Origin of the sequence: Rhizobium sp. PDO1-076 (assembly GCF_000247475.1) — a bacterium.
Classification (GTDB): domain Bacteria; phylum Pseudomonadota; class Alphaproteobacteria; order Rhizobiales; family Rhizobiaceae; genus Allorhizobium.
The window spans coordinates 57241-109026 of record NZ_AHZC01000333.1 but is presented as its reverse complement, the minus strand read 5'-3'; the positions used below and the strand labels follow the sequence as shown (position 1 = coordinate 109026).

General features: G+C 61.1%; 39 protein-coding genes. 15 read left to right on the top strand and 24 right to left on the bottom strand.

Going from position 1 to position 51786, the window contains the following annotated elements; genetic code table 11:
• Positions 1-446: 446 nt before the first annotated feature.
• The 3 genes from fdxA to PDO_RS16750 all read right to left on the bottom strand — a co-directional run bounded on the left by fdxA (position 447) and on the right by PDO_RS16750 (position 4500).
• Positions 447-785: a ferredoxin FdxA gene (fdxA, locus tag PDO_RS16760; protein WP_007604402.1), complete on the bottom strand. Its 339-nt coding sequence runs from the start codon at positions 783-785 to the stop codon at positions 447-449.
• Positions 786-980: 195 nt separating this feature from the next.
• Positions 981-1394: an RNA-binding S4 domain-containing protein gene (locus PDO_RS16755; RefSeq protein ID WP_007604401.1), complete on the bottom strand. Its 414-nt coding sequence runs from the start codon at positions 1392-1394 to the stop codon at positions 981-983.
• A gap of 1 nt (position 1395) precedes the next feature.
• Complete coding sequence (locus tag PDO_RS16750) at positions 1396-4500, bottom strand: helicase-related protein (protein ID WP_037074487.1); 3105 nt, start codon at positions 4498-4500, stop codon at positions 1396-1398.
• Positions 4501-4891: 391 nt separating this feature from the next.
• Here PDO_RS16750 and PDO_RS16745 point away from each other — a divergent pair, with 391 nt between their 5' ends.
• Genes PDO_RS16745 through PDO_RS16740 form a run of 3 tightly spaced genes read left to right on the top strand, consistent with a single transcriptional unit; the run spans position 4892 to position 6332 of the window.
• Positions 4892-5965 carry an alpha/beta fold hydrolase gene (locus PDO_RS16745; protein ID WP_007604397.1) on the top strand — a complete coding sequence of 358 codons (1074 nt, stop codon included), beginning with the start codon at positions 4892-4894 and terminating at the stop codon, positions 5963-5965.
• Complete coding sequence (locus tag PDO_RS27310) at positions 5898-6050, top strand: DUF3309 family protein (protein WP_081593197.1); 153 nt, start codon at positions 5898-5900, stop codon at positions 6048-6050. Before PDO_RS16745 ends, PDO_RS27310 begins: the two co-directional genes overlap by 68 nt.
• Before the next feature lie 27 nt (positions 6051-6077).
• The gene (locus tag PDO_RS16740) at positions 6078-6332 is read left to right on the top strand and encodes a glycine zipper domain-containing protein (protein WP_007604395.1); all 255 of its coding nucleotides are present in this window, start codon (positions 6078-6080) and stop codon (positions 6330-6332) included.
• Positions 6333-6573: 241 nt separating this feature from the next.
• Here the strand turns inward: PDO_RS16740 and phbB are convergent, their stop codons facing one another.
• Together phbB and PDO_RS16730 are read right to left on the bottom strand one after the other, a co-directional pair.
• Positions 6574-7299 carry a beta-ketoacyl-ACP reductase gene (gene phbB, locus PDO_RS16735; RefSeq protein WP_007604394.1) on the bottom strand — a complete coding sequence of 242 codons (726 nt, stop codon included), beginning with the start codon at positions 7297-7299 and terminating at the stop codon, positions 6574-6576.
• 165 nt (positions 7300-7464) lie between these two features.
• Positions 7465-8646, bottom strand: a complete 1182-nt coding sequence (locus PDO_RS16730; protein WP_007604393.1) for an acetyl-CoA C-acetyltransferase — start codon at positions 8644-8646, stop codon at positions 7465-7467.
• A 227-nt stretch (positions 8647-8873) separates the two neighbouring features.
• Between PDO_RS16730 and phaR the strand changes: the two genes are divergently transcribed.
• On the top strand, positions 8874-9452 hold the full coding sequence (gene phaR, locus PDO_RS16725) for a polyhydroxyalkanoate synthesis repressor PhaR (protein WP_007604392.1): 579 nt from the start codon (positions 8874-8876) through the stop codon (positions 9450-9452).
• Between the two features lie 60 nt (positions 9453-9512).
• Here the strand turns inward: phaR and PDO_RS16720 are convergent, their stop codons facing one another.
• The 4 genes from PDO_RS16720 to mtgA all read right to left on the bottom strand — a co-directional run bounded on the left by PDO_RS16720 (position 9513) and on the right by mtgA (position 11793).
• A complete protein-coding gene (locus PDO_RS16720; RefSeq protein WP_007604391.1) occupies positions 9513-9917 on the bottom strand; it encodes a hypothetical protein in 405 nt (134 codons plus the stop codon).
• A gap of 138 nt (positions 9918-10055) precedes the next feature.
• Positions 10056-10241 (bottom strand): 50S ribosomal protein L32, encoded by a 186-nt coding sequence (rpmF, locus tag PDO_RS16715; RefSeq protein WP_007604390.1) that lies wholly within the window; start codon positions 10239-10241, stop codon positions 10056-10058.
• 156 nt (positions 10242-10397) lie between these two features.
• Positions 10398-11045 carry a glutathione S-transferase family protein gene (locus PDO_RS16710; protein ID WP_037074493.1) on the bottom strand — a complete coding sequence of 216 codons (648 nt, stop codon included), beginning with the start codon at positions 11043-11045 and terminating at the stop codon, positions 10398-10400.
• A gap of 73 nt (positions 11046-11118) precedes the next feature.
• Complete coding sequence (gene mtgA / locus PDO_RS16705) at positions 11119-11793, bottom strand: monofunctional biosynthetic peptidoglycan transglycosylase (protein ID WP_458574658.1); 675 nt, start codon at positions 11791-11793, stop codon at positions 11119-11121.
• A gap of 206 nt (positions 11794-11999) precedes the next feature.
• On the opposite strand from mtgA, the gene PDO_RS16700 reads away from it, so the two are divergent.
• From PDO_RS16700 to PDO_RS16690, 3 genes are all read left to right on the top strand, one after another.
• Entirely contained in the window at positions 12000-12914 is a 915-nt protein-coding gene (locus PDO_RS16700; RefSeq protein ID WP_007604384.1) for a polyprenyl synthetase family protein, read from the top strand.
• Position 12915: 1 nt separating this feature from the next.
• A complete protein-coding gene (gene hisC / locus PDO_RS16695) occupies positions 12916-13971 on the top strand; it encodes a histidinol-phosphate transaminase (RefSeq protein ID WP_007604383.1) in 1056 nt (351 codons plus the stop codon).
• 63 nt (positions 13972-14034) lie between these two features.
• A complete protein-coding gene (locus tag PDO_RS16690) occupies positions 14035-14670 on the top strand; it encodes a LysE family translocator (RefSeq protein WP_007604382.1) in 636 nt (211 codons plus the stop codon).
• A 57-nt stretch (positions 14671-14727) separates the two neighbouring features.
• On the opposite strand, the gene PDO_RS16685 is transcribed toward PDO_RS16690, so the two are convergent.
• From PDO_RS16685 to PDO_RS16675, 3 genes are all read right to left on the bottom strand, one after another.
• Positions 14728-15390, bottom strand: coding sequence for an OmpA family protein (locus tag PDO_RS16685; protein WP_007604381.1), 663 nt, complete (start codon positions 15388-15390; stop codon positions 14728-14730).
• A gap of 77 nt (positions 15391-15467) precedes the next feature.
• Positions 15468-16718, bottom strand: a complete 1251-nt coding sequence (ispG, locus tag PDO_RS16680) for a flavodoxin-dependent (E)-4-hydroxy-3-methylbut-2-enyl-diphosphate synthase (RefSeq protein WP_007604380.1) — start codon at positions 16716-16718, stop codon at positions 15468-15470.
• Positions 16719-16817: 99 nt separating this feature from the next.
• Entirely contained in the window at positions 16818-17402 is a 585-nt protein-coding gene (locus PDO_RS16675; RefSeq protein ID WP_244426470.1) for a TetR/AcrR family transcriptional regulator, read from the bottom strand.
• Positions 17403-17480: 78 nt separating this feature from the next.
• On the opposite strand from PDO_RS16675, the gene PDO_RS16670 reads away from it, so the two are divergent.
• The gene (locus PDO_RS16670; RefSeq protein WP_007604376.1) at positions 17481-17939 is read left to right on the top strand and encodes a (2Fe-2S)-binding protein; all 459 of its coding nucleotides are present in this window, start codon (positions 17481-17483) and stop codon (positions 17937-17939) included.
• Positions 17940-17941: 2 nt separating this feature from the next.
• Positions 17942-20218: a xanthine dehydrogenase family protein molybdopterin-binding subunit gene (locus PDO_RS16665; RefSeq protein ID WP_007604375.1), complete on the top strand. Its 2277-nt coding sequence runs from the start codon at positions 17942-17944 to the stop codon at positions 20216-20218.
• Here PDO_RS16665 and PDO_RS16660 read toward each other — a convergent pair.
• On the bottom strand, positions 20215-21405 hold the full coding sequence (locus PDO_RS16660) for an MFS transporter (protein ID WP_007604373.1): 1191 nt from the start codon (positions 21403-21405) through the stop codon (positions 20215-20217). The genes PDO_RS16665 and PDO_RS16660 overlap by 4 nt on opposite strands.
• 212 nt (positions 21406-21617) lie before the next feature.
• Between PDO_RS16660 and PDO_RS16655 the strand changes: the two genes are divergently transcribed.
• From PDO_RS16655 to PDO_RS16640, 4 genes are all read left to right on the top strand, one after another.
• On the top strand, positions 21618-22481 hold the full coding sequence (locus tag PDO_RS16655; RefSeq protein WP_007604371.1) for a DMT family transporter: 864 nt from the start codon (positions 21618-21620) through the stop codon (positions 22479-22481).
• Positions 22482-22622: 141 nt separating this feature from the next.
• Positions 22623-23267, top strand: coding sequence for a TetR family transcriptional regulator C-terminal domain-containing protein (locus PDO_RS16650; protein ID WP_007604369.1), 645 nt, complete (start codon positions 22623-22625; stop codon positions 23265-23267).
• 17 nt (positions 23268-23284) lie between these two features.
• Positions 23285-24466, top strand: a complete 1182-nt coding sequence (locus PDO_RS16645; protein ID WP_007604367.1) for a pyridoxal phosphate-dependent aminotransferase — start codon at positions 23285-23287, stop codon at positions 24464-24466.
• 316 nt (positions 24467-24782) lie between these two features.
• Positions 24783-33269 (top strand): GH36-type glycosyl hydrolase domain-containing protein, encoded by an 8487-nt coding sequence (locus tag PDO_RS16640; RefSeq protein ID WP_007604365.1) that lies wholly within the window; start codon positions 24783-24785, stop codon positions 33267-33269.
• Positions 33270-33357: 88 nt separating this feature from the next.
• Here PDO_RS16640 and pyc read toward each other — a convergent pair whose 3' ends face one another.
• Both pyc and PDO_RS16630 read right to left on the bottom strand, forming a co-directional pair.
• A complete protein-coding gene (gene pyc, locus PDO_RS16635) occupies positions 33358-36816 on the bottom strand; it encodes a pyruvate carboxylase (protein ID WP_007604364.1) in 3459 nt (1152 codons plus the stop codon).
• Between the two features lie 117 nt (positions 36817-36933).
• Complete coding sequence (locus PDO_RS16630; RefSeq protein WP_007604362.1) at positions 36934-37671, bottom strand: LuxR family transcriptional regulator; 738 nt, start codon at positions 37669-37671, stop codon at positions 36934-36936.
• Positions 37672-38012: 341 nt separating this feature from the next.
• On the opposite strand from PDO_RS16630, the gene PDO_RS16625 reads away from it, so the two are divergent.
• Complete coding sequence (locus PDO_RS16625; RefSeq protein WP_007604360.1) at positions 38013-39758, top strand: glucan ABC transporter ATP-binding protein/ permease; 1746 nt, start codon at positions 38013-38015, stop codon at positions 39756-39758.
• A 49-nt stretch (positions 39759-39807) separates the two neighbouring features.
• On the opposite strand, the gene PDO_RS16620 is transcribed toward PDO_RS16625, so the two are convergent.
• The 8 genes from PDO_RS16620 to PDO_RS16585 form a co-directional block, all read right to left on the bottom strand.
• The gene (locus PDO_RS16620) at positions 39808-40524 is read right to left on the bottom strand and encodes an SDR family NAD(P)-dependent oxidoreductase (protein ID WP_007604358.1); all 717 of its coding nucleotides are present in this window, start codon (positions 40522-40524) and stop codon (positions 39808-39810) included.
• 74 nt (positions 40525-40598) lie between these two features.
• Entirely contained in the window at positions 40599-41408 is an 810-nt protein-coding gene (locus PDO_RS16615) for an alkaline phosphatase family protein (protein WP_007604357.1), read from the bottom strand.
• 124 nt (positions 41409-41532) lie between these two features.
• A complete protein-coding gene (locus PDO_RS16610; protein WP_007604356.1) occupies positions 41533-43461 on the bottom strand; it encodes a beta-galactosidase in 1929 nt (642 codons plus the stop codon).
• On the bottom strand, positions 43461-44552 hold the full coding sequence (locus PDO_RS16605; protein ID WP_007604355.1) for an ABC transporter ATP-binding protein: 1092 nt from the start codon (positions 44550-44552) through the stop codon (positions 43461-43463). The genes PDO_RS16610 and PDO_RS16605 overlap by 1 nt, the downstream gene beginning before the upstream one ends.
• Positions 44545-46668: an alpha-galactosidase gene (locus tag PDO_RS16600; protein ID WP_007604353.1), complete on the bottom strand. Its 2124-nt coding sequence runs from the start codon at positions 46666-46668 to the stop codon at positions 44545-44547. The genes PDO_RS16605 and PDO_RS16600 overlap by 8 nt, the downstream gene beginning before the upstream one ends.
• Positions 46665-47516, bottom strand: a complete 852-nt coding sequence (locus tag PDO_RS16595) for a carbohydrate ABC transporter permease (RefSeq protein ID WP_007604350.1) — start codon at positions 47514-47516, stop codon at positions 46665-46667. The genes PDO_RS16600 and PDO_RS16595 overlap by 4 nt, the downstream gene beginning before the upstream one ends.
• Entirely contained in the window at positions 47516-48424 is a 909-nt protein-coding gene (locus PDO_RS16590; protein WP_007604348.1) for a carbohydrate ABC transporter permease, read from the bottom strand. The genes PDO_RS16595 and PDO_RS16590 overlap by 1 nt, the downstream gene beginning before the upstream one ends.
• 89 nt (positions 48425-48513) lie before the next feature.
• Positions 48514-49746: an ABC transporter substrate-binding protein gene (locus tag PDO_RS16585; protein ID WP_007604347.1), complete on the bottom strand. Its 1233-nt coding sequence runs from the start codon at positions 49744-49746 to the stop codon at positions 48514-48516.
• 151 nt (positions 49747-49897) lie between these two features.
• Here PDO_RS16585 and PDO_RS16580 point away from each other — a divergent pair, with 151 nt between their 5' ends.
• Complete coding sequence (locus tag PDO_RS16580) at positions 49898-50821, top strand: helix-turn-helix domain-containing protein (protein ID WP_007604345.1); 924 nt, start codon at positions 49898-49900, stop codon at positions 50819-50821.
• 41 nt (positions 50822-50862) lie between these two features.
• Here PDO_RS16580 and PDO_RS16575 read toward each other — a convergent pair whose 3' ends face one another.
• On the bottom strand, positions 50863-51756 hold the full coding sequence (locus PDO_RS16575) for an aldo/keto reductase (RefSeq protein ID WP_007604343.1): 894 nt from the start codon (positions 51754-51756) through the stop codon (positions 50863-50865).
• Between the last annotated feature and the right edge of the window lie 30 nt (positions 51757-51786).

Below are 51786 nucleotides of genomic sequence, written 5' to 3'. Positions count from 1 at the left end.
TCGCCGGTTTTAAAGCCGTGGCGTGCCGAGGATTTTTTCTGCTGAGTCGTCATTCGATTCAAAAACTCCCTGTTTTGCTCCCGGCATAATGCCGGCGCCGGGTCGGTCAGGCCCGGATGAGATGGAAGAAACCGCCAGGTTATTCCATCCTGATCCAATCCGTCACAAACAAACATCCCCCTCGTCGCGACAGAGACACGACAAGCAAATGCCGTTTATGTCACGGAGACCGCGGTCGATGGTGAAGTTGCTTTCGTGATGGTTCTGGGCACAACTATGCCGCAAAGTGGAACAGTTTTGAGAGGCTATCACAAAAAGACGAGGAAATCAATATTTTACTGCCGAGCGCCATAATCGTGGCTAGCTTGGTGCCCGAAGTGGCGCCAAGGAGCAAGAAACTGTGCCTCGGCCCTCCTGAGCAAACTAGCGGGACTTGCCGTGAAAGCTCAGTCGCCAGAACCTGGGTTCTCCGAGAAGTATTTCTCGAACTTGCCCGTGACGCCGTCCATCTCTTTGGCTTCCGGCATCTGCTCTTTCTTCACCGTGATATTCGGCCAGATCTTCGCGTAATCGGTATTGATCTTCAGCCACTTATCAAGGCCTGGTTCGGTATCTGGCTTGATCGCTTCAGCCGGACATTCCGGTTCGCAAACGCCGCAATCGATGCATTCATCGGGATGGATGACGAGGAAGTTCTCGCCCTCGTAAAAGCAGTCGACAGGGCAGACCTCGACACAATCGGTGTATTTGCAGCGAATGCAATTGTCTGTGACGATATAGGTCATGCGGCACTCCAGGATGGCGTTATGCACGGGTGGAGAACGTCTGGCATCTCAATGCATTCCGGGCTGCTCGCCCAGGACCGGAGGCCTTGCGTCCCCATCGGGGATTTCTGTCGGACAGCGTTGTGAGCTACTGTGTTCTCAAGCCCAAGGCAAGGATTATCAATCCTCCATTTGGCCACAGGCGCCACAAATTTTCTAATCGTCGCCCCAATCAGGTCCGGAACGCAGCTCATCGATGATGCGACGGTCCCGTTTGGTCGGGCGACCGGCTCCGGGAGCCCGCACCGCCTGTTCCATCGGCGTGAAGGCATCCTTCTTGATCGGCGGCGGACTGAGATCCTCATAGAGGTGCCGGGCCTCTTCATAGGGGCCACGCCTCTCACCGGGCAAGCGGACAACGAGGATCAGATCGCGCTCCGGCATGGCGATCTCAAGCCGGTCTCCCGGCTTGATCTGATAGCTCGGCTGCCGCACCGACTGACCGTTGACACGTACACGCCCACCGGTCACGCGCTCCTGCGCCAGGCTGCGTGATTTTGTCACACGGGCAAAGAACAGCCACTTGTCGATGCGCTGACGCGAACCGCTTGGTGGCTGCTTTTCGTCCATCCTACTTCTTCATCTGTTCCTTAAGGGCAGCGAGCTTGGCAAAAGGCGAATCCGGATCCACCGGTTTTTCCTTGCGCGGCGGCTTCGCCTCGAAACGGGCAGGCTGCGACTTGTTGTTGTCACGCTCGGGGCGCGGACCACGATCCTTGCGGTCCTGACGATCGCCGCGCTCCTGGCGATCACCCTTGCCAGCATTGCCACGATTGTTGTTGTCGCGCGGCTTACCGCCCTGTCCCTGTTCGTTGCGACCACCATCCCGTCGGCGATCATCGCGACGGCTTTCGGTCTTACCGTCGCCGGCCGACGCACGCTGGCCCTGCGAACGACGGTCACCCGCCGGGCGGGCGCCGCGCTGGTTGTCGCTGCGACCACCCGGACGCCAGAGCAGGACCGGCTTCGGCTCGGCAGGCGTCGCATCGGCGTCAGCAGTCGCAGCCGCACCATCTGCAGCCTCGATCGTCGCCACCGGCGCGTCGGCACCGGATGCCTCGCCAACAGATGTTTCGTTGACGGCTTCCTGGGCTGCAGGTGCCTCGACAGCCGGTGCTTCAGCAGAAGCGTCCGCAGCGGCGTGATCGGCATCGTCGACGCTGTCGTCATCATTCTTTTCGGTAGCAGCTTCGGCAGCCGCAGGAGCTCCCGACGTCTGGGCCGCAAGGAAACCGGCTGCGTCTTCGGCAGACACGCTGTCGGCGCGATAGCCGAGACCCTTCAAGATCTCTTCCATGTCGTCCGGCGTCGCCCCAAGGATCGACAGCATGGCCGTCGTCGTGGTGAAGCGACGGCCGTCGTAGGCACCGTCCGGGCGCGCCGGCGAACCGGGCTTCCACTGCAGCAGCGGACGGATCAGATCAGCCAGACGCTCGAGAATATCGATACGCACCGCACGCTTGCCGAGGAATCGGAAACCGGCAAGCTTGTAGAACATCCGCTCGTAGGTCGGGTCGGTGACGACGGATGTGCGACCTGCGGCCAGAACAGGAATGAGGTCGCCGTAGCCCGGCTTGTCGAGGCCATCGTGCTTCAGCGCCCAGAGCAGCGAAATCAGTTCGGCCGGGGCAGGCTTCAGCAGTGCCGGCATGAAAATATGGTAGGCGCCGAAGCGCACACCATAGCGGCGCATCGAGGCACGACCGTCCTGATCCAGCGACTTGACGTCGTCGGAGACATCGCGGCGGAACAGCACGCCCAAGTGTTCAACCAGCTGGAAGGCAAGGCCCTTGGCCAGACCCTGCAGATCCTCGGCGCGCGACAGATCGTCGAGCGGCTTCAGGATGGTCGAGATATGATGGTTGACGAAGCGCTCGATACGCGCCGCGACATGATCGCGCGCATTGCCGGTCAACTGCTCGTCGGCCAGAAGGATCACCCGCGGATGCAGGATATGATCGGCGCCGGTCAGCTTTGCCACCGGATCACCGACCCAGCGCACCAGTCCATCCGAGCCGATGGCCAGGTCGTTGTTGCCGGAGGCGTGAAGCCGCGCGGCGCGCGCTTCGAATTCCAGCGCCATCGCCCGATGGGCAGCCGCCTGGATTGCCTTGGCATCCGAACCTTCGGCCCCGGAAATCGGCGTGAACCGGAAACCGGAGAGTTGTCCCATGGCGTGCCCTTCAACGAAGACATCACCGTTCACACTGATTTCAGCTTCCAACATTGCATTCTCTCTCAAGCGCTTCATGAGCACAGATGTCCTGCGATCAACAAAGCGTTTCGTCAACCGTTCATGTAGCGCATCGGACAATCGGTCTTCGATTTCCCGCGTCTTTTCTTGCCAGTGTGTCGGATCGGCAAGCCAACCGGGCCGGTTCGACACATAAGTCCAAGTTCTGATCTGCGCGATTCGCGCAGAAAGTGTATCAATTTCCCCATCGATCCGATCGGCCCTGCGAACCTGTTCGGCGAGAAAATCTTCATTGACCGCACCGTGACGAACCAGGTCGAAGAACAGGCTCTGAATCAGGTCGGCATGCTGTGCGGGCGTAATACGCCGATAATCGGGCAGCGCGCACGCCTCCCACAACTTCTCAACCCGTTCGGGGCGATTGGCAAGGTCTATCACCTCGGGATAGCGCGCCAAAAACTCGAGCGCCTGCTGATCGATGGCCGGCAAGGCCCGTGTCAGCCCTCCGACCTTCGGTGCCGTATCCAGGCTGCGCTGCAGCGCAGCCACCGATGAATAGTCAAAATGTGATGTGCGCCATTGCAAGACCTTGACCGGGTCGAACTGGTGCGCTTCCAGCCGCTCGACCAGTTCGTCATCGAACGGGTCGACACGGCCGGTAACGCCGAATGTCCCGTCCTTCAGGTGCCGCCCAGCGCGACCTGCGATCTGTCCCAGTTCGCCGGCATTCAGATTGCGGAACTGGAAACCGTCGAATTTGCGATCCTGGGCGAAAGCCACATGGTCGACATCTAGGTTGAGCCCCATGCCGATGGCATCGGTTGCGACCAGATATTCGACATCGCCTTCCTGATAGAGCCCGACCTGCGCGTTGCGGGTGCGCGGGCTCAGCGCGCCGAGTACCACGGCAGCACCGCCCCGCTGGCGGCGGATCAATTCGGCGATGGCATAGACTTCATCGGCAGAGAAAGCCACGATCGCCGTCCGCTGCGGCAAGCGCGTGATCTTCTTCTGTCCGGCATAAAACAGCTGTGACAGTCTTGGCCGCTCGACGATTGTGATGCCGGGCAGCAACTGGATGAGGATCTGCTTCATCGTTGCCGAGCCAAGCAACAGGGTCTCGTCGCGTCCGCGCAGATGCAACAGCCGGTCGGTAAAGATATGCCCGCGCTCGAGATCGCCGGCGAGCTGGATTTCGTCGATCGCCACGAAAGACGCTTTGGTTTCACGAGGCATGGCTTCGACCGTGCAAACCGAAAAGCGCGCATTCGGCGGCGAGATCTTTTCCTCGCCGGTCACCAGAGCAACATTTTGAACGCCGACGCGCTCGACTACCCGGGTATAGACCTCGCGGGCAAGCAGCCGCAACGGCAGTCCGATGATCCCCGATCCATGCGCAACCATGCGCTCGATGGCGAAATGGGTCTTGCCCGTATTCGTTGGCCCCAGCACGGCTGTCACGCTGCGGCCACTCAGGATCATGGGTTGGGTATTCAACGACCGCTCCGATTCACAGGGCCGCCGTACCAAAGGGGGGTGGCGACCCTGGGGCAACAAATGGCGATGAAGTGCACCAAAGGCAAGCCGCTTGTCGCACGCGCCCGGAAAAACCCGGCAAACCCTTGATCAGAATCATTTTTTTGCGTGCAAATTAACCGGTGGAACAGTGTGCGAACGAATCAGAGACGAATCACAGACTCTGCCGGATTCAGGATTTGTTCACGGCTATATCTCGGACTGTTTGGCTGCCTACCCACCATATCCTGAATCGGAAAAACCGACATCAAGGCATCAATCATGCCGAAGTTAACGTGTTCCGGCGACGGAACCTCAGCTCGGACCTCCGCGTTTAGCCAGCCGAGGTATTGCAGAGATGACACTGACGCTCCCAGCCGCAGAATGGATTAGCCACAAACACGACGGTCAGAACTTCGTGCTTCTGCACGGCATGGTCATGGCGCCTGCGTTCTGGCATGCCTACGCACCGGAGATCACCCTGCATGGCCGGACTGCAGCCTATCCCCTTCCCGGTCACCATCCATGGAGCCTCGAGGCTCCCGGCGAGCCCATTGCGCGGGCAAGCGTCACCGAGGCGCTGGCGGCGGCCATACGCCGCGATTTCGGCGGCCGCCCAGTGACCTTGATCGGTCACTCTACGGGCGGTTTTGTGTCCCTGCTTCTCGCCCTCGACCATCCGGAACTGGTCCGCTCGGTGATCCTGATGGGTGCTTTTGCCTGCGGGCGCTTCGAGGGGCAGGAACGACTGGCGGCGCGGCTGCTCCGCCTCCCGCACATGGGACCTTATCTGTTTCGCCAGTTCTTTCGTCGCTGGATCTCGACCAGCGAGCAATTTCGCTGGGGCTCGGTCGAATGCGTCTACGACAAGTCGTGCCCTTGGGAGGATGATCACGCCCGCGCGGCCATGGAAAAGGTGCGCGAAAATCTTTTGCGCGGTCGTTCCGAAGACATCGCGGCCTGTATCCGGTTCATGTCCGGCACGAGCCTGCTGACGGACCTGCAGCTGCTGCGCATGCCGGTCCTCAATCTTGTCGGCGCCAATGATGCGATCGTCCCGCCGGCGCACCAGTTGCACGTCTCGAAGCTTCTGCCCCAGGCGCAAACCGTCATCCTTCGCGCATGCGGCCATCTGCCGATGGTCGAGCATAAGATGCAGACCGACAGGATCGTGGAAAGCTTTGTGCACGCCCGCCAGACGAGGTTCATCCTGCCCTCACTCCGCAAAGCCGGCGGCACTCACATGCCGACCCATCTCGACAGATTACTCAACGCTCTCGCAAATCCGATGGAACAAATCAAAGCCGGAGGCGTTCAACCAGCACAGAACGCAAAGTTTCCCATAGGCTTAGGAGAGGTCCCCAATGAGCACCATTCTTGTCATCATCCTTATTCTTCTACTGATCGGCGCTCTGCCGAACTGGGGTCATAGTCGCAGCTGGGGTTACGGCCCGTCCGGCGGCTTGGGACTGGTACTTCTCATCCTCATCATCCTGATGCTGATGGGCCGAATCTAACGCGACGTCGTCGAAAGGACTGGAACAATGAAAAAGATCCTTCTTGCACTGGCATTGATTGCTCCGCTTGCATCTTGCACCGCCACGGAGCGTGGCGCCTCGATCGGTGCAGCATCGGGTGCTGTCATCGGCGGCGTGGCCACCGGCAACGTTCGTGGCGCAGCCGTAGGCGCAGCCGTTGGTGGTGTTGCAGGTGCCCTGATCGGGAATTCGCAGGAACGCGCTGGCTACTGCGTCTATCGCGACCGTTATGGCCGGACCTACGAAGCCCGCTGCCGCTAAGCCGGAAGCGACGCAAAAGCCGCCAAACCTCAGGTTTGGCGGCTTTTTTGTGCTCCGAATTAACCTCTTGATCAAAGCCGGAACGAATCGGCGACGAATCGCGGACGCAACGGGTTTCCCGGTTTGTTCACCGCTAGATGGTGTGGAATAACAACTGCTTAACCATAGAAAACGGTGGATGTTAATCGTTTGGACAAAGGCGTCTGCTGCCAATCGTTAACCGACCGGCAACGCGTCGCCATCAGACGAAGAACTGCCCACCATTGGCCGAGAGGGTCGATCCCGTGATGAAACCGGCATCGTCGGATGCCAGAAAGACCACGCAGCGGGCGATTTCCTCCGGTTCGCCCAGCCGACCGACCGGGATCTGCGGGATGATCCGCTCGTTCAGTACCTTTTCCGGGATGGCCCTCACCATCTCGGTCCCGATATAACCGGGGCAGATCGCATTGACGGTGATGCCCTTGGCAGCCCCCTCCTGCGCCAGAGACTTGGTGAAGCCAAGATCGCCGGCCTTGGCCGCCGAGTAATTGGCCTGACCCATCTGGCCCTTCTGGCCATTGATCGACGAAATATTGATGACGCGGCCGAAACTGCGGTCGCGCATGCCGGTCCATACCGGATGCGTCATATTGAAGAGACCGGTGAGATTGGTGTTCATCACCTCGTTCCACTGATCGGGCGTCATCTTGTGAAACATCGCGTCGCGGGTGATGCCGGCATTGTTGACCAGCACCTCGACCGGGCCAAGTGCCGCCTCAACGGAAGCGATCCCATCGACGCAGGACTGGTAGATCGAGACGTCCCACTTGAACACCGGAATGCCCGTTTCGGCCTCAAAGGCCTTGGCCTTCTCGTCATTGCCGGCATAGTTTGCCGCGACCTTGTAGCCAGCGGCCTTGAGTGCGACGGATATGGCCGCGCCAATGCCACGCGTGCCACCCGTTACCAATGCGACTCTGCTCATATCTTCCTCCCCATGTTGTTCTGGATTTTCTGGCAAAATTTGGCAGCGTGGTTCCCGTCACCCTGCGCGCAGATCAGCGGTCCCGGCGTCAACCGGGACAAACTCATTTTCCGATGAGGATGCGGGAGGCCATGCCCTCGCACGTCATGCCGTCGCCGCCAGGCGTCAGAGAGCTTCGAGACACATGGCGACACCCATGCCGCCGCCGATGCACAGGGTTGCAAGGCCCTTCTTGGCGCCGCGGCGCTTCATCTCGAACAGCAGCGTGTTGAGGATGCGTGCGCCCGACGCACCGACCGGATGGCCGATCGCGATCGCACCACCATTGACGTTGACGATCGACGTGTCCCAGCCGAGATCCTTGTTCACCGCGCAGGCCTGAGCGGCAAAGGCCTCGTTTGCTTCGATGAGGTCGAGATCGGAGACTTTCCACCCGGCGCGCTCCAGCGCCTTGCGCGATGCGGGGATGGGGCCTGTTCCCATGATCCGCGGATCGACACCTGCCGTGGCCCAGGAGACGATCCGGGCAAGCGGTGCAATGCCACGACGCGAAGCCTCCGCCTCGGTCATCAAGAGGGTTGCAGCCGCGCCGTCATTGAGGCCGGACGCATTGCCCGCGGTCACGGTGCCTTCCTTGTCGAAGGCCGGTTTCAGCTTGGTCATGCTTTCCATTGTCGCGCCAAGACGAATGTATTCGTCGGCGTCGACGGTTACGTCGCCTTTACGGCTGGGCACGATGACCGGAACGATTTCATCCTTGAACCTGCCGGCTGCCTGGGCCGCCTCGGCCTTGTTCTGCGAGCCGAGCGCGAACGCATCCTGCTCGTCGCGCGAAAGCTGCCACTGGCGGGCAACATTCTCGGCGGTGGTGCCCATATGATAACCGTAGAATGCGTCGGTCAGGCCGTCCTTGATCATGGTGTCGACCATCTTCAGGTCACCCATCTTGGTGCCGCCGCGCAGATGCGCGCAATGCGGCGCCATCGACATCGATTCCTGGCCGCCGGCGATGATGATCTTGGCATCACCGGTTGCAATCTGCTGCATGCCGAGCGCCACGGCACGAAGGCCGGAGCCGCAAAGCTGGTTCAAACCCCAGGCCGTTGCTTCCTGAGGGATACCCGCCTTCATCGCCGCCTGACGAGCCGGGTTCTGCCCCTGTCCAGCGGTCAGGATCTGACCGAGAATGACTTCATCGACTTCCGCCGCCTCGACACCGGCACGCTCCAGCACGGCCTTGATGGCGACCGCGCCCAGATCATGGGCTGAAACGGTGGCAAAAGCACCGTTGAAGGAACCGACCGCAGTTCTGGCCGCGCTGGCGATCACGATGGATTGGCTGCTCATGAGACGTCTCCTCCAGTTTATCGATCTTTCGCAAGAACCTGACAAAGGTTTCATCCGGTGTCAAACGGGATCGCAGTGCCGCATTCGTTCTTTGGTTGCAACTTACTGACATTCGTCAAATGCGCTTCGTGCAATGCACAAAGAGATTGTCACCAGCCTTCTTTTGCGCTTACATTCTCGACGGGAAGAGCAAAAATTAACCAAAAACGACGGGTTAGGAGACAGACATGGCCAAAGCCGATGGCGATATCGTGATCAAGAAATACGCCAATCGACGCCTCTACAATACCGGCACGAGCACCTATGTGACGCTTGAGGACTTGGCCAAGATGGTCAAGAAGGGCGAGGACTTTGTCGTACAGGATGCCAAGTCCGGCGATGACATCACCCATTCCGTCCTGACCCAGATCATTTTCGAGCAGGAATCCAAAACCGGCAATACGCTTCTGCCCATTTCCTTCCTGCGCCAGTTGATCAGCTACTACGGCGATCAGATGCAGATGGTCGTGCCGAGCTTTCTTGAGCATTCGATGACGGCGTTCACCGAGCAGCAGACGCAGATGCGCGAACAGATGACCCGCGCTTTCGGCGACCATCCGATGTCGAAGAACCTGCAAATGCCGATCCAGCTGATGGAAGAGCAGGTCAAGCGCAACACCGAAATGTTCCAGCAGGCAATGCAGATGTTTTCGCCGTTTGTCGCCGGTCAGCAGCCCGCGAAGGAAACACGCAAGGCCGAAGCCAAGGATATTGACGAGCTGAAGGAACAGCTCCGATCCTTGCAGAACAAGCTCGACAGCCTCTGACCGACATGGCCGCGATCATCTCGCGGCCTTTTTTTTCGGCGGCAGACATGGGTGTGAGCGTCAGAGCCCGATAGACACGTCGCGGGCGGCCGCGCGATTGGAGATGGCAAAGCCCGCCACCACATCGATGAAGGCAATGATCATCAGCATGAAGAAAATCGGGGTTGCCGCATTCCGCACCAGCAGGAACTCAACCAGGAAGACGATGAACACCAGCATTGACAGCATGTGATTGAGCAACGAACCTCGACCGCTACGCGTCGCCTTCAACACTTCGATGAACAATACGACCAGAGCGACGAGAACAAGGACATCGCCAAGGCTGAGGGTCCACAGCGCACCCGACAGCATGGCAACGGACATGACGGTATCGGAAAATGCCGCAATTCCCCCGCCCCAGAAGCCAATCATGACCAGATTGTAGAAGGCGAGCGGAACGAGCATCAGAGGCACGGCGGCAAACATATGGCGGATCCTCGTGTTGGCGCAGGATCCTTGCCGGATGTCGAGCGGATCTGCCGCAGGCTATATCGGTGCGTTCGACAAAAAAGCAAAGGCCGGCGAAAGGCCGGCCTTTTCAAAATGCTTACGCAAATCCGAAGATTATGCGCTTTCCTTCGGCGTCAGGACCTGGCGGCCGCGATACATACCGGTCTTCAGATCGATATGGTGCGGACGGCGCAGTTCGCCAGAGTTCTTGTCCTCGACATAGGTCGGGGCCTTCAAACCGTCTGCAGAGCGGCGCATACCGCGCTTGGACGGGCTTGTTTTTCTTTTAGGTACAGCCATTTCACTTACTCCACGTGACGGACAAAACAGGTTTAGCGGCCCAGATGAGGCCGAACAGCACCTGTCTCGATCTCGGAATTTGGCGGGCTTATACATGCCATCCAGGCCTTTGACCAGACCCCGAGACACTTTTTTCGAATCTAGCGATGAACCGGCTCAGGCTTCGTCTTCGGGAACGATCCAGCTTTCGGCCAATGCCGCCTGTTCCCAGGCAAGCCAGGCCGGATGCGAACGCATCGCCGCCATATAGTCGAGCGTATCGCCATCACGGACAAGATCATAGGCAGAAAAGCGATTGACCACCGGCGCAAACATCGCATCGGCCGCGCTGAACGCCCCGAACAGGAAGGGGCCGCCCGACAGGGCGCGCATTTCGCGCCAGATCTGCTCGATCCGCCGCACATCGCCATCCACGCCCTCGGGCAGAGCGATGGCCCGCACCGGCCGGCGGATATTCATCGGGCAGGCGCCCCTCAGCGCCCGGAAGCCGGACAGCATTTCCATCGAGATCGACCGCGCCATCGCCCGATGCCCGGCATCGGAAGGCCAGAGCCCGGCTTGCGGAGAGAGCTCCGCCACATATTCGATGATCGATAGCGATTCCCAGATCCTCAGTTCGCCATGGTGCAGCACCGGCACCCGGCCCGTGGGCGAGATCTCGCGAAACCTCGGATTGGTGGCACCCTCCCCGAACCGGACCAGCTCTTCCCGGAACGGTACTCCGGCAGCGGTCATGGCGATCCACGGCCGGAACGACCAGGACGAATAATTCTTGTTGGCAATATAGAGGATCAGCTCAGACATGGCGCGCACCCGGTTTGTATTGGAACCGAACCTAGGAGCCATCGAGCCTCAGGACCAATGAAACTTATGAAACTCAGTCATAAAGGCAGGTGATATATGCGCCCGAGCGCTTAGCGCGGCGGTCGATCAGGGACGCGAGCCGTTTCATGCCATTGCCGGGTTTGCTCGCCACCCTGTCCATCGGATTGGGCAGCGCCACGGCGAGCAGCGACGACTGACGCGGGCTGAGCTTGGTCGCCGAGGTCTTGAAATGATACTGAGCCGCCGCCTCGATCCCGTAGATCCCGGGGCCCCATTCGGCGATATTCAGATAGATTTCCATCATTCGCTGCTTGGGCCAGATGAAATCCGATACCATCGCCAGCGGGATTTCCAGCACCTTGCGCACAAAGGACCGGCTGTTCCAGAGAAACAGGTTCTTCGATGTCTGCATCGGGATGGTGCTCGCACCACGCGTCGCTTCGCCGGCCAGCGCATCGTCGACGACACCGCGCATCTGCTTCCAGTCCACGCCGCCATGGGCACAGTACTGACCGTCTTCGGACATCATCACGGCCCGGACCAGATTGGGTGAAATATCCTCGAAATCCACCCAGCGGCGATCGTAACCCTGGAAGGTCACCAGATCCGCCAGCATCAGCGTCGATACCGGCCGGATAAAATCAACCCGGTAGATCAGGATCAGGACGTAAGGCGCCAGCAGAAACACGAGCAGTGCAATCAGCACCCTGCGGATCAAACGCGGTATGCGCCGCCCCTCATCCTCGGTTGCTGCAAGGCTCTCGTCCTCCACGGTCTCGGCTTCCAATGTCAACGAAGATCGGTCCAGTTGTTCAGGGTCTCGCCTGTCATACCCATCCTGTTGACGAATGACCAGTCCGGCGACAGACCGGAGCAGCGTTCATCCCGCAGATTCCCGTTGCCAGCCACATGGCTGCATGCCAAATAGCCCCTATGACCCGCCCGGACACTCCCTTCGAAACAAGCCTCCTCGCCTTGGCCGAACAGGTCGAGGCGACGCTGTCGGATCTACTCGATGCCAGACCGCGAGATGGCGAGATCGCCCGTCCAGGCCGTTTGATCGAGGCCATGCACTATGGCGCGCTGAACGGCGGCAAGCGGCTGCGACCCTATCTGGTGATCGAATGCACCCGTCTGTTTGGCGGCGACGAGAAAGCGGCGTTGCGCGTCGGCTGCGCGCTGGAATGTCTGCACAGCTATTCCCTCGTGCATGACGATCTTCCGGCCATGGACGACGATGATCTTCGCCGTGGCAAGCCGACCGTGCATATCGCCTATGATTACGCCACCGCGATCCTCGCTGGCGACAGCCTGCTGACCTATGCCTTCGATATCATTGCGGCACCGGAGACGGACCTGCCCGACAGCGCCAAGATCGCTCTGGTGCTCGAGCTTTCCCGTGCGGCCGGCATTGGCGGCATGGCGGGCGGCCAGGCGTTGGATCTTGCCGCCGAAAAGACCCCGCCGGACGAAGCCGGCATCATTCTGCTTCAGTCGATGAAGACCGGCGCCCTGCTGCGCTTTGCCTGCGAGGCAGGCGCCATCATCGCCGGCAGGCCCAGAGAGGACCGCGCTCGCATTCGCCGCTTCGGCGAAGTCATCGGCCGCGCCTTCCAGCTGGCCGACGACCTCTTGGACCTGACCTCCGACACAGCCACCCTCGGCAAGGCGGCCGGCAAGGACGCAGCCAAGGGCAAGGGCACGTTGGTCGCACTCAAGGGGCAGGAATGGGCCGAGGCGGAGTTGACGCGGCTTGTCTGCGAAGCACACGAGATCCTGAGCCCCTACGGCAGCGCCGCCGCACCCCTGGCTGAGGCGGCCCGCTTCATTGCACAGAGAAAGAACTGAGATGAGCCGATTCTGGTCAAGCAGCGTTCACGACCTCGAGCCCTATGTGGCCGGCGAACAGCCGAAAATCCCAGGTCTGATCAAGCTCAACACCAATGAGAACCCGTTCGGTCCTTCGCCCCGCGTAATCGAAGCGATCAAGTCCGCAGCCGGTGACAATCTGCGGCTCTATCCCGATCCCAATTCGCTGAAGCTGCGGCAGTCGATCGCCGCCTGCAATGGCGTAGAGACCGATCAGGTCTTCGTCGGCAACGGTTCCGACGAAGTGCTGGCCTTCACCTTCGCCGCTCTGCTGAAGCATGATCTGCCGCTGCTCTATCCCGATATCACCTACAGCTTCTACAAGACCTATGCCCGCCTGTTCGACATCACCGTCGAGGAAGTGCCGCTCGTCGACGGCCTCGCAGTCCGTATCGAGGACTTCGACCGCCCCTGCGGCGCGATCATTCTCGCCAATCCCAACGCCCCGACCGGTATTGCCTTGCCGCTGGCAGACATTGTGCGGCTCGTGGAGAGCCATCGCGACCAGGTCGTGGTGATCGACGAGGCTTATGTCGATTTCGGCGCCGAGAGCGCTGCCACGCTCGTCAAGCGGTACGACAATCTTCTGGTCGTGCAGACCTTCTCCAAGTCGCGCTCGCTTGCCGGCCTGCGTGTCGGCTTTGCCATCGGCCAGCGCCCGCTGATCGAGGCGCTGGAGCGCATGAAGGACAGCTTCAATTCCTATCCCCTTGATGCAATCGCCCAGGCGGCAGCGACGGCTGCCATCGAGGATACGACCTGGTTTGAGCAAACCCGCAACAAGATTGTCGCCAACCGCGAACAGCTTGCCGCAGAACTCGAAAAGCGCGGTTTCGAGGTACTGCCGTCGAAGACCAATTTCCTTTTCGCCCGCCATCCGGCTCATCAGGGCATCGATCTGGCCAAGGCACTGCGCGAACGCGCGATCCTTGTGCGCCACTTCAACAAGGCTCGAATCGCAGACTATCTGCGCATCACCATCGGCACCGAGCAGGAATGCCATCAGTTTCTGACCGCGATCGATCAAATCATCTGACGTGTGGCGTGCTGCAGTTCCGGCTATCGTAAAGTTTCCCGCCACGATACCGGAACGCTTCGGATGAATGATATCCTGCAACACCTGCCGCAGATCTTCTCGACCTATCTCGTCTACCTGGTCGCCGTCATCAGCCCCGGTCCCGCGACGATGGCGATCGCATCGGTCTCCATCGGCCAGGGCCGCAGCCGCGGCATCGCCACGGCGGCCGGCATCTTTGCCGGTTCGGCAACCTGGGCGACGGCGGCGTCGCTCGGCCTTGCCGCACTGCTCACGCATTACGCCCAGTCGCTGGTCATCCTGCGCATCCTCGGCGGGCTCTACATGCTCTATCTGGCATGGCGGGCTTTCCGCTCGGCAACAACCGCTGCGGATCCCGCCCAATGGACCGCAGGCAGCCGCCAGAGCCTGAAGCGCAATTTTCTCCTCGGCTATGCCGTCCACCTGACCAACCCCAAGGCGATCTTTGGCTGGCTGGCGATCATCTCGCTCGGCCTGCCGCCGCATGCGTCAGCGACTGCCGTCGCGCTGATCGTCGGCGGCTGCCTGGTGACGGGTTTCTGCGTCTTCATGGGCTACGCACTGCTCTTTTCGACGCCGCGGGCCCTGAAGATCTACAAGAGCGCCCGCCGCGCCATCGACGGCACGCTCGGCGTGCTTTTTGCCGCAGCCGGCACCAAGCTTCTCCTGACCCGCTGACCAACGAAAAAGGCGCCGCTTGCGGCGGCGCCTTTCGAATGATCCCCGAACCCGGATTTACTGGGTGATCGGAGCGATCTGCACTTCGACGCGGCGGTTGAGTGCGCGGCCGTCCGGCGTCGCATTCGATGCCACCGGCTGCGACGGACCGAAGCCCAAGGTCGACATGCGACGCTGGTCGACGCCACGGCTGCCGAGATAATTGGCGACCGACGCAGCGCGGCGTTCCGACAGGGCCTGGTTGTGCTGCAGGCTGCCCGTCGAGTCGGTATGACCGTTGACGTCGATGAGGGTCCGGCCGAATTTGTTCAGCACGATCGCGACCGAATCGAGCGTCGCGTAGAAGGCCGGGATCACCTGATCCTGGTCGCTTGCGAAGGTGATGTTCGACGGCATGTTGAGGATGATGCGGTCGCCGTTACGCGTAACCGAGACGCCGGTGCCCTGAAGCTGCGCCCGCAGCTCGGATTCCTGTGTGTCCATGTAGTTGCCGATGGCGCCACCGGCCAGAGCGCCGACACCAGCACCGATCAGCGCGGCATTACGGCGACCGACGGGCGAGCCGCCAACGGCAAGGCCACCGAGTGCGCCGACAGCGGCACCGAGCGCGGCACCACCTGCGGTATTGGAAACTTTCTGCTGGCCCGTATAGGGGTCAGTCGTTGTGCAGGCACTCAGGAAAGTCGCAGACAGCGCGACGATGGCAATCTTCTTGATCATGCTGGATGTCCCTCCAAGAACAGGCTGATAATCCCTGAACAGTGAAATTGCGGCAAGATAAAGTTGCAGTCCCGCCGTTACTCCGCCGCCGTCTTTTGACCGTAGCGCTTCTCGATATAGTCTGCCACCAATGCTTCGAAGTCGCTGGCGATATTGGGGCCGCGCAAGGTCATCGCCTTCTGCCCGTCGATAAAGATCGGCGCCGCCGGATTTTCCCCCGTACCGGGAAGCGAGATGCCGATATCGGCGTGTTTGCTTTCCCCCGGTCCGTTGACGATGCAGCCCATCACCGCCACGTTGAGGCCCTCGACGCCCGGATACTTGTCCCGCCACACCGGCATGTTCTTGCGCAGGTCGTCCTGGATCTTCTGGGCAAGCTCCTGGAACACGGTGGAGGTCGTGCGGCCGCAACCGGGACAGGCCGCAACCACGGGCACGAACTGGCGGAACCCCATGACCTGCAGCAGTTCCTGCGCCACCTGCACCTCGCGCGTGCGATCGCCGTTCGGCTCCGGCGTCAGGGAAACACGGATCGTATCACCGATGCCATGCTGCAGCACAAAACCCATGGCTGCCGACGACGCGACGATGCCCTTTGTGCCCATGCCCGCTTCGGTCAGTCCGAGATGCAGCGCATGGTCCGACCGGTCGGCGATCATCGAATAGACTGCGATCAGGTCCTGGACCTGACTGACCTTGGCCGACAGGATGATGCGGTTGCGCGGCAGGCCGATATCCTCGGCAAGTTCGGCGGAAATCAGCGCGGACTGCACGATGGCTTCTCGGGTGACCTGACGGGCGGACAGCGGAAATCCTTCCGCCTGGTTCTTGTCCATCAGGCTCGTCAGCAATTCCTGGTCGAGCGAGCCCCAGTTGACGCCGATGCGCACCGGCTTGTCGTAACGGATCGCCATCTCGACGATATCGCCGAACTGCTTGTCCTTCTTGTCTTTGAAGCCGACATTGCCCGGATTGATGCGGTATTTCGCCAGCGCTTCGGCGCAGGCCGGATGATCGGCGAGCAGCCGATGGCCGATATAGTGGAAGTCGCCGATCAGCGGCACATCCATGCCGAGCCTGAGCAGACGCTCGCGGATCTTCGGCACGGCGGCAGCGCTTTCGTCACGGTCGACGGTGATGCGCACGACTTCCGAACCTGCCTTGTAGAGGGCAGCAACCTGGGCAACGGTCGCGTCGATATCGGCCGTATCGGTATTGGTCATCGACTGCACCACGACCGGTGCACCGCCACCGATAATCACGCCCCCGACATCGACGGCGACAGAAGCGCGGCGCGGTTTCGGATCATATGCGTCTGCTGTGGACATGAGCGTCGTCTCTGAAAGTCTCTAATGTGACATGGAGGTGGCCCAAAGCCCTGAAATTGTCAACCGGATGCGACAGTCTGCCGGCAATCCGGGCCAAGCCTACCTGATCAGCGGACCGATCATAAGGCAGACCAGATGCCGGATTTTCTCTGCCACCAGATCCATGTCGGAATTGCGGCTCTTCATGCCTTCGACCGCGTCCAGCATCAAGGAGGCAACCGTCGCAGGCGAAAGCCCTGACACGAATGTGATACGGCCGGCTTGCGCCTCCGCCTGCAGACCCCTGGCAATCTCTTCTTCCATCGTCTGCATCCAGGCAAGGAAGAGGTCGGCCGCGAACTCATGGCTGGTGTCGAAGATCTCCGCGCCGTGTGTGGTGGCGGAAATCTCGCGATGCGGCCTGAGGATACCCTCGTCCAGAGCCTGCTCGACCTTGCGGACGACATCCGCATCTCCCGCAAAACAGGCAGCGACGCGCGCTCGCATCTCGTCCATCATCGACAGCATGCAGGCGCGGAATATGTCCGCCTTGTTGCGATAGACAAGATAAAGTGCCGGCCGCGATATGCCGGCAGCGCGGGCAATATCGTCCATCGTCGTGCGCTTGAAGCCATAGTGCGTGAAGGCACTAAACGCCTCCCGCAGAACGATCGCCCGGCGCTGGTCTGTCTTTGTGTCATCCATGATTGACGTTTTGACATTTTTTGTCATTATGTCAAATTTCCTCGTTGAAGCACCCTTATAGTCGAACCGGAGACATTCGTGAACATCATCGTCAATGGCACATCCCACGCGATTGAGGTCGAGCCCGACATGCCGCTGCTCTGGGCGCTGAGGGATATCCTCAACATCAAGGGACCAAAATTCGGCTGCGGCGCCGGCCTTTGCGGCGCCTGCACCGTGATCATCGACGGCGAGGCCGTGCGCTCCTGCCAAACGCTTGTCGGCGACGTCATTACCCCGGTACGGACCATCGACGGGCTTGCCGATGACACAAGCCTACATCCTGTCCAGCAGGCGTGGATAGATGAGCAGGTGGCTCAATGCGGTTACTGTCAGGCCGGGCAGATCATGAGTGCCGTGGCCTTGCTCGAAGCCAATCCCAGACCCACCGATGACGACATTGATGCTGCCATGACCGGCAATCTCTGTCGTTGCGGCACCTATCCCCGTATCCGTGCTGCCATTCATCGTGCAGCCGGCCAACTGGCGGGAGCTTGAGCATGTCGACCCTCGGAACAGTCACAAGACGCTCTTTCCTCTTCGGTGCCATCGCGCTGACAGGCGGCGTCGCCTTCGGCTATTACCGCTATGCGACGCCGCCTGAAAATCCGCTGGAAAAAGACCTCGGCGCGGGCGAGGCAACTTTCAATCCCTACCTCAAGATCTCGTCCGACAATCGCATCACGATCATCGCGCCGCGCGCCGAAATGGGTCAGGGCAGCTACACTACATTGGCAGCCCTGTTGGCCGAAGAACTCGACGTCACGCTGGACCAGGTTACCATCGAGCATGGCCCGGCATCGGCTGCCTACTACAACGCTGCCGCAATGCGCGAAGGCGCGCCCCTGCCACAGTTTGACGACGGGCTAGTTGCAGAAAGCCTGCGCGGTGCGCTCGGCGTCGTGGCGAAACTGGTCTCCATCCAGTTTACCGGCGGATCGAGTTCGATGATCGACCACTTCGACAAGCTGCGCCACGCGGGTGCTGCCGCGCGCGAAGCCTTGAAGGCCGCAGCAGCGGCACGCTGGAATGTCGCTACCTATAGCCTGGAAGCAAACGCTGGCGTGGTCACCGATCCTGCCAGCGGTCGTAGCGCCACCTATGGCGAACTGGCGCTCGAGGCCGCGCCGCTCTCTGCCAAAGTCGAAGCCCGGCTCAAGCCCCGGAGCGACTGGACCATCCTCGGCAAGCCGCAGCCACGCAAGGACATGCTCGCCAAGGTCACCGGCGCCCCGATCTTCGGCGTCGATGTCGATTTGCCGGACATGCTCTATGCGACTGTGCGCATGAACCCAAGTCCCGGCGGTCGGGTCAGGAGCTTCGACGGCAACGCCGCCCGCTCCATGCCCGGGGTCGAACAGGTGATCGCCATCGACAGCCCCTATGGACAGGGTGTCGCCGTCATAGCCGACAATACCTGGCGCGCCTTCAAGGCCATCGAGGCGATCACCGTCGAATGGGAAATGGGTCCGATACCGGCCTCCACCACCGAGATGGAGGCGCTTCACACGGCAGCTCTCGACGGCACGGACAGCTTCTCGCTTCGCACCCTGGGCGACCCGGACCTGGTATTCGCCGACGCAGCGCGCGAGAACCTCGTCGAAGCCGAATATGACGTGCCCTTTCTCTCGCATGCGACCATGGAGCCGATGAACGCGACGGCACTGGTCACGGACACGGACGTCGAAGTCTGGGCACCCAATCAGGGGCCGACGATCATTCAATATGCCGCCGCCCGCATTACCGGCTTCGAGCACGACAAGATCAAGGTGCACACCACCTTCCTCGGCGGCGGCTTCGGACGGCGCATCGAACCGGACTACGCCGACTACGCCATCCGCATCGCCCAGCGCATGAAAGGCCGCCCGATCAAACTCGTCTGGACCCGCGAGGAGGACATGACCCATGGCCCTTACCGGCCAATGGCGAAGTCACGATACAAGGCCGTGCTCGACCAGAACGGAAAGCCGAAGGCCGTGATCGGATCCGTCGCCTCGCCTTCGGTGATTGCCAGCGCGCTCGGCCGCTATTTTCCGGGCCTTCCCGTTGGCGGGCCGGACAATTCGCTGCTCGATGGCGCCTACAACCAGCCTTACGCTATCGAGAACTACCGCATCGATGGCCGCAAGGTCGATCTCGCCGTCCCGGTCGGCTTCTGGCGGTCGGTCGGCTACTCCTTCAACACCTTCACGCACGAGAGCTTCATCGACGAGATCGCCCATGCCGGTGGCCACGATCCGCTCGCCCTGCGCCGGGAATTGCTGGCCGCCCATCCGGCAGCTCTCGGCGTCATCGACAAGGTGGCGGACATGTCGGCATGGTCAACGCCGCTCCCCAAAGGTCAGGCACGTGGCATCGCATTTGCGCTGTCCTTCGGCACATGGGTCGCCGAGGTCGTAGAAGTCGCAGACCGCAACGGTGCGATAGAGGTAACGAAAGTCTTCTGCGCCGCCGATCCCGGCATCGTGCTCGATCCCTTGAACTTCAAGGCACAGATGATGTCAGGCATTGTCTACGGCCTTTCTGCCGCCATCGGCCAGGAAATCACCTTTACCGACGGAGTGGTGCAGCAATCGAATTTCCACGACTACGATGCCCTGCGGATCAGCCAGTGTCCGGCCATCTCCGTCGAATTGCTAGAAAATTCCGAACGCATGGGCGGCGCCGGCGAACCGGGAACACCTCCGATCATGCCGGCGCTGGCCAACGCCATCTTCGCAATCACCGGCAAGCGCCATCGGCGCCTGCCCCTGTCGCATGAGGTGCCCTTCGTTTAGTCGCCCTGGACACGATCCGCATGCCGGGCAAGTCCGGACAGGGCGAGGACCACCAGCAGCAGTGCGGAGATCGCCGTGTAGACGTTCGACAGCGACGTATGCTCGGCAATGAAGCCGATCAGCGAAGGGGCAAACAGGATGCCTGAATAACCCATCGTCGTGACCACGGACAGACCGATTCCCGGCGCCAATCCGGGCACATTGCCGCCGGCGGAAAATGCGATCGGCACCAGATTCGAAATGCCGACCCCGGCGATCGCAAAGCCGATCAGCGCCACGGTGACATTGGGCGCCTGCCCGGCAAGGACCAGGCCGACAAAGGCCGCGACCGCGCAAAACCGCATGGTCTTGACCGCCCCGAACCGATCGCGCACGAAATCGCCGGCAAAACGCAGGATCGCCATGGTCAACGAGAAGGCAGCAAATGCGAAGCCGGAAAAGGCCGTGGATGCGCCGAGCTCGTTGCGCAGATAGAGCGCGCTCCAGTCCAGCACGGTTCCTTCCGGCACCATGGAGAACAGGGCCATCAGACCGATCAGCCAAGGCAAAGGCGTCAGCGGCAGCTTGCCGCCTGCTGCCTTTTCGCTTGGATGCGGCGCATCCGGCAGGATCATCGGCAGCGCCACCTGGAACAGGGCAAGGCAGACGGCTGCAAGCAGGAGGACATGGCCGGTCGCGCCGATAGCTGCGATCAGAATGCCACCCGTTGCCGAGCCAACCAGACCGCCGAGGCTCCAGAAGGCATGGCAGGACGACATGATCGAACGGCGCATCTTGCGCTCCACTTCGACCGCATTGGCATTCATTGCCACGTCCATCGCCCCTGTCAGCCCGCCGAACAGGAAAATTGCAACGGCGCCGGCCCAGATACTGCCAGCCAGAGTGACCAGTACGATGGTCGGGATGAACAGCAGCGTCGTCACCTTGACCACGGCGCTCGACCCGAAACGCGCGATCTGCATGCCGGCAATCGGCATGAGCACCAGCGAGCCGACGCCGAAGGCGAAAATCATCATGCCGAGGGCGGACTCGGACAGCGCCAGTGCATTGGCAAACAGCGGAATTTTCGGAACCCAGGCGCCGATCACCATGCCGTTTAGGAAAAACAGCAACGATACCGCCGCTCTTTCGCGTGTCACCAGCGGCGCCGGAGCTTGGGCCTGGGCAGCGATATTGCCAATATTCATTGTGATGCACTCCTCTGCAGTCCGCCGGCAATTTAATTTAATCGATTTAAACGGCAATCTCCAAAGCGGTTTAAAATCTCACATTTTGTTTCCATCGAACATGATTGTTCTGGTCATCCGATTTCGCAATTGACACCCGGGCGGCAAACGATGAGATGGCATCCGCGTCTCGCTTTTCCCGCGTGCGCGTCCATCCCTGAAAGGCCACCATTGTGAAGACCGCCATCGGTGCCGGCATCTTGCTGACCAGCTTCGCCTATTTCCTGTTTTCCGTGCACGACGGCATAATTAAGCTGCTGGTCGAAACGACGACGGTCTGGCAGATCCTGTTCTGCCGAAGCCTTACCATCCTGGTCGGGTGTCTCGCCATGGGTGGCAAAGGCCATTTGCGCGAAACGGTCGCATCGCCGGTGATCAAGCCTCTGCTGATCCGCAGCTTCATCCTTCTGGCCGCCTGGCTGTGCTATTTCAACGCCGCCAAGTTCCTGCCGCTTGCCGATATCACCACGCTCTATTTCGCCGCCCCCGTCGTTGCGATCCTGCTGTCGATCCCGATGTTGGGCGAACATGTGACCCTCCCGCGCTGGCTCGCTGTCGGCATCGGCTTTATCGGCGTGGTCATCGCGACCGACCCCACCGGCATGACGATCGAGTGGCCTGTCTATCTGGCGCTGCTCGCTGCCTGCCTCTGGGCCTTCGGCACCGTGTTGTTGCGCCGCACGGCCATGGGTGCCCGAACCATCATCCAGATGACCGTCACGAACTTCTTCTTCCTTGTGCTGACGGCGCCCATGGCCCTCAGCGCCTGGGTATCACCCGATAGTCCGGCCTTGCTGCTGCTGCTTGCGGTCGGCGTAATGGGCGGGGTGGGCCAACTCACTTTCTTCGAAGGCATGCGCCTTGCGCCGATCTCGGTCATTGCGCCATTCGAATATACCGCGCTGATCTGGGCATTCGTCCTCGGCTATGCCATTTGGGGCGACATTCCCGGCAACAACGTGATTGTCGGCGCCCTGCTGATTGCCAGCGCCGGCATCATCATCATTTTCGGCGAACGACGATTGATGCGCGCCTGATGCGCAGATCAACCAGCAGCAGGTCTGGGTTTCACGCTTGCCCGCTTGTTATTCGGATGTATAATTAGAGCAGGTGCGACAAACGTTCGCACCTCGCAGCCACTGCCGCGACTTATGCGGCCAGGCGTCCGGGAGGGCCGCATGACGAGACGCAGCTTTCATCGGGCCGGTGAAGCCGAACGGCGCAACGATCTGATCGCGGCCACACTGGACAGCATTTCCGAACATGGGCTTGAGGGCGCGACGGTACGCGACATCGCGGCACGCGCCGGGGTCACCGGCGGCCTGATCCGCCACTACTTTGCCGGCAAGGACCAGATGCTGCAGGCGGCCTATCGCGAAGTACTCGCGAACATGACCGAGACGGCCGTGGCAGCACTCGACGACGTGGACGCCGATCCGCATGCCCGTTTGCGACGCTTCATCATCGCCAATGTCAGCCCGCCGATCGCCGACTCCAAGGCCCTATCGCTCTGGGCAGCCTTCATCAGCCGCGTTCGTTCCGACGACGAATTCGCCCGTATCCACCGGGAAAACTACCTCACTTTCCTCGGCATTCTGGAAACCCTGATCTACGCCCTTCTGGAGGCGCAGGGTCGTCGCCCGGAACCGGATGAATGCCGCAAGCTCGCCATCGCCATCAATGGATTGATCGATGGTCTGTGGCTGGAATCCTCCCTGGCCAGCGATCTGTTTGCCGACCAGAGCCTCCAGCAGATTGCAATCGACGCGGTCGAAGCCCTGCTCGGTGGCCCATTCTTGAAAAACACGCCGGCATCGGCCTGACAGCGGACAATTACCCAATGCGTTATGCCTCCATCACCGAACGACTGGCCGGCCTCGGCTCCGGCAAATGGGCCATTCACATCGAAGCGCGCAGAAAAGAGTCAGAAGGCATCCCGGTCATCCAGCTGACCATCGGCGAACCCGATCTGCCGCCAGATCCGGCTTTGCTGGCGGAATGCACGCGCGCGCTCTATGCCGGTCGAACCCGTTATTCCAACGGACGCGGCGAAGCCTCCGTGGTCACCGCACTGGTCGAGAAATATCGCCAGCGCCGGCACGGTGTGACCGAGCGGAATGTCCTGTGCTTCCCCGGCACGCAATCCGCCTTGTTCGTCGTCCTCATGGGCCTGCTTGATGCAGGAGATGAAGTTCTGGTCGGCGATCCCTACTATGCAACCTACGAAGGCCTGATCGCATCGAGCGGGGCCAGGCTTTCCCCGGTAGAACTCAAGGTCGAAAACGGCTTCCATCTGGACGCCAGGGATCTGGAAGCGGCGATCACGCCGCGCAGCCGCGTTCTGCTCCTCAACACGCCGCACAATCCAACCGGGGCCGTCCTGACCTCTGAAGAAATCGCCGCCATCGGCGAGGTCTGCCGCGGCCATGATCTGTGGATCGTCTGTGACGAGGTCTACGAAGAACTGACCTTTGGCAAATCCTTCGCTTCACCCTTTGACAATCCGGATTTTGCCGAACGCACCATCGTGGTGTCCTCGATCTCGAAATCCCATGCCGCTCCTGGCTTTCGCAGCGGCTGGGCCGTTGGTCCGAGCGAATTTTTCGATCGTCTGCTGCCGGTCTCGGAGACCATGCTGTTCGGCGTTCAGCCCTTCATCGCCGACATGACGGCCATGGCGCTGTCGCAGCCGATCGAGACCTCCTCCATCATGCGGACAAACTACGAGCGCCGCGCCCGGCTGATGGCGAACCGCCTGAAGACGATCAGCACCCTGAGACCGGTCATGCCGGAAGGCGGTATGTTCATTGTCGTCGATGTCGGCGCGACCGGACTGACGGGCTATGAATTTGCCGCACGTCTGCTGGAAGAACAGCATGTCGCGGTCATGCCGGGCTCCTCTTTCGGCGAGGCGGCACGCCACCTTATTCGGGTATCCCTGACCGTATCGGACGAAAGGCTCGCAGAAGCGGCCGACCGCATGGTCCAACTCGCGCGCACTCTGGCCGCCGACGCCGCCTGAGCCGACCGGTCGGACGCTTTCCGCGACCGGGACGCACAAAAATCCCTGCTCTGGCACAGATCAATGCCTGTGGCCGGCCCCCTTGGCTACTGCCTTGAAATAAGGCATAAAAAGCCAATTCTCCCAGCCAAGGCTCGAAAGCATATCCGCCCAGACCAGTTTACTTGCCGGCACCACGTCGCATTGCAGCCTTTTTCTGCTTCAATTGTTGAATAGACGCCAGAAATTGTGCAAAGCCAACGCCCCAAGAAGACCCGCGGTTAAGGCACGCCCTGACAGCATTCTTTAACAGACAACCCGAGATCCAATTCATCCCATGACGCTGCATGTCCCGTCGCGCGACCTCGAAACCAAACAGATCGATCACAACGACTCGATCAGAGCTGCCTATTTCACGATCGAGGAGTTGCACGAAAGTGCGGCAGCCCTCGCGCGCGACGGCGCCAACGAATTGCCCAGTCTGACTGATTTCGACTTTTTTGCCCGCCACAAGGAAAACGAGCGGGAAATCCTGCGCGTCTACCGGGCGACAGCGGCCGATGTCGAGGCCGGGGCAACGATCACGCCGGCGGCGGAATGGCTGCTCGACAACCACTACGTCATCGAAGAGGCGATCCAGGAAGTCCGCCGCGACTTCCCGAAGAAATTCTATCGGCAACTGCCGACGATGAAGATCGGCAATCGCGAAATCCCGCGAACCATGGCGATGGCGTGGCTCTACGTCGCCCATACCCATTCGACCGTCTCGCAGGAAAGCATGACCGCACTGGTCGAGGGCTTCCAGCTGCACCAGACGCTCGAGATCGGTGAACTCTGGGCGCTGCCATCGATCGTCCGCTTCGTTCTCGTCGAAAATCTGCGCCGCATTGCCACCCGCGTGGATCGCTCGCGTCGCATGCGCCGCAAGGCCAACGAAGTCGCGGACGAGATCGTCCGCCTGAACGATCCGGTCACCGCCGCGGAATATCTGCGCCAGATCGAGCCGCTGGCCGACGACAATACCTTTGCCACCCAGTTCCTCTACCGCCTGCGCAACGGCTCGCAGAATACCAGCTTTGCCGTGACCTGGCTGGAGGACCGCCTGGAAGCCGCCGGTCGCACCGCCCAGGAGGCGATGGACGCCGAGCACAACCGCCTGTCCTCTGGCAATGTCACGATGGGCAACATCGTTCGTGGCCTGCGCGAGATCGACGACAAGGAATGGTCGGTCTGGGTCGAGGAAGTCTGCCACGTCGACAAGGTTCTCGGCCAGCATACCGACTATCGGGAGCTCGATTTCGGCTCGCGCAATGCCTACCGCAACACGATTGAAAAGCTTGCGCGTCGCTCCGACCGCTCCGAGATCGAAATCGCCCAGACCGCGATCGATCTGGCGACGGAAAATGCGCGCGCGACAGGCGACGTCCTGGATGTCGGAAGTTATTTCGTCGGCGCGCGTCGGCTGGAGCTCGAAGAGACGATCGGCTACAGCCGTCCATTGTCGCGTATCATCGCCGATGGCATCAAGCAGCTGAATTGGCTGTCGATCACCATTCCGGTCATCGGCCTGACGATAGCAGCCCTTTGGGTCATCGGCCACTTCCTGGTGCTCGCCGGCCTGTCGACACCACTGATCCTGCTGCTGCTCGCCATGGTCTCGTTGCCCGTCTCCGAAGGCGCGACCGGCCTGTTCAACACGCTGGTGACTTTCTTCGTCAAGCCGACCCGCTTGACCGGCTACGAGTTCAAGGACGGAATTCCGACGGAAGCACGCACCCTTGTGGTCGTGCCCTGCCTGATCTCCAAGCGCGACGATGTCGATGAACTGATCCGCAATATGGAAGTCCACTATCTGACCAATCCGCACGGCGAGATCTATTTCTCTCTGCTCAGCGACTGGAAGGACAGCCAGGTCGAAGAAACGATCGCCGATCTCGAGGTGCTGGACTACGCCAAGCGCGAAGTGGCGCAGCTCAGCGCCCGCTATGCAACCGACGGCAAGACCCGTTTTTATCTGCTGCATCGCCGCCGCCTCTACAATCCGGCCGAAGGCGCCTGGATGGGCTGGGAGCGCAAGCGCGGCAAGCTGCACGAACTTAACCTGTTGTTGCGCGGCGACCGTGACACCTCGTATCTGCCAGGCGCCAACATGGTGCCGGACAACGTCCAGTATGTGATGACCCTCGATGCCGACACGCGCCTGATGCGCGATGCCGTCACCAAGCTCGTCGGCAAGATGCACCATCCGATCAACCGGCCGGTGCACGACGAAAAATCGGGCCGCGTGATCAGCGGCTACGGCGTGCTGCAGCCGCGTGTCACACCGTCGCTGACCACCGGCAAGGATGCCTCGGTCTTCCAGCGCATCTTTTCGATGAACCGCGGCGTGGATCCTTATGTCTTCACCGTTTCCGACGTCTATCAGGACATTACCGGCGAAGGCTCGTTCACCGGCAAGGGCCTCTATCATGTCGACGCCTTTGAGCGCGCGCTCAAAGGCCGCATCGATGAAAACACCGTGCTCAGCCACGACCTTCTCGAAGGCTCGATGGCGCGTTGCGCCCTCGTCACCGACGTCGAACTGGTCGAGGACTTCCCGACCCGCTACGAAGTCGAGATCTCCCGCCAGCATCGCTGGGCCCGCGGCGATTGGCAGCTCCTCTCCTATATCGGCGACCCGGCCCGCGGCATCACCGCCCTTGCCCGCTGGAAGATGATCGACAACCTGCGTCGTTCGCTGACCCCGATCGCCTGGTTCATGGCATCGGTTCTCGGCTGGGCGACGATGGATCCCGTCGGCGCCACCATCTGGCAGCTTGTCCTGATCTTCAGCCTGTTCGTCGCGCCGACGCTCTCGCTTCTCTCCGGCATCGTGCCGCGCCAGACCGACATCGTTCCGGCCGCCCATTTCCAGACCCTCTGGTCGGAAATCCGTTCGATCAATGCCCAGGTCGCCCTGCGCATCGTCTTCATCGCCGACCAGGCCTGCATGATGGTCGACGCCATCGCCCGTTCGCTCTACCGCATGACGGTCAGCCGCAAGCTGCTCCTGGAATGGCGCACCGCCTCAAGCGTGCAGTCAGCCGCCCAGGGCTCCATCGGCTCCTACTACGACTCGATGCGTCATGCGCCGATCCTCGCCGTCCTGTCGGTCGGCGTCGCGGCGCTGCCCGGTGGCTATGGCTATCTGATCGGCCTGCCCTTCGCATGTCTCTGGGTGCTCTCGCCGCTGCTCGCCTGGTATGTCAGCCAGTCGGCCGAAACCGAAGACAGTCTTGAAGTTCCCGAACATGTCGCTATCGAACTGCGCAAGATTGCCCGCCGCACCTGGCGCTATTTCGAGACTTTCGTCACGGCCGGCGACAACTACCTGCCGCCGGACAATTTCCAGGAAACGCCGGAGCCGGTCGTTGCCCATCGCACCTCGCCGACCAATATCGGTGTCTATCTTCTCTCCGTCGTGTCGGCCCGCCATTTCGGCTGGTTGAGCTTCGAGCAGACGATCGAGCGCCTGGAGCAGACGATCGCCACCATCGAGCGCATGGACAAGTATCGCGGACACCTGTTCAACTGGTACCACACCGATACGCTGCAGACGCTTGGCCCTCGCTACATCTCGGCGGTCGACAGCGGCAATCTCGCCGGCCACCTGATCGCCATCTCATCCGCATGTCGTGAATGGGCCGAAGCACCCTCTGCCCATCTGCAGGGCAATCTCGACGGCATCGGCGATGTCGGCGGCATCCTCTTGGAAGTCCTCGCCCAGTTGCCGGACGACCGCAAGACTGTTCGCCCGCTCCGCCGTCGCCTGGAAGAGCGCATTGTCGGCTTCAACACGGCGCTTGCCGCCGTCAAGCGCGAGCACGAATTCGCCTCGATCCGCACCATCAACCTGGCGGTGCTTGCCCGCGACATCCAGAAGCTGGCAGCAAACCTGCATCACGAGGTCCGCTCCGACCAGAGCATCGAGGTGATCCGCTGGACGGAATCGCTGGTCGCCGTCTGCGAGGCCCACATTTCCGACACGGCCTTTGACCTGTCGAACATCGATCCGATCCGCCAGCGCCTCTCGCAACTCTGCGAAAGCGCCCGCGGCATCGCGTTTTCGATGGATTTCAGCTTCCTGTTCCGCCCCGAACGCCGCCTGCTGTCGATCGGCTACCGTGTCGATGGCCGTGAACTCGACGAAGCCTGCTACGACCTGCTGGCCTCCGAATGCCGCCTGACCAGCCTGTTTGCCATCGCCAAGGGTGACCTTCCGACCGAACACTGGTACCGCCTCGGCCGCCAGGTCGTGCCGATCGGCGCCCGCGCGGCGCTGATCTCCTGGTCCGGCTCGATGTTCGAATATCTGATGCCGCCGCTCGTCATGCAAGAGCGCCAGGGTGGCATCCTCAACCAGACCAACAATCTGGTTGTCATCGAGCAGATGAACCATGGCCGGCGTCTGAACATTCCCTGGGGTATTTCGGAAGCGGCCTTCAACGCCCGCGACCATGAGATGAACTACCAGTATACCAACTTCGGCGTTCCGACGCTGGGCCTCAAGCGCGGTCTCGGCCAGAACGCCGTCATCGCGCCCTATGCCTCGATCCTCGCCAGCCAGTATTATCCCGAAGCATCGCTGGAAAACCTCGAACGCCTGCGCAAGCTTGGCGCATTGGGCGCTTACGGCTATCACGATGCCGTCGATTTCACCCCGACCCGCCTGCCCGACGGCAAGAAATGCGCGGTGGTGTACAACTACTATGCCCACCACCATGGCATGTCGATCGCCGCCGTTGCCAACGTCGCCTTCAACGGCCGCTTGCGTACCCTCTTCCACGCCGATCCGGTGATCGAGGCGGCCGAACTGCTGCTTCAGGAAAAGGCCCCGCGCGAAATCCCGGTAATGAGCGCGAAATACGAGCCGCAGACCCCCGGCAAGGGCCAGGCCGATCTGTTGCGCGCCGAAATCCGCACCATCAACGATCCGGCCTCAAAGGACCGCGAAGTCGCCTTCCTGTCCAACGGACACTACTCGGTCATGCTGACGGCAACAGGGACCGGTTTCTCGCGCTGGAACGGCCAGTCCGTTTCCCGCTGGAAGGCCGATCCGACCGAAGATCGCTGGGGCACCTTCATCTTCCTGCGCGACACAGCATCCAGCCAGTGGTGGTCGGCCACGGCAACGCCCCGTCGCGCCGAAGACGAGAAATCCAAGGTTATCTTCGGCGACGACAAGGCCGAATTCTTCAAGACGGTCGGCGAGATCTCGACCACGGTCGAATGCATCGTCGCAACCGAGCATGACGCCGAAGGCCGTCGCCTGACGATCCTCAACACCGGCACCGAAGACCGCTTCATCGAAGTCACGTCCTATCTCGAGCCCGTCCTGGGTTACGACGATGCCGACAATGCCCATCCGCTGTTTTCGCGCATGTTCGTCAAGACCGAGATCGGCAAGCGTGGCGACGTCATTCGCGCCGAGCGCAACAAGCGCAGCCCGGACGATCCGGATATCTGCGTCGCCCACCTGATCGTCGACAATGCCGGACCGGGCCGCCCGACGGAATTCGAAACCGATCGCCGCGCCTTCCTCGGCCGGGGCCGAAGCCTCGCAGAAGCCGCAGCCTTCGATCCGGGTGCCACGCTGTCGGGTACCGATGGCTACACGCTCGATCCGATCCTCAGCCTGCGCCGCGTCGTTCGTGTCCCCGCCGGCAAGAAGGTCTCGGTAATCTTCTGGACGATCGCGGCCCCGAATCGTGAGGAAATCGACAAGGCGATCGACCGCTACCGCCACCCGGATGCCTTCAGCCATGAACTGATCCATGCCTGGACCCGCGTACAGGTCGAGTTGCGCCATATCGGCATCACCTCGCAGCAGGCCGCAGCCTTCCAGCATCTCGGCCGCTACCTGGTCTATCCCGACACGCATCTGCGGGCCGATCCGGAGACAGTGCGCACCGGCCAACGTTCGCAGTCGGCGCTCTGGCCGATGGCGATTTCGGGCGACTTCCCGATCTTTGCGCTGCGCATCAACGATGACATGGACATCGAGATCGCCCGCGAAGCCCTGAGTGCGCTGGAGTATCTGCGTCGCCGCGGGCTGGTGATCGACTTGGCAATCGTCAACGAACGCGCCACGTCCTATGCGCAGGACATGCAGCATGCGCTGGATCAGCTGGCGGAAAACCTGCGCCATCGTCTGCCGGATGGCGCCGGTCGCCAGCATGTCTTCACTGTGCGCAACGATCTCAACGACGAGACCGCAACCCAGGCCCTTCTCGGCGCTGCACGCGTCGTGCTGCATGCCCGAAACGGCAAGATCGTCGATCAGGTCAATCGCGCCGTGTCACTGTTTGCCACGCCGCGTGTACCCGATGGCGCCGAACCGGAATGGCCCGGCATCATCCCTGCCCTGCCGGCCCCGGTCGACAGCGCAGCCAGGCTCCCCGATGGCGGCGATCTCGACTTCTGGAACGGCTTCGGTGGCTTCTCCAGGGACGGCGGCGAGTATGTCGTGCGCCTGGCGGCCGGTTCGGCCACGCCGCAGCCGTGGATCAACGTCATCACCAACGAGCAGTTCGGCTTCCATGTCGCAGCAGAAGGCCCCGGCTTCACCTGGAGCCAGAACTCACGCGATTACCAACTGACCCCCTGGACCAACGATCCCGTCACCAACCGCCCGGGCGAGGCCTTCTATGTCGCCGACCTGGAAAGTGGCCGTACCTACGCACCCGTCAGTGCCTTGAACCTCGACAACACTGCGACCTACGAGACGCGTCATGGCCAAGGCTACTCCGTCTTTGCCAGCACGCATGACAATCTGGAAATCGAACTGACCCAGACAGTCGATCGGGAACGCCCGGTCAAGCTGTCCCGGCTTGTCCTGCGCAACACCGGCACGGAATCGCGGACTTTCCGCGTCTATGGTTATGCGGAATGGATCCTCGGCAACAACGGCCAGAAGACCGCGCCCTTCGTGCTGTCGACCTATGACGAGGAGACTGGCGCGCTTCTGGCGAGCAACCCCTTCGACATCAACTATCCGGGTCGTTTTGCCTTCCTCGCCGGCCCCTCGGCGCCGGTCGGCCACACGTCCAGCCGCCGCGAATTCATCGGCCGTCATGGCACGATCAAGCTGCCGCAAGCCTTGGCCCGGACCGCCAAATTGTCCGGTTCGATCGAAACCGAAAGCGATCCGTGCGCGGCACTCGCCTTCGATATCGACATCGGCGCCGGCCAGCAGCGTGACCTGACCTTCCTGCTCGGGGAAACCGACACGGCCGAAAAGGCGACAGCATTGGTCACGGCCATGCGCGGCGTCGATTTCGACAGCGTGCTGGAGGCCAATCGCAGCTTCTGGAACGGCTTTACCGGCCAGTTGCAGGTCTCGACTGGCGACAAGGCCTTCGATCATCTCGTCAATCGGTGGCTGCCCTATCAGGCGCTGGCATGCCGTATTTTCGCCCGTGCCGGCTTCTACCAGGCAAGCGGCGCCTTCGGCTTTCGTGACCAGTTGCAGGACACGCTGGCCTTCCTGCTCCAGCAGCCATCGCTGGCCCGCAAGCAGATCCTCAATGCCGCCGCCCGCCAGTTCATCGAAGGCGACGTGCAGCATTGGTGGCTGCCGCAAACCGAGGCCGGCGTGCGCACGCATATCTCCGACGACGTCGTCTGGCTGGGCTATGCCATCGACCAGTATGTCTCCGCCACGGGTGACACGGCCATTCTGGACGAAAAGATCGCGTTCATCGAAGGACCGGAACTGCGCATGTCGCAGCACGATGCCTTCTTCCAGCCGACCCGCTCGGAAGAACAGGCTGACCTCTACGAACATGCCGCCCGTGCGCTGGATCTCGCGATTACCCGCACCGGCGAACATAACCTGCCGCTGATCCTCGGCGGCGACTGGAATGACGGCATGAACCGCGTCGGCGCCAAGGGCCAGGGCGAAAGCATCTGGCTCGGCTGGTTCCTCGCCGCCACGCTCAAGGCCTTCCTGCCTTATGCCGAAGCGCGCAAGGATACCGCCCGCAGCGAACGCTGGGCCGCCCATATCGACACGCTGAAGGCAGCGCTCGAAACGGCGGGCTGGGACGGCGAATACTATCGTCGTGGCTATTTCGACGACGGCACGCCGCTCGGCTCGGACGCATCGCTGGAATGCCGCATCGATTCGATCGCGCAGTCCTGGAGCGTTCTGTCGGGCGTGGGCCAGCCGGACCATGTCGAAAAGGCGCTCGATGCGGCCGTATCCAAGCTGATCGATGACGAAGGTGGCATTGTCCGCCTGTTCACCCCGCCTTTCGACAAGGCACCTGTCGATCCGGGTTATATCAAGGCTTATCCGCCGGGTGTGCGCGAAAACGGTGGCCAGTATACCCATGCGGCCATCTGGCTGGGTCTGGCGCTGGCAAAAGCCGGCCGCACCCGTGATGCCTGGCGCGTGTTCGGCCTGCTCAACCCGATCAACCATGCGCTTGATGCCGAAGCTGCCGAACGCTACCGCGTCGAACCCTATGCCGTCGCCGCCGATATCTACGGTGGCGAGGCCTATGTCGGCCGTGGCGGCTGGACATGGTACACGGGCTCGGCCGGCTGGCTCTATCGCTTCGCCGTCGAAGGCCTGCTCGGGATCAGCCGCAAGGGCAGCCAGCTCTTCGTCAATCCGGCTCTGCCTGACCACTGGAACGGTTTCGAAGCCAATGTGACCCTTGATGGCCGCACCGTGGCGATCGCCGTCACGCGCGCAGACAAGGGCGCCTACGCGATCACCGTCGATGGCAAGAAGGTTGCAAGCCCGGAAAAGGGCGTCAAGCTCGGCAAGGCGAAGTGATCTTCGCCTGAAGTCTTCAGACTGAACGAAAGAAGCCCCGCCGATCGCTCGGCGGGGCTTCTTTTATTCTGCAATCCCAAACGGAATGTCAGGCGCCGTAGACGATCAGCAAATCCTTGGCATCGATCTGGTCGCCGGTGCGCACCAGAACTTCAGCAATTGTGCCATCCTTTTCCGCATGCAGTGCGGTTTCCATCTTCATCGCTTCGATCGACACCAGCACATCGCCCGACTTGACCGTCTGGCCGGCGGTGACTGCAACGGTGGAGATAACACCCGGCATCGGTGCGCCGAGATGCGCCGCATTGCCGGCTTCCGCCTTGCGACGAACGGCACTGGAGGCACCACGATTGCGATCAGGAACCTTGATCGGCCGCGGCTGGCCATTCAACTCGAAGAACACCTTGACCATGCCCTTCTCGTCAACTTCGGCCTGCGCCTGGTTGAGCACGACCAGGGTCTTGCCCTTCTCGATGTCGGCAAACAGCTCTTCGCCCGAAGCCAGACCGTAGAAATAGGCCGGCGTCGGCAGAACACTGACAGGACCATAGGTATCGGCCGCCAGCGCATAGTCGGTGAAAACCTTCGGATACATCAGATAGGAAGCAAACTCGAAGTCATCGACCTTGCGCTCGAGTTTGTCCTCGATCGCCTTGCGCTCTGCCACGAGATCCGCTTCCTCCAGCAGGGAGCCTGGAACCGCCGTATAGGGCTTTTCACCTTTCAGCGCCTTCTTCTGCAGGCCTTCCGGCCAGCCGCCCGGAGGCTGACCAAGATCGCCCTTCAGCATCGACACGACCGATTCCGGAAAGGAAACGTCCTTGGCCGGATTGACCACATCGGCTACTGTCAGGTCCTGGCTGACCATCATCAGCGCCATGTCGCCGACGACCTTCGACGACGGCGTCACCTTGACGATATCACCGAACATCTGGTTGGCATCGGCATAGGTCTGCGCTACCTCGTGCCAGCGGGTCTCCAGACCCAGCGAGCGCGCCTGCTCCTTGAGATTGGTGAACTGGCCGCCGGGCATCTCATGCAGATAGACCTCGGATGCGGGTCCCTTGAGATCGCTTTCGAAAGCCGCATACTGGTGGCGGACCGCTTCCCAGTAGAAGGAAATCCGGCGGATCCATTCCGGATCGAGATCCGGGTCGCGTTCCGTGCCGCGCAGGGCCTCGACGATCGAGCCAAGGCAAGGCTGTGAGGTATTGCCCGACAGGGCGTCCATCGCCGCATCGACGACATCGACACCGGATTCGACGGCCGCAAGCACGGTTGCAGCAGCAATGCCGGATGTATCATGGGTGTGGAAGTGGATCGGCAGGTCTGTCGCCTCGCGCAGCGCCTTGAACAGCACACGCGCCGCAGCCGGCTTCAGCAGGCCGGCCATGTCCTTGACCGCAATGATATGCGCACCCGCCTTATCGAGTTCGGCGGCAAGCGACGTGTAATATTTCAAATCGTATTTCGGACGCGCCGAATTGAGGATGTCGCCGGTGTAGCAGATCGCCGCTTCGCAGATCTTGTTCTCTTCGGCCACCGCATCCATCGAAACGCGCATGTTTTCCACCCAGTTCAGGCAGTCGAACACACGGAACACATCGATACCGCCGGCTGCCGCCTGACGGACGAAATACTTCACCACATTGTCAGGATAGTTCTTGTAGCCGACGCCGTTTGCGCCACGAAGCAGCATCTGCAGCAGGAGATTCGGCGCATCTTCACGAACCTTCGCCAGCCGTTCCCAAGGATCTTCCGTCAGGAAGCGCATGGAAACGTCGAAGGTGGCACCACCCCAGCATTCCAGCGAAAACAGGTTCGGCAGTGCGCGCGCATAGGTCCCTGCGATGCGGGCGATATCATAGGTGCGCATACGGGTCGCCAGCAGTGACTGGTGGCCGTCACGCATTGTCGTGTCGGTCACAAGAATACGGTTCTGCGCCCGTACCCATTCACCGAACTTCTTCGGACCGAGTTCGTCCAGCTTCTGCTTCGTGCCCGGACGAATATCGCCCGGCGTGAACGGCACCACCGGCTCGGCGATTTCCTTAGACGGCTTCGGCCGGCCCTTGGCTTCCGGATGGCCGTTGACGGTCACGTCGGCGAGATAGGTCAACAGCTTGGTCGCACGGTCCTGGCGCTTGACCTGCTGGAACAGTTCCGGCGTCGTGTCGATGAAACGCGTCGTGTACGTGTTGTCCCTGAATTTCTCGTGCGTGATGATCGCCTCGAGGAAGGTCAGGTTTGTGGCAACGCCACGGATGCGGAATTCGCGCAGCGCCCGGTGCATGCGGGCAATCGTCTCTTCCGGGCTCGGCGACCACGCGGTGACCTTCTCCAGAAGCGGATCATAGAACCGGGTAATGACCGCACCGGAATAGGCCGTGCCACCGTCCAGGCGGATGCCGAAACCGGTCGCGCCGCGATAGGCGGTGATGCGGCCATAGTCGGGAATGAAGTTCTGCTCCGGGTCTTCCGTGGTGATGCGGCACTGCAGCGCATGACCGTTGAGCTTGATGTCTTCTTGGCGCGGCACGCCCGATTCCGGTGTGCCGATGGCGTAGCCATCGAGAATGTGGATCTGCGCCTTGACGATATCGATGCCGGTCACGACCTCGGTCACGGTATGCTCGACCTGGATACGCGGATTGACCTCGATGAAGTAGAACTTGCCGGTATCCATATCCATCAGATACTCGACCGTCCCGGCGCCGACATAGTTCGTCGCCTTGGCAATCTTCGTCGAATAGTTCGCCAGTTCCTGCCGCTGCGCTTCGCTCAGATAAGGAGCCGGAGCACGCTCGACGACTTTCTGGTTGCGGCGCTGGACGGAGCAGTCGCGCTCGAACAGATGCACGACATTGCCATGGGTATCTCCGAGAACCTGGCTTTCGACGTGGCGGGCCCGCTCGACCAGCTTTTCCAGGTAGACTTCGTCCTTGCCGAAAGCGGCCATCGCCTCGCGCTTGGCTTCAGTGACTTCCCTCGCCAGATCCTTCGGATCTCGGATGGCGCGCATGCCGCGCCCGCCGCCGCCCCAGGAGGCCTTCAACATCACCGGATAGCCGATCTCCTCGGCCATCCTGGCGACGACCGCCATATCGTCCGGCAGCGGCTCGGTCGCCGGGACCACCGGCACGTCGATCTCGATCGCAAGGTTGCGTGCCGCCACCTTGTTGCCGAGTCGGCGCATGGTATCGGCACGGGGGCCGATAAAAATGATACCTGCATCGTTACAGGCGTCTACAAATTCAGGACTTTCCGACAGCAGCCCATAGCCTGGATGGATGGCATCGGCACCCGACAGCTTGGCGACGCGGATCACTTCCTCGATGGAGAGATAGCTTTCGATCGGTCCAAGATCACGGGCCAGATGTGGGCCGCGACCAACCTGGTAACTCTCGTCCGCTTTGAAGCGATGGAGAGCCAGTTTGTCCTCCTCCGCCCAGATCGCAACCGTTTTTATGCCCAGTTCGTTTGCGGCGCGAAACACGCGGATTGCAATTTCGGAACGGTTGGCGACAAGGATCTTGGATATTGGCAATTCGGTCTCCCCAAAACGATATGCCAGGGCATTGTGCACCTGCGAAGAAAATTCATAGCGCGTTGTTTTAGGAAGTTCAATTTACCTTGAGCGGCTATCTGAAATTTGCCGTCGTCCTCAGGTTACCAGCCCGAGCCGGAAGGCAAGCGCCACGACATGCTGCCTGTTCTTAGCGTTCAGCTTGTCCTGGATACCGTTCATGTACCAATCCACCGTGTGATTGGAGATTTTCAGGATCTTGCTGATCTCGTTCGAGGTCAGGCCATCGGCCAGATAGCTGAGCACTTCCATCTCCCGTCGGGTCATTCGCGCGTCGATCGCCTTCGCAGAATCCACATCCCCTTCCCGGGTCAGTTCAAGCAACCGCCAGAAGGCCTTTTTTGCCACCGCGTCGAACAGGCTGATTTCGATCGGCGACAGATCGATCGGCTTTCCGCCGACGGTCATGTTGCCGAGCAGACCGGTCCGGCCATGCACCGGAAAGATGTAACCGTCGAGCAGGCCGAAACGCATGCCGTCCATCAACATGCGCTCCATGCGCTTGCGATGCGGATCGGCACGGAAAGCATGAGCCGTGTCACGCCAACGAAAGCCCGACTGCGCTTGCGACAGATAACGGATGGTCGGATCGATCAGCACATATTTCTTGGCAATATAAATCTGCGGCCAGCCCTCCGGCCAGCGCCCGCACAGCACAAGCTCCAGCGGATTTTCGTCAGGCTTTGGTTGCCGCACCAGCCCGTAATAGTCGAATCCATAAGCGGCAACGAGTTTTTCCAGCTCTTCCACGACCTCGGTCGCTGACCTGCATTCATCCGCGACGACCAAAAAATGCAATAGCTGGTTAATATTCACCCAGACCCCCTGAATAACTGTGTGCTTATAAAATCACGAAAAAGCCACGAGGCTCGTCATTCTGAATGAACCAACGCAATATGAACAAATATTATCATATTGCGTTAGGAGGGTATTAAAAATCGACCACAAAATTTCGTAGGGCTTGCATGAAACGGATCATCCGGTTTCTGCCGGTACATCGGCTACTGCGAGTATCGCCAGCCTGCTGGGATCGCCTCTGCCCGGATCGCCTCAACCAGTACAGCCATTGCAGGAATCCAGCGCTTTCCTCTTGTCAGACGAAGCGAAAACCGTTTGAAGCAGATCACCACTGAGCATCCATCTGGAGGTAAACGCGATTGTCCCTGATACAGGTATATTTCAAGGCCCTGAAATATCTTGCGACCTATCGGCTGCGTGTGTCCTTTGTTGTGCTCGCAAACGTCGTTCTCGCGGCCATAACCATCATCGAGCCCATTCTGTTCGGCCGCATTATCGATGCGATATCGGAGAAGCGTGACGCGAGCTCGATTTTGATCGCCTGGGGCTGTTTCGGCATTTTCAACACGGTCGCCTATGTGCTCGTTGCCAGACAGGCCGATCGCCTCGCCCATGGCCGCCGCGCCGACCTGCTGACCAAGTCCTTCGGCAAGATCATCTCGATGCCCCTGCGCTGGCATCAGCAACGGGGCACCTCGAACGCCCTGCATACGCTTCTGCGCGCCGGCGAGACGCTGTTCGGCCTCTGGCTCGAATTCATGCGAACCCACCTTGCAACCGCCGTTGCCCTGACGCTGCTGATACCAACCGCATTTTCGATGGATGTTCGCCTGACCTCGGTGCTGATCGTGCTCGCCATTCTGTACGTCATCATCGGCAAGACCGTGATGAACCGCACCAAAGAAGGTCAGGCCTCGGTCGAGAGCCACTATCACACCGTCTTTTCCCACGTCAGCGACTCGATCAGCAACGTTTCGGTGCTGCACAGCTACAACCGCATTGAAGCCGAAACCCGGGCGCTCAAGGAATACACGACGAAACTTCTCGCAGCCCAGTATCCCGTCCTAGACTGGTGGGCGATTGCCGGTGCGTTGAACCGGATCGCCTCGACGCTCTCCATGCTGATCATCCTGGTGATCGGCACGATGTTCGTCCAGAGCGGCCAGCTCAAGGTCGGCGATGTCATCGCCTTTACCGGTTTTGCCGGTCTGCTGATTGCCCGTCTCGACCAGATGATCACCTTCGCCAACCAGATTTTCGAGGCGCGCTCGAAGCTCGAGGACTTCTACCAGCTGGAAGACGCCGTTCAGGACCGCGAGGAATCGATCGGGGCGACGGAACTGAACAATGTGAAAGGCGACGTCGAATTCCGCAATGTGTCCTTCGACTTCGCCTCCACCACCCAGGGCGTGCGCGACGTTTCCTTCCGCGTTCAGGCAGGCCAGACGGTCGCGATCGTCGGCCCGACGGGTGCTGGAAAGACGACGCTGATCAACCTGCTCCAGCGCGTCCACCAGCCGCAATCTGGCCAGATCCTGATCGACGGCCACGACATTGCAAAAATTACCCGCAAGTCGCTGCGTCACGCCATCGCCACGGTCTTCCAGGATGCGGGCCTACTCAACCGCTCGATCAAGGAAAATATCCGCCTTGGCCGCGAGGATGCCAGCGAAGAAGACATCATCAAGGCGGCAGAGGCCGCCGCTGCCACCGATTTCATCGAAAGCCGCATGATCGGCTACGACACAGTTGTCGGCGAGCGTGGCAACCGGTTGTCAGGCGGCGAGCGCCAGCGCATCGCGATTGCGCGCGCCATTTTGAAGAACGCCCCGATCCTGGTGCTCGACGAGGCAACCAGCGCGCTCGACGTCGAAACGGAAGCACGGGTGAAACAGGCGATCGACCGGCTGCGCAAGCACCGCACCACCTTCATCATCGCCCACCGCCTCTCGACCATCCGCGAAGCCGACCTGGTGGTCTTCCTGGATCATGGAAAGATCATCGAGATGGGCAATTACGATCAGTTAAGCGCTCTTGGCGGTCGCTTCACCTCGCTGTTGCGGACCAGCGGCCTGCTGATTGAAGAGACGTCTCCGTCAATCTGATCGTGCCGAGACAGGCAGGAAGTGGGCGTTCAGTCCGCCGTGGTTTGACCTACCAGTCGATCGGCTGGCCATCATAGGCGTAAAAGCAACCGCTCTGTGCGGGCTCCAGCCTGTCGAGCACGGACAGCATCATCATCGCGCTGTCCGTCGGCGGCAGGCGGTCGTGCCCTTTGGCATAGGCAGAAGACAGCCCCGTCTCCACGGACCCCGGATGCAGGCTGACGACAACGGATTTCGGCCTTGTCCGGGCAATCTCGATCGCCGAGGTCCGGACGATCTGGTTCAGCGCCGCCTTGGCCGCGCGATAGGAAATCCAGCCGCCCAGCCTGTTGTCGCCGATCGAGCCGACACGGGCAGAGAGCGCCGCAAACAGGCTTCTGCGATCACTGGCAAGCAGCGGCGAGAAATGTTTCAATACCAGCGCCGGACCGATCGCGTTCACCGCGAACTGCGCCGCCATCGTGTCGGGCCGGATGGCCTTGATCGCCTTTTCCGGCCCCATCTCTTCGATCGTCAAGGCCCCTGTTGCACAGAGGATCAGGTCGAAACGGCCCACGGAACCGGAAAGCCGCACGGCAGCGCCAGCGACACTATCCTCATCCGCAACGTCGAAGCCATCGACACTGCGCGACAGGCGAACCACCTCGCCGCAGCGAGGATCGGCACCCAATACCTCGGCGAAGGCAGACCCAATGCCGCCACTCGCGCCCAGCACAAGTGCCGTATAGCCTGGCTCCAGCGAGGTCATGCCGGTAAAGTCTGCCATGGTCCGCTCCCGATCGACATAGTCTACGGACAACTACGGTGCCGAAAGCGATTCCGGATCACGCGGCACGGGTTTCAGGCCAGAATTTCAAGCGGCCCTCGATAAGACGGCATTTCTCCGGCATCGACGCCCATCAACTGGCAGATCAGGCCGGCAATCTCGGTTTGCGGCAGGACAGTCTCCGCACCCAGCCGAAAGCCGAGCGCATAAAACGGCACATGCGTCTCCTGCGGCGTCGGCCCTGCATGATTGCCGTCGTCGCCCATGCCGTGGTCGGCCGTGACGATGACCTTGTATCCGAGCGCCAGCCAGCCAGGCAGATGCCGCGCCAGCAGATCGCCCTGAACACGCGCGGCGTTGCGATAGCCGACGCTGTCGCCGCCATGGCGGTGACCGGCATCATCGACATTCATCGGATGCAGCAGCAGGAAATCGGGGCTGTGGCTGGAGATCAGCCAATCGGCATCGGCAAACAGATGGCTGTCGGGATAGTGGTCGTCCCAATAGAAGACCCCATGCATGATATCACCGTCGCCATTCACCAGGATACGGTCACGATGGCGGTCGAACGGACACGAAACATAGAGTTCTGACACCCAGTGATAGGCGGCGGCAGCCGTGACCTTGCCTGAAGCCCGACAGCGGGCAAACAGATTGTCGCCCTCGGAACGCCGCACCACGCCATTGCTGACGATGCCGTGCTCCACCGGACGCCGCCCGGTCAACAGCGTCTCATAGAGCGGCCGCGACATCGCCGGCAACTCGCAGGTCAGCTTGCGCACCTCCGCCATGCCCGCCTGCACCAGGCCTTCCATATATCCGAGACAACTGCGGGCCGCGTCATAGCGCAAGCCATCGAGAACGATGAGGATCACTTTTGTCATGGCGCGCAACTTGCCATGACCGGCCGCGAAGGCAAGGGCCAAAATCAACGAGGGGCACCCGTGGCGCCCCTCCCATGATCTTCGATCTGAACCGCTTTTGACGCCGGTAAAAAGACCCAGGCAACTAACGCCAGGCGACAACCGCCTGTGGCTTGAGAACGGCCTCGCCGAGCGCAAGCTTTGCGCTGGCGGGAACCGCCCAGTCCTCGGTGCCATAGTTGAAGGCAAAGGTCAGGTCGCCGCGACGACGGATGCGGATGTGATCCGGCACCGCCAGGGTGGAGAGACCAGCCCTTTCCGCCGCAAGCGTCAGAACGCTCGCCAGCAAGGCCTCATCGGCCCAGCAGGCGAGATAGAGCATCCGGTCCTTCTCGGTCAGCGCCGGATCGCCGCCCGCAAAGCGGGCGAGAACAGTGGCGGACGTCTCCAGATATTCGCGCCAGCGGATACCGGCACCGGAAACAGCGCCCGAAACCGCATCCGAAAGTCCCGGCCGCAGCGTCGAGACCTGGATGACACGATTGCCGGTTCGCGCCCCGAGCGGACCCGGCGGCAGGTTTTCCGGAATGACAAAATTCCTGTCGCGCGAACCCGTACGCGCCCCGATCAGCACATGGCCGGTCGCCTTTTCCAGCGCCGACTGGGTCGCCGTGTCGACCTCGGTCATGCAGGGAACGACAACCAGCGCGTAGCCCTCCAGCGACGCGCCCGGCCGGACGAAATCGATGTCGAGACCGAGACGGCGCAGACCCTCGTACCAGCGGAAGCACAGTTCCTCGTAGCGGAAGTCCTTGCCCTGCGGCTGGATCATCGTCGTCCAGTAGCTCTGGTAGTCGAACACCAGCGCAACTGATGCCCTGCCCGTCTCCGGCAGAGGCCCGAGCGCCTTCAACTCTTCGGCCACCTGAAGCACCTCGATCCCGCCCGGCGACAGCTCGTCGAGACCGGCGAGGTTGAGACCGGCATGCATCTGCTCTTGCGCAAACGGTGCCTGGCGCCAGCGGAAATAGCTGACGACGTCGGCGCCATGCGCCAGCGCTTCAAAGGTCCAGAGCCGCACCATGCCCGGCTTCGGCACCGGGTTCCAGGGCGCCCAGTTGACCGGTCCCGGCTGCTGCTCCATCACCCAGAAACGGCCCTTGCCGACAGCGCGGTAGAGATCGTGGTGGTAGGGCGCGATATCCGGATGCGAGGTTTCCGCCCAGCGATTGCGCTCGTCTTCCGAGAAGGGAAACTTCTCGACGAAACCGATCGGATAACTGTCCCAGGACGCCAGATCGAGATTGTCGCCAACCTTGAAGTGGTCGAAATCCGAAACGAAGCCCATGAAATTATGGGTGATCCAGCGCCCCGGCGAATGTTTGCGGATGATCTCGCACTGCATCTTGTCATAGGCCGCGACCTGGTCCGAATGGAAGCGCCAGAAATCGAGCCTTGTGGCCGGGTTGGGCTCCGTCACCGTCAGGTTCGGCAGCATGACCTCGTCGAAGCTCGCAAGCTCCATCGACCAGAACACGGAGCCCCAGGCTTCGTTAAGCTGGTCCGTCGACTGGTAGCGCAACCTCAGCCAGCGCTTGAAGCTCTTCAGGTCTTCACCCCCCCAGGACACCGTCGTGTCATGGCAGCCATATTCATTGTCCGTCTGCCAGCCGACGAGACCCGGATGATTGCCGTAGCGCGCGGCCACGATCTCGACGATGCGCGCACTCTCGCGCCACCAGGTCTCGGACGAAAACGTGTAGTGCCGGCGCGAGCCGAAGCCGCGAACCTTGCCGTCTTCATCATAGGGCAGAATGTCCGGATGCTCGTCGACCAGCCATTTCGGCGGCGTTGCCGTCGGCGTGCCGAGCACGATCTTCAGACCGGCCTTGGTCAGAATATCCATCGACCGGTCGAGCCAGCCGAAGTCGAATGTATCGCGCGAAGGCTCAAGCCGCGACCAGGCGAACTCGCCGATCCGAACGAAAGAAATGCCAAGCTCGACCATGCGCCGGGCGTCATCAGTCCAGCGTGTTTCGTCCCAGTGTTCCGGATAGTAACATACGCCCAGCATTATCGCGTGAGATCCCCGTTGATGACGGCCATGCCATCCTTGTTGAACAGATGGCAGGCCTTGGTATTGATGCCGATCTTCAGCCTGTCGCCCGGCTTTTCGCGCGCCAGGCCATCGGCCTTCAGCGACAGTTCCGATCCATCGGCCAGCGTGACGAAGAACAGCGTCTCGGAGCCGAGATATTCGGCAAGGTTCACTGTGCTTTCGAGCACGACGTCACCCTTGCCCGTCGCATCGATATGCTCGGGGCGGATACCGAAGGTCATCTCGCCGGCGGGCACCGTCACGCCGTGTGTTGGTATGGAGATCTCGGCACCGGGCAGACCAACCAAAACCGCGCCATCGGTGACCGAGACCTGCACCTTGAGAAAGTTCATCTTCGGCGACCCGATGAAACCGGCAACGAAGAGATTGTTCGGCCGGTGGTAGAGTTCGAGCGGCGAACCGACTTGCTCGATCTTTCCGGCCGAAAGCACGACGATCTTGTCGGCCATCGTCATCGCCTCGACCTGATCATGCGTGACATAGATCATCGTCGACTTCAGGTCCTGATGCAGCTTCGACAACTCGCCGCGCATCTGCACGCGCAAAGCCGCATCGAGATTGGACAAAGGCTCGTCGAACAGGAAGACTTCCGGATTGCGCACGATCGCGCGGCCGATCGCCACGCGCTGGCGCTGGCCACCCGAAAGCTGGCCGGGCTTGCGCTCCAGCAATGGCTCGAGCTGCAGCATCTTGGCGGCAACAGCCGTCCGCTCCGCGATCATCTCCTTGGAGTGACCGGTCATGCGCAAACCAAAGCCGATATTCTCTGCCACCGTCATATGCGGATAAAGCGCATAGGACTGGAACACCATGGCGACGCCGCGCTCGGACGGGCCGACCTTGGTCATGTCCTGGCCGCCGATCGCCAGCGAGCCGGAAGTGATCTCCTCGAGACCGGCGATCATCCGGAGCAGCGTGGACTTGCCGCAGCCGGACGGGCCGACAAAGACGCAGAACTCGCCATCCTCGACGTCGAGATCGACGCCCTTGATGACGCTGAGCGCGCCGAACTGTTTCTTGACGTCGCGCAGGCGCACATCAGACATGGGTCTTGCCTCCCTTGAAAGGTTCGAGTTCGAGGAGCAGCGCGCTTTCCGGCATCAGCATCGGCAGTGGCAGGCCGGCAAGGCTGGTGCTCGACAACTGGAAGCTGATCTCGCCGGCCAACAGTTTCGTCTGCCCCTCGGAGATACGGATGAATTGCGGTGCGGCCGGAAGCACATTGGCGATCCGCCACGTGCCACCGAACTCCGTGATGCTGTCGGGCAGCCTGAGCGGTGCTGGCTGTTCGCCGACCATCTGCGGCCCCTGCGCCACGATCACGACGATCTTCTCAGCGCTGGCCGCACCCCAGACATAACGTCCATCGATCGGCTCCAGCCGGAACGCGGCACCCGGCGCATGCAACAGACCGCGCAAGCGCTTGTAGGCCTCGATATAGACCTTGAGTTCCGACCGTTCGTCTTCGGTCAGTTCCAGCGGATTGAGTTCAACGCCGAGATGATAGGCGATCGCGACAAGCGCGCGGAAAGACAGCGTATGGCGCCGCCCAGTCTGGTGGTTCGGCGAGGCCGAGATATGGCTTCCGAGGATTTCCGGCGGCACGAAAACCGAGGCGCCGCGCTGGATTTCCAGCCGCTCCAGCGCATCGGTGCAATCCGAGGTCCAGACGCGGTGGGTGCGCGCCAGCGCGCCATAATCGATACGGCCGCCACCGGACGCACAGCTTTCGATCTCGACATTCGGATGTGCCGTGCGGACCCGGTCCATCAACGCATAGACGGCACGCGTCTGCGCGGCGATCTTCGCCTTGCCATCACGCCCGCCCGCATGGGTGAGGTCCCGGTTCATGTCCCACTTCACATAGGATACGGCATGATGGGCCAGAACCGCATCGATCTTGCCGAACAGGTAGTCCGACACTTCCGGCCGCGTCAGGTCGAGCACCAGCTGGGTGCGCGATTCAAGCAGCGGACGCCCCTCGATCTGCAGCGCCCAGTCCGGATGCGCCTTGTAGAGTTCGGACACCGGGTTGACCATTTCCGGCTCAAACCAGATGCCGAACTGCATGCCGAGACCCGTCACATGATCGACCAGCGGCTTCAAGCCATCGGGATACTTGCGCGCATCGATGTCCCAGTCGCCGAGACTGGTCGTGTCATTGTCGCGCTTGCCGAACCAGCCGTCGTCGAGCACGAAACGCTCGATGCCAAGCTCGGCCGCGGCCGTCGCCTGGGCCTTCAGCGAACCCATCTGGTGGTCGAAATAATTGCCTTCCCAGGTGTTCAGCGTCACCGGACGCGGACTCATCCTGCCGCCTGGCCATTGGGTCAGCTCGTCACGAACGAAGGCGTGGAAATCCTGGCTGTCGGCACCCGCATAGGCAATCGGGCTCTTGTAGCTCTCGCCCGGTTGCAAAACGATCTCGCCCGGCTCGAACAATTCACCCAGATGCACCAGCCGCTGGCCGTCGTCGGTGCGATCGATGACCATCTGGTGATTGCCGCTCCAGCCGAGCGTCACGCCGAAGACCTGGGTTTCGCTCTCGATAAACAGCATCGGGAAACGGTCATGCGAGGTCCGGCCGCGCCGGCTTTCCTGGATCCAGGTGCCATTGCCGAGCAATTCGCGGCGCGTCTGGAACTCGCGGCCCCAGATGCCGGTAAAGCTCATCAACTGCACATCGCCGGCGGGCGCAAGGAAGGTCGCGGCCATGCAGCGGTCGAGCTGGTAATCGCCATCGCCCAGATTGGTCAGTTCCGTCGCCATCGAGATCAGGCCGGACGCATGGGCGGAGAGCGCAATGGTGATGCCGAGCTTTGCCACCATGTCGGCGCCGTTCAAAACGGTGCGGTTGCCGTCGCGCTCGACCGACCAGCCGCCGAACTGCGCGACGAAATCGCGCCCTGCCCGATGCCCTGAAATTGCTGGCCAGCCGAAGAAGCCCATGCCGCCGGTTGGCAGCAAAACCGATGTCGGCACGGCGATATCCATACCGTTCACGCGGCTGGAACGTTCGATGTCGAACAGCGGATCGACCTCGACCGGGACCGTGCCGAAGGATAGGATTTCCGGCATGCCAAGATCAGGCAGGCGCAGGCTGAGCGCAAGCTGGCCAGAGTCAACTGTGACAATTTCATCGACGGTTACGATTTCACTCATCCCTTGGTGGCTCCAAGCGTCAGGCCGGCAATGAAATGCCGTTGCATCAGGAAGAACATGGCGACCGGTGGCAGCGCCGCGACAATCGAGCCGGCGGAAACCAGATGCCAGGCTGCGACCCACTGTCCGTTCAGCGAATAAAGACCCGCAGTCACCGGCATCGCATGCTGGCCTTGGACCAGCACGGTGGCCCAGAAGTAGTCGTTCCACACGAAAGTGAAGACCAGAACCGAAAGCGCCGCGATTGCCGGCCGCATCAGCGGCAGCACGATATGACGGAAGATCCGCCATTCCGACACGCCCTCGACGCGCGCCGATTCGATCAGCGCGAACGGCAGACCCTTGATGAAATTGCGCATGAACAGCGTGCAGAAACCGGTCTGGAAGGCGACATGAAAGAGCACGAGGCCCATCGTCGTGTCGTAAAGGCCGGCCCTGAGCGTCATATCGCGCACCGGGACCATCAGAATCTGGAACGGAATGAAATTGCCGGCGACGAACAGGAAGAACAGCACGAGGTTGCTCTTGAACCTGTAGACCGCCAGCGCAAAGCCGGTCAGGCACGACAGCGCCACCGCGCCGATCACGGTCGGGATCGTCACCTTGAACGAATTCAGGATGTACCAGCCGATCGGTGAATCGCGGAATACGGCGGTATAGTTCTCGACCCCGGCAAAGGCCGACGGAATGCCGAAATAATTGCCGGCCGCCAGGTCGCCCGCCGGGCGCACCGAGGTGATCGCCACCCCGATCAGCGGCAGCAGCCAGAGAAAGAGCGCCACCGGCAGCAGGATCTTGTAGCCGGTCTGGACGAAGCGCGAGGCTTTTTCGATGGGTGTCGGGAACATCAGGCGTTCCTTTCCTGGCGCAGCATGCGCACGATGAACAGCGAGATGAAGATCATCATGATCAGGAACAGGACGACGGCGATTGCCGCGCCATAGCCCATGCGGAAACCGTATTCCGACAGCGCCTGCTCATACATGAAATAGGACAGCACCTGGCTGGAACCGTAGGGACCGCCGGCAGTCATGACCGAGACGAGGTCGAAGGAACGCAGCGAGCCGATCACGGTCACCACCATGGCGATGAAGGTTGCCGGTCCGAGCTGCGGCAGGATGATGTTCCACAAAAGCTTGACGCCCTTGGCCCCGTCCATGCGGGCGGCTTCCACCTGCTCGGGATTGATGTTGTTGAGACCCGTCAGATAGAGGATCATGCAATAGGCCGTCTGCGGCCAGAGACCGGCAACGATGATGCCGTAGGTGACGAATCGCTCGTCGGCGAGCACGGCGATTTGCTCGCCCGTCAGCCATTCCGTCAGCTTGGAGAACAGACCGAAATCCGGCGCATAGAACCAGGTGAACATCAGGCCGACGACGACCTGGCTGATCACGAAGGGAAAGAAGAACAGTGACTTGTAGAGCCGGATACCGGTGACCGTCTGGTTGAGGAACAGCGCGGCCGCAAGACCCGCCGGGATCGACAGCAGATAGAGCACCAGCCAGATCAGGTTGTTCTTCAGGGCGACATAGAACGTGTCGTCGTCGAGCAGTTCGACATAGTTGTCGAACCCGATCCAGACCTGTTCACCCAGCCCGTCCCAATCGTGGAAGCTGATCCAGATGGACTGGAAGATCGGCACCAGGACATAGATCACGAACATCAGCATGCCCGGCGCGAGAAACAGCCAGGGCGCAAGCTTCTGCTGGTTCTTCTTCCAGAAGCTGGATGAGGGGGAGACGGCGTTGCTCACGGCGGCACCTTTGGAAACGGGAAGGGAATAGCAGCCGGATGCCGAAAACAACGAGGTCGACGGCACCCGGCGCGGGAGGACCTTGGTCCTTATTTGTAGACGCGGGCGCGGACCTTTTCGAGCCGCTCAAGAATGCGGTCGAGATTGTCGGGCTTGACCATGAATTCCTGGAAGCCTTCCATGCCGGCCTTGGCCATTTCGGCCTGGGCGTCACGGTCATAGAACTGTGCCAGCGCATGGGCATTCGACAGCATGGTGAAGCCGGCGTCGAGGAACACATCGTTCGGCTTTTCGGCGGTATTGTTCACCGGCAACTGGCCGAGCGTCGCGTTCATCTTGGTCTGAGCCGCCGGAGACGCGAGATAGGCTAGGAATTTCCTGGCGTCTTCCTTGTTCTTCGCACCCGATGGGATGTGGAACGTATCGGTCGGAGCCTCTTCAGCCACCGGAATGCCGGGGGTGATTTCCGGGAACTGCAGGAAGCCGATCTGCTCTTCCTTCAGTCCGCCCTCCTTGAAAGTGGCGACCGCGAAATTGCCCATCAGATACATGGCAGCCTTGCCCTGCACCAGCTGCGGCACGGCATCCTGCCAGTCGATGGCAGCATGGTTCGCGATGAAGTAGTCCGCCTTGACCAGCTCGCCCCACTTTTCGAACACAGCCTTCACGCGCGGATCGGTGTAGGGAACCTTGCCCGAAGTCAGCTCCATGTGGAACTCGTAGCCGTTGACGCGCAGGTTCAGATAATCGAACCAGCCGCCGGTCGGCCACAGGGCCTTGGTGCCGATGGTGAACGGCGTGATGCCGGCAGCTTTCAGTTTTTCCGAAGCCGCCAGCAGCTCGGCCCAGGTCTTCGGCGGGGTGATGCCCTGCTCGGCGAAGATGTCCTTACGGTAGTAGATGCCCCACTGGTAATAGGTATAGGGCATGCCCCATTTCTTGCCGTCGATCGTCATCGACGGCGCCGACGACTTCAGCTGCTCGTCGAGGCCATTGGCCGTCCAGACATCGGTGACGTCCTCGAACAGGCCAGCCTTGACGAACGGCTCCATGCGATTGCCGGCATACCAGGCAACCACATCCGGCGCGTCGGCCGTCAGGAAGTTGCGGATCGCGGACTTGTAGCCTTCGTGGTCGAAATTGTTCCACTTGACCGTCACATCCGGATTGGCCTTCTGGAAGTCTGCGATCAACTCTTCCATCGCCTTCTTCGGCACCGGATCGGAATGGTCGGAATTGATGGTGATTTCGCCGGCAAATGCGGCAGTCGAGAACAGCGCTACGGAGAGCGCGAGCCCGCTCAGGCTCTTGAAAAGGGTCATGTTTTCCTCCCTATGACCGGTATGCATCGCATATGGCAGAGCTGGTGCGATCCGGATCCCACCGGACATGCAAGTCAGCTCACCTTGATCATCAGCCGCAAAGCCGTAATAATCTACCGACTTTTTGCGTAACTTCTCCGGGATCCTAAGCATGATGCCTCTGCAATCCGTTGTTCAGGACGAATCTGTCCCGGTCCATCCCGACCACGACCCGCGCCATCCGCTGGTGATCTTCGGCGACCATCGCTTTTGTGCAGGCGAAGCCCTTTTCGTCCAGCGCATGGCGGGGCCGCATATGCACAGCCAGATCGAACTCAATTTTGTCCTGGACGGCCATATGACCTACTGGTTCGACGGCCGCGAACTGACCGTCGGCAAAGGCCGTCTATGCCTGTTCTGGGGCATGATCCCGCACCAAGTGATCGATCGCGCCGAGGGAACTCGCTTCATATGCCTCTATGTGCCGATGTCCTTCTTCCTCGGCCTCGCCAACCTCACCCGGTTTCGCGACGCCGTATTTCGTGGCGCGATGATCGAGGCGACAGAACTTCGTCCCTATGACCGAGACATCTTCCTGCGCTGGCGCGAGGAGTTGCTCTCTGCCGACGAGGGCCTCAGCGAAATTGTCCGCAACGAACTGACCGCCCGCGTGTTGCGCATCGAGCGCGATGGTTGGCGCGACCTGCGCGAGGAAGGCTCGGCGATTGCCAGCCTCGGCCATAGCGACAGCGAACGGGTGGAGAATGTCGAACGCATGCTGCGCTATATTGCCGAGCATGCGCTGGATGAAATCTCGGCTGAAGACGTCGGCCGCGATGCCGGCCTGCATCCCAATTATGCGATGTCCGTCTTCAAGCGTGCCGTCGGTCTGACGATCAACCAGGCGATCATCCGCCATCGTCTCGATACGGCCCAGTCGCTGCTGATCGCAACCGACCTGTCGATCACCGATGTCTCCTTCGAATCCGGCTTCGGTTCGGTTTCGCGCTTCTATGAAGCCTTTAGCGATCGCTTCAACGAAAAACCGACCGCGTTCCGCAAGCGCATGCGCTCCAAGGGCGGCGCGCCGACGTGATCCGGAGACCGCCGGCGAATGAAATTCCGTGGCGGCCGTCGTCAGGGAACCTCATGCCCCTTAGCCAACGAGTAGAGCTCGAACCAGCTCTGCCGATCAAGCTCCACCTTCATGGCATCGCCGATCCGGGCGATCCGGGCCAGAGAATTAGTTCCCATCACCGGCATGATCTTCGCCGGATGACGCAGCAGCCAGGCAATCGCGACGGCCGGTTCATCCACACCCTGCTCGCCGGCAATCCGCTTCAACAGTGCGAGCAGCTCCGGCTTCGATCCGTCAAACAGCGAGCCGCCGCCGAGTGGCGACCACGCCATCGGGGGGATCATCCGCTCCTGCAGATAGGCTAGATCGCCATTGGTAAACGCCTGCGGCTCCATCAGGCTGATCTCGATCTGGTTTGTCACCAGCGTCGATTCCATCGAGGACTGAAGCAGCGCATAGTCCCATGGCCTGAAATTCGAAACCCCAACGGCCCTGACCTTGCCCGATTCCACCAAGGCATCCAGCGCCGAACCGGTTTCGTCCGGGTCGAGCAGCGGGTCCGGCCGGTGGATCAGCAGAAGGTCGATATGGTCGGTCGCCATGTCGCGCAGCGAGGCCTCGACCGAAGCGTTGATGTGGGCAGTGGTCGTATCGTAATGTTTGACCCTGGCGCTTGCATGCCGCCCCGCCGGGGCAACAATACCGCATTTGGTGACGATCTCGATCTGGTCACGCAGCTGCGGCGCAGCCTTCAGTGCCGCGCCAAAGATCGCCTCGATGGTATAGCCGCCATAGATATCGGCGTGATCCATTGTCGTGATTCCCTGCGCAAGACAGCTCTCGACCTTGGCCTGGACATGAGCCATCGAGGTGTCCTGGTCCTCGCCAAGCCGCCACATGCCATAGACGATCCTGCTCAATGACAGATCAGGATTAAGGGCAACGCGTTCCATCAGCAGCGAACTCCATTTCGATAAAAGACA

What these genes read in the sequence shown, in the direction of transcription:
- fdxA (WP_007604402.1), bottom strand. Translation starts at nt 785, where the DNA reads ATGACCTATATCGTCACAGACAATTGCATTCGCTGCAAATACACCGAT.
- PDO_RS16755 (WP_007604401.1), bottom strand. Translation starts at nt 1,394, where the DNA reads ATGGACGAAAAGCAGCCACCAAGCGGTTCGCGTCAGCGCATCGACAAG.
- PDO_RS16750 (WP_037074487.1), bottom strand. Translation starts at nt 4,500, where the DNA reads ATGATCCTGAGTGGCCGCAGCGTGACAGCCGTGCTGGGGCCAACGAAT.
- PDO_RS16745 (WP_007604397.1), top strand. Translation starts at nt 4,892, where the DNA reads ATGACACTGACGCTCCCAGCCGCAGAATGGATTAGCCACAAACACGAC.
- PDO_RS27310 (WP_081593197.1), top strand. Translation starts at nt 5,898, where the DNA reads ATGAGCACCATTCTTGTCATCATCCTTATTCTTCTACTGATCGGCGCT.
- PDO_RS16740 (WP_007604395.1), top strand. Translation starts at nt 6,078, where the DNA reads ATGAAAAAGATCCTTCTTGCACTGGCATTGATTGCTCCGCTTGCATCT.
- phbB (WP_007604394.1), bottom strand. Translation starts at nt 7,299, where the DNA reads ATGAGCAGAGTCGCATTGGTAACGGGTGGCACGCGTGGCATTGGCGCG.
- PDO_RS16730 (WP_007604393.1), bottom strand. Translation starts at nt 8,646, where the DNA reads ATGAGCAGCCAATCCATCGTGATCGCCAGCGCGGCCAGAACTGCGGTC.
- phaR (WP_007604392.1), top strand. Translation starts at nt 8,874, where the DNA reads ATGGCCAAAGCCGATGGCGATATCGTGATCAAGAAATACGCCAATCGA.
- PDO_RS16720 (WP_007604391.1), bottom strand. Translation starts at nt 9,917, where the DNA reads ATGTTTGCCGCCGTGCCTCTGATGCTCGTTCCGCTCGCCTTCTACAAT.
- rpmF (WP_007604390.1), bottom strand. Translation starts at nt 10,241, where the DNA reads ATGGCTGTACCTAAAAGAAAAACAAGCCCGTCCAAGCGCGGTATGCGC.
- PDO_RS16710 (WP_037074493.1), bottom strand. Translation starts at nt 11,045, where the DNA reads ATGTCTGAGCTGATCCTCTATATTGCCAACAAGAATTATTCGTCCTGG.
- PDO_RS16700 (WP_007604384.1), top strand. Translation starts at nt 12,000, where the DNA reads ATGACCCGCCCGGACACTCCCTTCGAAACAAGCCTCCTCGCCTTGGCC.
- hisC (WP_007604383.1), top strand. Translation starts at nt 12,916, where the DNA reads ATGAGCCGATTCTGGTCAAGCAGCGTTCACGACCTCGAGCCCTATGTG.
- PDO_RS16690 (WP_007604382.1), top strand. Translation starts at nt 14,035, where the DNA reads ATGAATGATATCCTGCAACACCTGCCGCAGATCTTCTCGACCTATCTC.
- PDO_RS16685 (WP_007604381.1), bottom strand. Translation starts at nt 15,390, where the DNA reads ATGATCAAGAAGATTGCCATCGTCGCGCTGTCTGCGACTTTCCTGAGT.
- ispG (WP_007604380.1), bottom strand. Translation starts at nt 16,718, where the DNA reads ATGTCCACAGCAGACGCATATGATCCGAAACCGCGCCGCGCTTCTGTC.
- PDO_RS16675 (WP_244426470.1), bottom strand. Translation starts at nt 17,402, where the DNA reads ATGGATGACACAAAGACAGACCAGCGCCGGGCGATCGTTCTGCGGGAG.
- PDO_RS16665 (WP_007604375.1), top strand. Translation starts at nt 17,942, where the DNA reads ATGTCGACCCTCGGAACAGTCACAAGACGCTCTTTCCTCTTCGGTGCC.
- PDO_RS16660 (WP_007604373.1), bottom strand. Translation starts at nt 21,405, where the DNA reads ATGAATATTGGCAATATCGCTGCCCAGGCCCAAGCTCCGGCGCCGCTG.
- PDO_RS16650 (WP_007604369.1), top strand. Translation starts at nt 22,623, where the DNA reads ATGACGAGACGCAGCTTTCATCGGGCCGGTGAAGCCGAACGGCGCAAC.
- PDO_RS16645 (WP_007604367.1), top strand. Translation starts at nt 23,285, where the DNA reads ATGCGTTATGCCTCCATCACCGAACGACTGGCCGGCCTCGGCTCCGGC.
- PDO_RS16640 (WP_007604365.1), top strand. Translation starts at nt 24,783, where the DNA reads ATGACGCTGCATGTCCCGTCGCGCGACCTCGAAACCAAACAGATCGAT.
- PDO_RS16620 (WP_007604358.1), bottom strand. Translation starts at nt 40,524, where the DNA reads ATGGCAGACTTTACCGGCATGACCTCGCTGGAGCCAGGCTATACGGCA.
- PDO_RS16615 (WP_007604357.1), bottom strand. Translation starts at nt 41,408, where the DNA reads ATGACAAAAGTGATCCTCATCGTTCTCGATGGCTTGCGCTATGACGCG.
- PDO_RS16610 (WP_007604356.1), bottom strand. Translation starts at nt 43,461, where the DNA reads ATGCTGGGCGTATGTTACTATCCGGAACACTGGGACGAAACACGCTGG.
- PDO_RS16605 (WP_007604355.1), bottom strand. Translation starts at nt 44,552, where the DNA reads ATGTCTGATGTGCGCCTGCGCGACGTCAAGAAACAGTTCGGCGCGCTC.
- PDO_RS16600 (WP_007604353.1), bottom strand. Translation starts at nt 46,668, where the DNA reads ATGAGTGAAATCGTAACCGTCGATGAAATTGTCACAGTTGACTCTGGC.
- PDO_RS16595 (WP_007604350.1), bottom strand. Translation starts at nt 47,516, where the DNA reads ATGTTCCCGACACCCATCGAAAAAGCCTCGCGCTTCGTCCAGACCGGC.
- PDO_RS16585 (WP_007604347.1), bottom strand. Translation starts at nt 49,746, where the DNA reads ATGACCCTTTTCAAGAGCCTGAGCGGGCTCGCGCTCTCCGTAGCGCTG.
- PDO_RS16580 (WP_007604345.1), top strand. Translation starts at nt 49,898, where the DNA reads ATGATGCCTCTGCAATCCGTTGTTCAGGACGAATCTGTCCCGGTCCAT.
- PDO_RS16575 (WP_007604343.1), bottom strand. Translation starts at nt 51,756, where the DNA reads ATGGAACGCGTTGCCCTTAATCCTGATCTGTCATTGAGCAGGATCGTC.